43 protein-coding genes, 1 tRNA gene and 1 pseudogene are annotated in these 53,846 nt (G+C 74.0%); 13 read left to right on the forward strand and 32 right to left on the reverse strand.

Annotation, left to right across the window (positions count from 1 at the left end; translation table 11 throughout):
• Nucleotides 1-206: 206 nt before the first annotated feature.
• The 4 genes from HGCM_RS13100 to HGCM_RS13115 form a co-directional block, all read right to left on the reverse strand.
• Nucleotides 207-1,802, reverse strand: coding sequence for an anthranilate synthase component I (locus HGCM_RS13100; RefSeq protein WP_019137288.1), 1,596 nt, complete (start codon nt 1,800-1,802; stop codon nt 207-209).
• Complete coding sequence (hisI, locus tag HGCM_RS13105) at nt 1,799-2,182, reverse strand: phosphoribosyl-AMP cyclohydrolase (protein ID WP_019137289.1); 384 nt, start codon at nt 2,180-2,182, stop codon at nt 1,799-1,801. Before hisI ends, HGCM_RS13100 begins: the two co-directional genes overlap by 4 nt.
• Nucleotides 2,183-2,270: 88 nt before the next feature.
• Nucleotides 2,271-4,055 carry an ABC transporter ATP-binding protein gene (locus HGCM_RS13110; RefSeq protein WP_019137290.1) on the reverse strand — a complete coding sequence of 595 codons (1,785 nt, stop codon included), beginning with the start codon at nt 4,053-4,055 and terminating at the stop codon, nt 2,271-2,273.
• Nucleotides 4,052-6,046 (reverse strand): ABC transporter ATP-binding protein, encoded by a 1,995-nt coding sequence (locus tag HGCM_RS13115; protein WP_147572847.1) that lies wholly within the window; start codon nt 6,044-6,046, stop codon nt 4,052-4,054. Before HGCM_RS13115 ends, HGCM_RS13110 begins: the two co-directional genes overlap by 4 nt.
• Nucleotides 6,047-6,094: 48 nt before the next feature.
• Here HGCM_RS13115 and HGCM_RS13120 point away from each other — a divergent pair, with 48 nt between their 5' ends.
• On the forward strand, nt 6,095-6,730 hold the full coding sequence (locus HGCM_RS13120) for a TIGR03085 family metal-binding protein (protein ID WP_019137292.1): 636 nt from the start codon (nt 6,095-6,097) through the stop codon (nt 6,728-6,730).
• A gap of 71 nt (nt 6,731-6,801) precedes the next feature.
• Here HGCM_RS13120 and hisF read toward each other — a convergent pair whose 3' ends face one another.
• The 10 genes from hisF to HGCM_RS13170 form a co-directional block, all read right to left on the reverse strand.
• A complete protein-coding gene (gene hisF, locus HGCM_RS13125; RefSeq protein WP_019137293.1) occupies nt 6,802-7,572 on the reverse strand; it encodes an imidazole glycerol phosphate synthase subunit HisF in 771 nt (256 codons plus the stop codon).
• Entirely contained in the window at nt 7,569-8,453 is an 885-nt protein-coding gene (locus HGCM_RS13130) for an FKBP-type peptidyl-prolyl cis-trans isomerase (protein ID WP_246119458.1), read from the reverse strand. Before HGCM_RS13130 ends, hisF begins: the two co-directional genes overlap by 4 nt.
• A 121-nt stretch (nt 8,454-8,574) precedes the next feature.
• A complete protein-coding gene (gene pafA / locus HGCM_RS13135) occupies nt 8,575-9,936 on the reverse strand; it encodes a Pup--protein ligase (RefSeq protein WP_019137295.1) in 1,362 nt (453 codons plus the stop codon).
• A 43-nt stretch (nt 9,937-9,979) separates the two neighbouring features.
• On the reverse strand, nt 9,980-10,681 hold the full coding sequence (gene prcA, locus HGCM_RS13140) for a proteasome subunit alpha (RefSeq protein WP_019137296.1): 702 nt from the start codon (nt 10,679-10,681) through the stop codon (nt 9,980-9,982).
• Nucleotides 10,678-11,526 carry a proteasome subunit beta gene (gene prcB / locus HGCM_RS13145; protein WP_019137297.1) on the reverse strand — a complete coding sequence of 283 codons (849 nt, stop codon included), beginning with the start codon at nt 11,524-11,526 and terminating at the stop codon, nt 10,678-10,680. Before prcB ends, prcA begins: the two co-directional genes overlap by 4 nt.
• 6 nt (nt 11,527-11,532) lie before the next feature.
• On the reverse strand, nt 11,533-11,721 hold the full coding sequence (locus tag HGCM_RS13150) for a ubiquitin-like protein Pup (protein ID WP_019137298.1): 189 nt from the start codon (nt 11,719-11,721) through the stop codon (nt 11,533-11,535).
• Nucleotides 11,722-11,818: 97 nt separating this feature from the next.
• Nucleotides 11,819-13,426, reverse strand: a complete 1,608-nt coding sequence (dop, locus tag HGCM_RS13155; RefSeq protein ID WP_019137299.1) for a depupylase/deamidase Dop — start codon at nt 13,424-13,426, stop codon at nt 11,819-11,821.
• An 82-nt stretch (nt 13,427-13,508) separates the two neighbouring features.
• A complete protein-coding gene (gene arc, locus HGCM_RS13160; RefSeq protein WP_019137300.1) occupies nt 13,509-15,140 on the reverse strand; it encodes a proteasome ATPase in 1,632 nt (543 codons plus the stop codon).
• A 129-nt stretch (nt 15,141-15,269) separates the two neighbouring features.
• Nucleotides 15,270-16,322, reverse strand: a complete 1,053-nt coding sequence (locus tag HGCM_RS13165) for a tRNA (adenine-N1)-methyltransferase (protein ID WP_019137301.1) — start codon at nt 16,320-16,322, stop codon at nt 15,270-15,272.
• 44 nt (nt 16,323-16,366) lie between these two features.
• Complete coding sequence (locus HGCM_RS13170) at nt 16,367-17,512, reverse strand: site-2 protease family protein (protein WP_019137302.1); 1,146 nt, start codon at nt 17,510-17,512, stop codon at nt 16,367-16,369.
• Nucleotides 17,513-17,620: 108 nt separating this feature from the next.
• Between HGCM_RS13170 and HGCM_RS13180 the strand changes: the two genes are divergently transcribed.
• Nucleotides 17,621-18,538: a RecB family exonuclease gene (locus HGCM_RS13180; protein WP_019137304.1), complete on the forward strand. Its 918-nt coding sequence runs from the start codon at nt 17,621-17,623 to the stop codon at nt 18,536-18,538.
• Between the two features lie 26 nt (nt 18,539-18,564).
• On the opposite strand, the gene HGCM_RS13185 is transcribed toward HGCM_RS13180, so the two are convergent.
• Entirely contained in the window at nt 18,565-19,311 is a 747-nt protein-coding gene (locus HGCM_RS13185; protein ID WP_019137305.1) for an HAD family hydrolase, read from the reverse strand.
• Nucleotides 19,312-19,372: 61 nt separating this feature from the next.
• On the opposite strand from HGCM_RS13185, the gene HGCM_RS13190 reads away from it, so the two are divergent.
• On the forward strand, nt 19,373-20,230 hold the full coding sequence (locus HGCM_RS13190) for a PAC2 family protein (RefSeq protein WP_019137306.1): 858 nt from the start codon (nt 19,373-19,375) through the stop codon (nt 20,228-20,230).
• Between the two features lie 40 nt (nt 20,231-20,270).
• On the opposite strand, the gene mshC is transcribed toward HGCM_RS13190, so the two are convergent.
• Nucleotides 20,271-21,539 carry a cysteine--1-D-myo-inosityl 2-amino-2-deoxy-alpha-D-glucopyranoside ligase gene (gene mshC / locus HGCM_RS13195; protein ID WP_019137307.1) on the reverse strand — a complete coding sequence of 423 codons (1,269 nt, stop codon included), beginning with the start codon at nt 21,537-21,539 and terminating at the stop codon, nt 20,271-20,273.
• 129 nt (nt 21,540-21,668) lie between these two features.
• Between mshC and HGCM_RS13200 the strand changes: the two genes are divergently transcribed.
• A complete protein-coding gene (locus HGCM_RS13200) occupies nt 21,669-22,700 on the forward strand; it encodes a magnesium and cobalt transport protein CorA (protein ID WP_019137308.1) in 1,032 nt (343 codons plus the stop codon).
• A gap of 6 nt (nt 22,701-22,706) precedes the next feature.
• Here HGCM_RS13200 and HGCM_RS13205 read toward each other — a convergent pair whose 3' ends face one another.
• Nucleotides 22,707-23,585: an undecaprenyl-diphosphate phosphatase gene (locus HGCM_RS13205; RefSeq protein WP_040399857.1), complete on the reverse strand. Its 879-nt coding sequence runs from the start codon at nt 23,583-23,585 to the stop codon at nt 22,707-22,709.
• Nucleotides 23,586-23,726: 141 nt separating this feature from the next.
• Here HGCM_RS13205 and HGCM_RS13210 point away from each other — a divergent pair, with 141 nt between their 5' ends.
• Nucleotides 23,727-24,689: an aldo/keto reductase gene (locus tag HGCM_RS13210; RefSeq protein ID WP_019137310.1), complete on the forward strand. Its 963-nt coding sequence runs from the start codon at nt 23,727-23,729 to the stop codon at nt 24,687-24,689.
• 133 nt (nt 24,690-24,822) lie between these two features.
• Nucleotides 24,823-26,166 carry an NADP-specific glutamate dehydrogenase gene (gene gdhA, locus HGCM_RS13215; RefSeq protein WP_019137311.1) on the forward strand — a complete coding sequence of 448 codons (1,344 nt, stop codon included), beginning with the start codon at nt 24,823-24,825 and terminating at the stop codon, nt 26,164-26,166.
• 33 nt (nt 26,167-26,199) lie between these two features.
• On the opposite strand, the gene HGCM_RS13220 is transcribed toward gdhA, so the two are convergent.
• Nucleotides 26,200-26,514: a hypothetical protein gene (locus HGCM_RS13220; protein WP_019137312.1), complete on the reverse strand. Its 315-nt coding sequence runs from the start codon at nt 26,512-26,514 to the stop codon at nt 26,200-26,202.
• A 79-nt stretch (nt 26,515-26,593) separates the two neighbouring features.
• Here HGCM_RS13220 and HGCM_RS18295 point away from each other — a divergent pair, with 79 nt between their 5' ends.
• Nucleotides 26,594-26,854, forward strand: a complete 261-nt coding sequence (locus tag HGCM_RS18295; protein WP_026075471.1) for a DUF5703 family protein — start codon at nt 26,594-26,596, stop codon at nt 26,852-26,854.
• 34 nt (nt 26,855-26,888) lie between these two features.
• Here HGCM_RS18295 and HGCM_RS13230 read toward each other — a convergent pair whose 3' ends face one another.
• From HGCM_RS13230 to ald, 3 genes are read right to left on the reverse strand one after another with little or no spacing between them, the layout of a single operon-like run.
• The gene (locus HGCM_RS13230; RefSeq protein WP_019137314.1) at nt 26,889-28,199 is read right to left on the reverse strand and encodes a M20/M25/M40 family metallo-hydrolase; all 1,311 of its coding nucleotides are present in this window, start codon (nt 28,197-28,199) and stop codon (nt 26,889-26,891) included.
• The gene (locus HGCM_RS13235; protein WP_019137315.1) at nt 28,196-30,274 is read right to left on the reverse strand and encodes a M3 family metallopeptidase; all 2,079 of its coding nucleotides are present in this window, start codon (nt 30,272-30,274) and stop codon (nt 28,196-28,198) included. The genes HGCM_RS13230 and HGCM_RS13235 overlap by 4 nt, the downstream gene beginning before the upstream one ends.
• Before the next feature lie 58 nt (nt 30,275-30,332).
• Nucleotides 30,333-31,457 (reverse strand): alanine dehydrogenase, encoded by a 1,125-nt coding sequence (gene ald, locus HGCM_RS13240; RefSeq protein WP_019137316.1) that lies wholly within the window; start codon nt 31,455-31,457, stop codon nt 30,333-30,335.
• A 113-nt stretch (nt 31,458-31,570) separates the two neighbouring features.
• Here ald and HGCM_RS13245 point away from each other — a divergent pair, with 113 nt between their 5' ends.
• Nucleotides 31,571-32,335 carry a fructosamine kinase family protein gene (locus HGCM_RS13245; RefSeq protein WP_019137317.1) on the forward strand — a complete coding sequence of 255 codons (765 nt, stop codon included), beginning with the start codon at nt 31,571-31,573 and terminating at the stop codon, nt 32,333-32,335.
• Between the two features lie 70 nt (nt 32,336-32,405).
• Here the strand turns inward: HGCM_RS13245 and HGCM_RS18300 are convergent, their stop codons facing one another.
• Nucleotides 32,406-33,176 (reverse strand): DeoR/GlpR family DNA-binding transcription regulator, encoded by a 771-nt coding sequence (locus HGCM_RS18300; RefSeq protein ID WP_019137318.1) that lies wholly within the window; start codon nt 33,174-33,176, stop codon nt 32,406-32,408.
• 180 nt (nt 33,177-33,356) lie between these two features.
• Here HGCM_RS18300 and HGCM_RS13255 point away from each other — a divergent pair, with 180 nt between their 5' ends.
• On the forward strand, nt 33,357-33,971 hold the full coding sequence (locus tag HGCM_RS13255; protein ID WP_019137319.1) for a dihydrofolate reductase family protein: 615 nt from the start codon (nt 33,357-33,359) through the stop codon (nt 33,969-33,971).
• 31 nt (nt 33,972-34,002) lie between these two features.
• Here the strand turns inward: HGCM_RS13255 and HGCM_RS13260 are convergent, their stop codons facing one another.
• Genes HGCM_RS13260 through HGCM_RS13270 form a run of 3 tightly spaced genes read right to left on the reverse strand, consistent with a single transcriptional unit; the run spans nt 34,003 to nt 39,564 of the window.
• A complete protein-coding gene (locus HGCM_RS13260; protein WP_019137320.1) occupies nt 34,003-37,359 on the reverse strand; it encodes an ATP-binding protein in 3,357 nt (1,118 codons plus the stop codon).
• The gene (locus HGCM_RS13265) at nt 37,356-38,042 is read right to left on the reverse strand and encodes a DUF4194 domain-containing protein (protein WP_051016088.1); all 687 of its coding nucleotides are present in this window, start codon (nt 38,040-38,042) and stop codon (nt 37,356-37,358) included. Before HGCM_RS13265 ends, HGCM_RS13260 begins: the two co-directional genes overlap by 4 nt.
• The gene (locus HGCM_RS13270; protein ID WP_019137322.1) at nt 38,035-39,564 is read right to left on the reverse strand and encodes a DUF3375 domain-containing protein; all 1,530 of its coding nucleotides are present in this window, start codon (nt 39,562-39,564) and stop codon (nt 38,035-38,037) included. The genes HGCM_RS13265 and HGCM_RS13270 overlap by 8 nt, the downstream gene beginning before the upstream one ends.
• Nucleotides 39,565-39,739: 175 nt before the next feature.
• On the opposite strand from HGCM_RS13270, the gene HGCM_RS13275 reads away from it, so the two are divergent.
• The 3 genes from HGCM_RS13275 (at nt 39,740) to HGCM_RS19465 (ending at nt 41,722) form a co-directional block, all read left to right on the forward strand.
• Nucleotides 39,740-40,528: a potassium channel family protein gene (locus HGCM_RS13275; RefSeq protein WP_019137323.1), complete on the forward strand. Its 789-nt coding sequence runs from the start codon at nt 39,740-39,742 to the stop codon at nt 40,526-40,528.
• 109 nt (nt 40,529-40,637) lie between these two features.
• Complete coding sequence (locus tag HGCM_RS19460; RefSeq protein WP_019137324.1) at nt 40,638-41,168, forward strand: DUF6584 family protein; 531 nt, start codon at nt 40,638-40,640, stop codon at nt 41,166-41,168.
• Nucleotides 41,169-41,218: 50 nt separating this feature from the next.
• Nucleotides 41,219-41,722, forward strand: a complete 504-nt coding sequence (locus HGCM_RS19465; protein WP_019137325.1) for a hypothetical protein — start codon at nt 41,219-41,221, stop codon at nt 41,720-41,722.
• A gap of 354 nt (nt 41,723-42,076) precedes the next feature.
• On the opposite strand, the gene HGCM_RS19145 is transcribed toward HGCM_RS19465, so the two are convergent.
• From HGCM_RS19145 to HGCM_RS13295, 4 genes are all read right to left on the reverse strand, one after another.
• Nucleotides 42,077-44,440: a protein kinase domain-containing protein gene (locus HGCM_RS19145; RefSeq protein ID WP_081596406.1), complete on the reverse strand. Its 2,364-nt coding sequence runs from the start codon at nt 44,438-44,440 to the stop codon at nt 42,077-42,079.
• A 543-nt stretch (nt 44,441-44,983) separates the two neighbouring features.
• Nucleotides 44,984-46,216 carry a hypothetical protein gene (locus HGCM_RS20505; RefSeq protein WP_246119459.1) on the reverse strand — a complete coding sequence of 411 codons (1,233 nt, stop codon included), beginning with the start codon at nt 46,214-46,216 and terminating at the stop codon, nt 44,984-44,986.
• Nucleotides 46,209-47,024 carry a hypothetical protein gene (locus HGCM_RS20510; RefSeq protein WP_246119460.1) on the reverse strand — a complete coding sequence of 272 codons (816 nt, stop codon included), beginning with the start codon at nt 47,022-47,024 and terminating at the stop codon, nt 46,209-46,211. Before HGCM_RS20510 ends, HGCM_RS20505 begins: the two co-directional genes overlap by 8 nt.
• A gap of 377 nt (nt 47,025-47,401) precedes the next feature.
• Nucleotides 47,402-47,485: transfer RNA gene (locus HGCM_RS13295), tRNA-Leu, on the reverse strand.
• Between the two features lie 169 nt (nt 47,486-47,654).
• Here HGCM_RS13295 and HGCM_RS13300 point away from each other — a divergent pair.
• Nucleotides 47,655-48,854: an AI-2E family transporter gene (locus HGCM_RS13300; RefSeq protein ID WP_019137326.1), complete on the forward strand. Its 1,200-nt coding sequence runs from the start codon at nt 47,655-47,657 to the stop codon at nt 48,852-48,854.
• A 22-nt stretch (nt 48,855-48,876) separates the two neighbouring features.
• Here the strand turns inward: HGCM_RS13300 and HGCM_RS13305 are convergent, their stop codons facing one another.
• The 3 genes and pseudogenes from HGCM_RS13305 to HGCM_RS19995 form a co-directional block, all read right to left on the reverse strand.
• A complete protein-coding gene (locus HGCM_RS13305) occupies nt 48,877-49,755 on the reverse strand; it encodes a dihydrodipicolinate synthase family protein (RefSeq protein WP_019137327.1) in 879 nt (292 codons plus the stop codon).
• Nucleotides 49,756-49,802: 47 nt separating this feature from the next.
• Nucleotides 49,803-53,465, reverse strand: a complete 3,663-nt coding sequence (locus HGCM_RS13310; protein ID WP_019137328.1) for an error-prone DNA polymerase — start codon at nt 53,463-53,465, stop codon at nt 49,803-49,805.
• Nucleotides 53,458-53,846 (reverse strand): annotated as a pseudogene (locus HGCM_RS19995) (hypothetical protein); the annotation flags it as partial. The pseudogene HGCM_RS19995 and the gene HGCM_RS13310, both read right to left, overlap by 8 nt.

Here is a 53,846-nt window from a genome sequence, read left to right on the forward strand (position 1 = left end):
CGACGCCGTGACCTCCACCTGGCCCTGCAGGGCCGACGTGGCGGTCGCGGTCAGCCACGTCGGGACCGCGGTGAGGGCCGTCACGCCCGCCGCCAGCAGGAGCGTCACCGCCGCACGCCCGCGGCCCGCGGACCTCGTCCCGCCCCCACGGCCGGGCGTGCGGTGCGGGTCCGGCACCTGCGGCTCGTCGGGCCCCGTCGCCGGGCTCACGCGCCCGGTCGCCGCAGGCGCGCGGCGACCTGCACCGCCCGGACGACGGCGGCCGCCTTGTTCCGCGACTCCGCGTACTCGAGCGCCGGCACGGAGTCGGCGACGATGCCGCCGCCGGCCTGGACGTGCGCGCGACCGTCCCGGATCAGGGCCGTGCGGATCGCGATGGCCATGTCCATGTCGCCCGCGAAGTCGAAGTACCCGACCGTGCCGCCGTAGGTGCCGCGCCGGGCCGGCTCCACCTCGTCGATGAGCTCGATGGCCCGCGGCTTCGGCGCCCCCGACAGCGTGCCCGCCGGGAAGGTCGCCGTCAGCGTCTGCAGCGCCGTGGCGCCCGCGCGCAGCCGCCCGACCACGGTCGAGGTGATGTGCATGATGTGGGAGTACTTCTTGACCGCCATGAAGTCGACGACGTCGACGGTCGAGGGGTCGCACACCTTCGCGAGGTCGTTGCGCGACAGGTCGACGAGCATGATGTGCTCCGCGCGCTCCTTGGGGTCGGCGAGCACGTCGTCGACGAGCGCCCGGTCCTCCTCGGGGGTCGCGCCGCGCGGGCGGGAGCCCGCGATGGGGAACGTCGTCACGTGGTCGCCGGTGACCTTCACGAGCGTCTCCGGGCTCGAGCCGACGACGGCGAAGTCGCGGCCGTCGGCGTCCTGCAGCTGCACGTAGTACATGTACGAGCTCGGGTTGATCGTGCGCAGCACCCGGTACACGTCGAGCGGCTCGGCCGGGCACGGCAGGTCCAGCCGCTGCGAGACGACGACCTGGAACACCTCGCCGTCGCGGATCGCCTCCTTGCCGAACCGCACCTGCTGCTCGAACTCGTCCCGCGTGGAGCGGAACGCGATCTCGGGCTCCGGCACGTCCGCCAGGACCGACACGGCGGGCGGCGCCGGGCGCAGCAGGTCCGCCTGCATCGCGTCGAGCCGGCGCACGGCGTCCGCGTGGGCCTCGTCCACGCGCTCGTCCGTGTCGTCGAAGTTGATCGCGTTCGCGACGAGCCACACCGAGCCGTCGTGGTGGTCCACGACGGCCAGGTCGGTCGCGAGCAGCAGCGTCAGCTCGGGGACGTCGAGCTCCTCCGGCGCCTTGCGCGAGAGCGTGGGCTCCCAGTGCCGGACGATGTCCCAGCCGAGCGCGCCGACCAGGCCGCCGGTCAGCGGAGGCAGGCCCGGGATCGCGGGCGTCCGCAGCACGTCGAGGGTCCCGCCCAGCACGTCGAGCACGTCGCCCGAGGTCGGCACCCCGACGGGCACGTCGCCGACCCATACGGGCTCGCCGTCGCGCACGGTCAGCGTGGCCCGCGACCGGACGCCGACGAAGGACCAGCGGGACCACGTGCCGTCCGCCTCCGCGGACTCCAGCACGAAGGTGCCGGGCCGGCCGGCGGCGAGCGTCCGGTACAGGCCCACGGGCGTGACGTCGTCCGCCAGCACCCGGCGGACCACCGGGACCACCCTCCGGCTGCGCGCGAGGTCGCGGAACCCGTCGAGCGTCGGCCACGTCTCGCCCCAGGCCACCTGCGGGCGGGGGTCCGGCGCGGTGCCCGCGCCCGCGGCGGAGCCCGGGGTGCTCGTCGCGTCGCTCACCGGGCCCCCTCCGGACGCGCGCCCACGACCACCGGCAGGGGCCCGCCGGCCTCGAAGCAGGTGCGCGCGCCGGTGTGGCACGCGGCGCCCACCTGGTCGACCTCGACGAGCAGCGCGTCCCCGTCGCAGTCCAGGCTGACGGCGTGCACGTACTGCGCGTGGCCGGACGTGTCGCCCTTGCGCCAGTACTCCTGGCGCGAGCGGCTCCAGAACGTCACGCGGCCGCTGGTGAGCGTGCGGTGCAGCGCCTCGTCGTCCATCCAGCCGACCATGAGCACCTCGCGCGAGTCGTGCTGCTGCACGACGGCCGCGACCAGCCCGTCGTCGTCACGCTTGAGTCGGTCGGCGATCGCCGGGTCGAGGTTCGAGGCACGCTGCACGCCCCGATCCTGCCACGCGCGGCGGGACCGGCCGGGCACGGTCCGCGCCTGCCGTCCGGCCCGCCGTCCGGCCCGCGGGGACTCGCCGTCAGCGCGTGTGCGCCACCCAGGCGGCGTGCATGGTGGCGTACAGGTCGCCGCGCGCCACGAGCTCGGCGTGCGGGCCGGCCTCGACGACCCGCCCCGCGTCGACGACCACCACCTGGTCGGCCGCCTCGGCGGTCGACAGCCGGTGCGCGATGGTCAGCGTCGTGCGCCCGCGCGTGAGGCTCTCCAGGGCCCGGGCGATCCGCACCTCCGTCGCGGGGTCGACCGCCGACGTCGCCTCGTCGAGCAGCAGCACGTCGGGCTGGGCGACGTAGGCGCGCGCGAGCGCGACGAGCTGCCGCTCCCCCGCCGAGAGCGCCTCGCCGCGCTGCCCGACCGGGGTCTGGAGGCCGGCGGACAGCTCCTCCACCCACGGCCCGAGGCCGAGGGCCTCGACCGCCGAGCGGACGACCGCGTCGACGTCGTCCTCGCCGCGGACGCCGTACGCCACGTTCTCCGCGACCGTGCCGTCGAACAGGAAGCCCTCCTGCGGCACCAGGACCACGCGTCGGCGCAGGTCCTCGCCCGCGATCTGCCGCAGGTCGACGCCGTCGAGCAGGACGGCGCCGGCGGTCGGGTCGACGAAGCGGGCGACGAGCCGCGCGATCGTCGTCTTGCCCGACCCGGTGGCGCCCACGACCGCGACCGTCGACCCGGCGGGCACGACCACGTCGACGTCGTGCAGCACCGGCGGCCCGTCCGGGTAGGCGAACCCGACACCGCGCAGCTCGACGCGCGCGGGACCGCGGCGGCTCGGCGTGGGCGCCTCGGGCTCCACGACGTCCACGGGCGTCTCGAGGACGCCCAGCACGCGGCGCCAGCCGGCGACGGCGTTCTGCAGCTCGTTGAGGATCTCCGTCGCCATCTGGACCGGCGACGTGAACAGCTGGGCGAGGAACACGAAGGCCAGCAGGCGCCCGACCGTCAGCTCCCCCGCGACGCCGAGCAGCGTGCCGACGACCACGACGACCGCCAGGACGAGGTTCGCCACGAGGGTCCCGGTGCCGAAGACCACCGCGACGAGGTTCTGCGCCCGGATCTGCGCCACGCGGGTCGCACGGATCGTCGCGTCGAGCGCGCGCTGCGCCCGGGCGCCGACGCCGTACGCGCGGATGGTCTCCGCGCCGACGACCGACTCCGAGACCGTCCCCAGCATCGCGCCGTACGCCTCCCGCACCCGCGTGTAGCGGTCGTTGACGCGCCGCTGGAGCCGCGGCATCACGAGGGCGAGGGGCACGAAGCACGCCCAGACGAGCAGCGTCAGCTGCCACGAGTAGACGGCCATGAGCACGGTGGCGACCGAGATCTGCAGCACCGAGACGAGCAGCTGGATGCCGCCCCACTGCACGAACAGCGAGATGGTGTCGACGTCGGACGTCACCCGCGAGACCAGCGAGCCGCGCCGCTCGGTGCCCTGCGTGAGGACCGAGAGGTCGTGCACGTGGCGGAACGCGCGCGTCCGCAGCGTCAGCAGCCCGGCCTCGCTGGAACGGAACAGGCGCACGTTGACCGCCGCCGTGCAGACGGCACCCGCGAGCAGCCCGACGAGCGTGAGGGCCACGAGCGTCACGACGCGCGGCACGTCCGGCCCGCCCGCCGCGAGGATGCCGGTGTCGACGGTCTGCTGGACCGCGACGGGCACCAGCACCCGGCCGACGGACGCGACGACCGCCAGGGCGAGGGTGACCCCGAGGCCCTGCACGAGCTCGGGCGACACCTCCACGCCCGTGCGGACGGTCGCGCGCACGCCGAGCGTGCTGGTGCCTGCGAGCCGCGCGTCGCTCACGCGTCCACCTCCGCGTCCTGGGGCACGTCCCCGCCGAGCCCGTCGTCGAGGGCCTCGTCGTCCAGGGCCTCGCCGTCCAGCCCCTCGTCGTCCAGCGCGTCCTCGCGGGCCGCGGCGCGCCGCTCGCTCTCCCGCTCGTACGCCGTCGCGAGCTCGCGGTAGCCCGGGTCGCGCGCCAGGAGCTCCGCGTGGGTGCCGCGGTCGACGACGCGCCCGTCCTCGAGGTGCACGACCTCGTCCGCGAGGAGCACCGACGACATCCGGTAGGCCACCAGGACGACCGTCGGCCGACCCTGGCCGCCCTGCAGGCCGGTGAGGATCTCGCGCTCGATGCGGGGGTCGACCGCGGACGTCGCGTCGTCGAGCACGAGGACGCGGGGACGCCGCACGAGCGCGCGGGCGAGGGCGACGCGCTGGCGCTGCCCGCCGGAGAGGTTGGCGCCGCGCTCGCCGAGCGGCGCGTCGAGCCCGCCGGGCAGTGCCCGGACCACGTCGTCGACGCGTGCCAGACGCAGCGCGTCCCACACCGCGTCGTCGTCGGGCGCGCCGTCGCCGTCCCGGTCCGCGAGCGTGACGTTGCCCCGCACGGTGTCCTCGAAGAGGAACGCGCTCTGCGCGACGAACGCCACGTGCCGCGCCCGGTCCGCGGGGTGCAGGCTCCGCAGGTCGTGACCGTCCACGCGCACGGCGCCCGTCGTCGGGTCGGAGAGCCGGGCGAGCAGCTGCACGAGGGTGGACTTGCCGGAGCCGGTCGGCCCGACGACCGCGACCGTGCGTCCCGGCGCGACGTCGAGCGAGACGCCGTGGAGGATCTCGTACGGCCCCTCCGGCGTCGCCACGCGCAGCGTCACGTCGTCGACCTCGACGCGGGCCCCGGACCCGCTGGGCGACCAGCGCTGGGCGCCCTCCGCCAGCGCGCCGCGGGAGTCGAGCACGCGCGCGATGCGGTCGTGGCCGACGAGCCCCCGGGGCAGCTCGCCGAGCACCCACCCGAACGCACGGACGGGGATCGCCAGCAGCACCAGCAGGTACGCGGCCGCGACCACGTCGCCCGTGCCCACCCGGCCGGCCTGCACCTGCACGGTGCCGACGAGCAGCACCAGCAGCGTGCCGAGGTTGGGCAGCAGGTCGATCACCGGGTCGAAGAACGCGCGGACCTTGCCGACGTGCACGTTGGCGGCCGCCAGCTCGGCCGCGCGGGCCGAGAAGCGCTCCTCCTCGCGGTCCTGCGTGCCGAGCGACTTGACCAGGACAGCCGCCTCGAACGACTCGTGCGCCACGTCGGCCACCTCGGCGCGCAGCTGCTGGGCGCGCTGCGCCGCGGGTGCGGCCTTGCGCTGGAAGACGAGGTTGGCGACGACCGCGAGCGGCAGCACGACGAGCGCGGCGGCGGCCAGCCAGACGTCCGTGCGCAGCAGCTCGACGGCCGCCACCACGAGCATGACGACGACGCCCAGGGCGAAGGGCAGCGGGTTGAAGACGCCCGTCGCCGCCTCCACGTCCGCGCCGGCGTTCGACAGCAGCTGACCCGTCGGGTGCTCGCGGTGCCACGTCATCGGCAGCCGCAGGTACTGGCGGGTCACCTTCAGCCGGTGGTCCTCGCCGATGCGGGCGACGCCCATGCCGGCCCACACCCGCCGCCCGACCACCGCGAGGGCGAGCGACACCGCGACCGCCGCGAGGACGAGCCCCGCCTGGCCGAGCCGGGCGCGCGCCGCCTCGTCCCCGGCGAGGGCGGGCACCACGACCGCGTCCGTCGCCCAGCCCAGCGCGCGGCTGACGGCGACGGTGAGCGCGCCGAACAGCGCCGAGGTGCCGATCGCGAGCACGTAGATGCCGCGCTGGGAGCGGATCCCGCGCCACAGCAGCCCGAGCGAGCGTCGCGCCACCGAGCCCTGGAGGGCGACGGGCGGCTGGTCCACGGCGACGGCAGGGGCACGCGAGGGCACGCCGACGACCTCCTCGGGGGTGAGCGGGGGGAAGGACCTCATGCTCTCACGCACCGCCCACACCGCCCCGCCGCGTGGCAGCATGCCCCCATGACCTGGCACCAGGCGCTGCGTCGTGAGCTCGTGGACGCCCTGGCGGCGGTGCCGCCCGACGCACCCACGCTGTGCGAGGGCTGGCAGGCGCGCCACCTCGCGGCGCACGTCGTCCTGCGCCAGACCTCGCCGGCCGTCGGCCTGGGGCTGCTGCTGCCCCGCGTCACGTCGCTCGCCGACCGGCGCGTCGAGCAGCTGGCGGCCACGGTGACGGACGACGCGGCCTACCGCGCCCTCGTCGCGCGCGTCGCGAAGCGGCCGCCGGCGTGGCACCCGACGGCGTGGGCCGGGGACGCGGCCGACTCCGTCGAGCTGTTCGTCCACACCGAGGACGTGCGCCGGGGCGCCGGCGCGGCCGACCCGCGCCCGTTGGACGCCGGGCTCTCCGACCACCTGTGGCGCTCCCTCGTGCGGATGGCGCCGCTGCGCCTGCGCGGCGTGCACGCGGGAGTCGTCCTCGTCCGGGAGGACGAGGTGCGCGCGCGGGTGCGCCGCCCGCGGGGCGAGGGCACCGCGGTGGTGCGCGGCGAGGTCAGCGAGCTGCTCCTGCACCTCACCGGCCGCGGCACGGCGGCGGACGTCCACGTCGAGGGCCCGGGCGCCGACGCGCTGACGGCGGCCCTGCCCGTCTGAGCCGGCCGTCCGACCCGCCCGACCCTGCCCGTCGACCGGTCCGACCCGGCCGTCCGGCCGGCCGGACCGGGTCAGCGGACGACGACCCCCGCGGCCCGCATCGCGTCCTTGACCTGGCGCACCGTGAGCTGGCCGAAGTGGAAGACGCTCGCGGCGAGCACCGCGTCCGCGCCCGCGCGGGCGGCGTCGACGAAGTGGTCGACGGTCCCCGCGCCGCCGGACGCGATCAGCGGCACGCCGACCTCCGTGCGCACCGCGCGGATCATCTCGAGGTCGAACCCCGCCTCCGTGCCGTCGGCGTCCATGGAGTTGAGCAGGATCTCGCCCGCCCCGAGCTCGGCTGCGCGCGCGGCCCACCCGACCGCGTCGATGCCGGTCCCCCGCTTGCCGCCGTGCGTCGTCACCTCGAAGCCCGACGGCGTCGAGACGTCCCCCGTCACGCGGCGCGCGTCGACCGACAGCACCAGCACCTGGCTCCCGAACCGCTGCGCGATCTCGCCGATGAGCTCCGGGCGTGCGATCGCGGCCGTGTTGACGCCGACCTTGTCGGCGCCGGCGCGCAGCAGGCGGTCGACGTCGTCGGGCGTCCGGACGCCGCCGCCCACCGTCAGCGGCACGAACACCTCGCCCGCGGTGCGCCGGACGACGTCGTACGTCGTCTCCTTGTTCTGCGCCGACGCCGAGACGTCGAGGAACGTCACCTCGTCGGCGCCCTCCGCGTCGTACCGGCGCGCGAGCTCGACGGGGTCGCCCGCGTCGCGCAGGTTCTCGAAGTTGACGCCCTTGACGACGCGCCCGGCGTCGACGTCCAGGCAGGGGATGACGCGCACGGCGAGGGTCACGGGGTCGGCTCCTGGTCGGGGTCGGGCGCGCGCGAGTCGAGGATGTCGACGACGAACACGACGGTCTGGCCCTTGAGCTCCTGGCTGTCGGTCACGCCGAGCCGGTACGTCGGCGGCACGACGAGCATGACCTGGCTGCCGATCGTCTGGTCGACCAGCCCTTCGGACCACGCCGGGACCTCGTCGAGGGAGAACGAGACGGGCAGCCCGACCGACCACGTCGAGTCGAAGGGCTCCCCCGTCTTCCACGAGAAGCCGGTGTACTGCACCGTGATGGTGTCGCCCTCGGCGACCTGCCGGCCGGAGCCGCGCACGAGGGGCTGCGCGACGAGCTCGGTGGGCGGGTCGGCCTTGCTCCCCTTGATCGACGGCTCGCCGGAGTCGCTGCGCCGGACCTTGGGCAGCCCCTTGCGCGGCGGCACCTTCTCGCCGTCCGCCCGGGTCGGCAGCACGTCGAGCACCGTGACGGTCGGGTAGGGCGTGCCCCCCTCCGCGTCCGCGGGGCTGAGCTGCACGAGCCGCGCGCCGACGCGCTGGCCGTGCAGCGTCGCGTACAGGTCGGCGCCGAGCTCCTCCGCGGTGAGCAGGCGCGGCGCGGGACCCGTGGAGTAGCTCTCGCGCACGAGCGAGGCGTCGGTGGCGTTCTCGATCCAGTAGTCGAGCAGGACCGGGCCGTCGTCGGCGAGCCGCTCCCCCGTGCCGGGCCACACCGCCCACGACGAGGGCTCGGTCACGGTCAGCGGCGTGACGTACGTGGCGATCGGCCGCTCGCCGGGCTTGCCGGAGACCGTGACCTCGGCCACCGGCTCCTCGGGCGGGCTGCACGCCAGCAGCACCGACACGGCCGCGACGATCGCGCCGGCCACAGCGACTCGTCGCACGACCGTCCTTCCACCCGGGGCGCCGCGTCCGTCCGGGCACGGCCGCGCCTACTGTACGGCGCCCGGCTGAGGCGCCGGGCCGTCCGGTGCCGCCGCGGCGCCGGACGTCGTCAGGAGGCGGTCACATCGACTCGATGAGCCGGTCGACGCGCTCGTCGACCGAGCGGAACGGGTCCTTGCAGAGGACCGTCCGCTGCGCCTGGTCGTTGAGCTTGAGGTGCACCCAGTCGACGGTGTAGTCGCGCCGCGCGTCCTGCGCGGCCCGCACGAAGTCGCCGCGCAGCTTCGCGCGGGTCGTCTGCGGCGGCACGGCGGTCGCCTCGAACACCTCGAGGTCGGTCGTCACGCGCTCGACCAGGCCCTTCGCGGCGAGCAGGTTGTAGAGGCCCTCGGTGCGCGAGATGTCGTGGTACGCGAGGTCGAGGCGCTGCACGCGCACGTCCGAGAGCTCGAGGCCGTGCTTCGCCCGGTACCGCTCGATCAGCCGGTACTTGATGACCCAGTCCAGCTCGCGCTCGACGAGCGAGAGGTCGCCGGTCCGCAGCGCGCGCAGGCCGCGCTCCCAGAGCTCGAGCACCTGCTTCACCTCGGGCGTGCCGCCGCCCTGCGTCGCGACGAAGTCGCTCACCCGCGACAGGTACTCCTCCTGCAGGTCGACCGCGGTGACGGTGCGCCCGCTCGCGAGCGTCACGGGGTGGGTCCCGGTCATGTCGTGGCTGATCTCGCGGATCGCTCGGATGGGGTTCTCCAGCGACATGTCGCGCATCGGGACGCCCGCCTCGACCATGCGCAGCAGCAGGTCGGTGGACCCGGTCTTGAGCATCGTCGTCGTCTCGGACATGGACGAGTCGCCCACGATGACGTGCAGACGCCGGAAGTGCTCCGCGTCGGCGTGCGGCTCGTCCCGCGTGTTGATGATCGGGCGGGAGCGCGTCGTCGCGCTGGAGACGGCCTCCCAGATGTGGTCCGCGCGCTGGGACAGGCAGTACAGGGCGCCCCGCGGCGTGGTGAGCACCTTGCCCGCACCCGTGAGGATCTGGCGGGTGATGAGGAACGGCACCAGGACGTCGGAGAGCCGGGCGAAGTCACCCTGGCGGCGCACCAGGTAGTTCTCGTGGCAGCCGTAGGAGTTCCCGGCCGAGTCGGTGTTGTTCTTGAACAGGTGGATCCGGCCCGGCAGCCCCTCGTGCTCGAGGCGCTGCTGGGCGTCGGCGACGAGCCCCTCGAGGATCCGCTCGCCCGCCCGGTCGTGGGCGACGAGCTGGCGCACGTCGTCGCACTCCGCGGTCGCGTACTCCGGGTGCGAACCGACGTCCAGGTACAGCCGCGAGCCGTTGCGCAGGAACACGTTCGACGAGCGGCCCCACGCGACGACCTTGCGGAACAGGTAGCGCGCGACCTCGTCGGCCGAGAGCCCTCGCCCGTCCTGGGCCGCGCACGTCACGCCGTACTCGGTCTCCAGACCGAAGATCCGCCTGTCCATCGCGTGCTCCTCCCCGCGCCGGGCTCCGACCGAGCCGCCGTCCCTATCCTGCGCCCAGCAGGTCCTCGAGCGCCGCCCCGGCCACCCTGCGGAACGCGCGCCGGGGGCGCGTGCGGTCCAGCACGCCGACCTCGAGCTGCTGCGCGGGGATCGGGCGCTGCTCGGCGCCCTCGTCGGTCGGCGAGCCGAGCACGCGCACGGCCAGCGCCAGCACCTGCTGGAGCGTCATGCCGGGCTGCCAGCCGTCCGCCAGCAGCCCAGCGAGCCGCTCCGCCTGCCCGCCCATCACGACGTAGCCGTGCTCGTCGGCCACCGACCCGTCGTAGGTGAGCCGGTAGATCTGGTCCCCCTCGGGCGCCCGGCCGACCTCGGCCACGACGATCTCCACCTCGAGCGGCTTCGACTCGGTCGTGAAGACCGTGCCGAGCGTCTGGGCGTACGCGTTCGCGAGGCCCCGGGCGGTCACGTCGGCCCGGTCGTAGGAGTACCCCCGCAGGTCGGCGTAGCGCACACCCGCGACACGCAGGTTCTCGAACTCGTTGTACTTGCCCACCGCGGCGAACGCGATGCGGTCGTAGATCTCCGAGACCTTGTGCAGCGCGCGCGAGGCGTTCTCCGTGGCGAACGCGATGCCGTCGTCGTACTGCAGGACGACCACCGAGCGCCCGCGCGAGATGCCCTTGCGCGCGAAGTCGGCCCGGTCCTTCATCAGCTGCTCGGGCGAGACGTAGAACGGCATGCTCATCGCGCACCCCCGCGGCCCTCGTGCGTCATCCGGCGCTCGGCCTCGACCAGCTCGGCGACCTCCCGCAGCTGCTCGTCCGGCACGCGCAGGTAGCCCGACTCCGTCACCGTCGCGACGACGGGCCAGATGCCGCGCGTGCGGTCGGGGCCGCCGGTCGCCGAGTCGTCGTCGGCGGCGTCGACCAGCGCCTCGACCGCTACGCGGACGGCGCCCGCCGCGTCGAGGTCGGGGCGCCACAGCTTCTTGAGCGACCCCCGCGCGAACACCGAGCCGGAGCCGACCGCGTGGTGGTCGTGCTCCTCGTAGCGCCCGCCCGTCACGTCGTAGGAGAAGATCCGCCCGACCCGGCGGTCCAGGTCGAAGCCGCCGAACAGCGGGACGACCGCGAGCCCCTGCATGGCCAGGCCGAGGTTGCCCCGGATCATCGTCGCCAGGCGGTTCGCCTTGCCCTCGAGCGACAGCAGGCTGCCCTCGATCTTCTCGTAGTGCTCGAGCTCGAGCTGGAACAGCCGGACGAGCTCGACCGCGAGGCCGGCCGTGCCGGCGATGCCGACCGCGGAGTACTCGTCGGCCGGGAAGACCTTCTCGATCTCGCGGCTGGCGATCATCGAGCCCATGGTCGCGCGCCGGTCGCCCGCGACGACGACGCCCGCGGGGAACGTCAGCGCCACGATCGTGGTGCCGTGCGGCACCTGCAGCTCACCGACCGGCAAGGGGCGGTTCCCCGGCAGCAGGTGCGGGGCGTGACCGGTGAGGAACTCGACGAAGGACGACGACCCGGCCGTGCGGAAGGCGTCGGGCAGCCGCCCGGCCGAGCGGTCGAGCGGAGGTGTCGGGACGCTCATCGGCGCTCACTGACCGCCCTTCTGGACGAAGCCCCGGACGAACTGCTCCGCGTTGGACTCGAGCACGTCGTCGATCTCGTCGAGGAGGGCGTCCACCTCGGCGTCGCGGTTCTGGACGGTCGGGGCGACCGGCTCGGGCGCGTCGTCGGGCTCGTCGTCCCGGCGCTGCGGACGGATCTGCTCCTGACCAGCCATGCTGACCTCCCGGCGTCGTGCTCGTGCTCGGTAGCACCCTAGGCATCCACCCTAGGCCCGATCGGGGACGCCGCCCGCGCGCCGTCCACGGGAGGGGTCAGGAGCCCAGGGCCGCGAGCAGCGCGGACGCGTCCGGGCTGGCGTCGAGCAGGTCGCCGACGTGCGCGCGGGTGCCGCGCAGCGGGTCGCGCATCGGGACGCGCTGGAGCGTGCTCGAGCCGGGCACGTCGAAGACGACCGAGTCCCAGCTGGCCGCCGTGATCTCGCCGCCGTACCGGGAGACGGCCTCGCCCCGGAAGTAGGCGCGGGTGTCCTCCGGCGGGCGCACGACCGCGCGGGCGACCTGCTCCGGCGTGACCAGCAGCTCCACCGCGCCGGCGCCGACGAGCCGGTGGTAGAGCCCGCGCTCGGGCCGCAGGTCGGACCACTGCAGGTCGACGGCCGCGAGGCGCGGGTGGTCCCACTCGAGCCGGTCGCGGCGCCGCATGCCCTCCAGCAGCCGCAGCTTGGCGAGCCACTCCACCTCGCGCGCGCACGTCGCGGGGTCGGACCCCAGCCGGTCCAGCAGCGACTCCCAGCGGCGCAGCACGTCCGCCGTCTGCTCGTCCACCTCGTCGCCGACGTGCGCGACCGCCGTCCGGACGGCCTCGAGGTACCCGCGCTGGACCTCCAGCGCGGTGAGCGTGCGCCCGTCCGCCAGGTCGAGGCGGGCCGTGAGGGTCAGGTCGTGGCTGACCTGCTGCACCGCGGCCACCGGGTCGCGCAGCGCGAGCCGGTCCAGCGCGGCGAGCGCGCCGCCGGAGCCGCCGTCGGCGACCTGCCGCTCGAGGAGCCACAGGACGAGCGACGTGGTGCCGAGGCGCACGTACGTCGCCGCCTCGAGCATCGTCGCGTCGCCGACGATGACGTGCAGCCGGCGCCACCGGTCGGGATCGGCGTGCGGCTCGTCGCGCGTGTTGACGATGGGGCGACGCAGGGTCGTCTCGAGCCCGATCTCCGCCTCGACGTAGTCGGCCCGCTGCGACAGCTGGAAGCCGGCGCGCTCCCCGCGCTGCCCGAGGCCGACCCGACCGGCGCCCGTGAACACCTGGCGGGTCACGAAGAAGGGGATGAGGCGTGCCGCCAGGTCGGTGAACGGGACGGCCCGGTCGACGAGGTAGTTCTCGTGCGTGCCGTACGTCGCGCCCTTGCCGTCGACGTTGTTCTTGTACAGCGCCACGTCGGGCAGGGCGGGGTTGCTCGCCAGCCCGCGCACCGACTGGAGCATCACCTGCTCCCCCGCCCGGTCCCACAGCACCGCGTCGAGCGGGTTGGTCACCTCGGGCGAGGAGTACTCGGGGTGCGCGTGGTCGACGTAGAGCCGCGCACCGTTCGTGAGGATCACGTTCGCCGCGCCGGGGTCCTCGTACTCCTCGACCGCGGAGCGCGGCAGCTCCTGCGGGCCGTCGCCCGAGGGGGCCGGCGCGGCCGGGTCGTCCGTGAGCAGCGACGGGTGCGCCGACGCCCGCTGGAGGTGGAAGCCGCGGGCGTCGTGCAGCGGGTCCTCGTCGTCGTAGTCCCAGCGCGCCTTGCCGCGCGCGCCGTCCCGCGCCGCGGCGTGCACGGCGACGACGTGGGACGACAGCAGCATCGGGTTGGCGAGCGGCCGCCCCGGCTGGAGGATGCCGTACTCGGTCTCGATCCCCATCACCCGGCGCACGCTCACGCCGCCAGCCTAGGTGGCCGGCCGCCGCGCGCACGCACGGCCGGGCCCGCCGGGCGCGGCCGACGGGGCGCCGTGCGGGCCGTCAGAGGTACTGGCCCGTGCTCGTCACCGTCTCGATGGTCCGCGAGCCGTCGACGCCCTTCTTGCCCTGGGTGATCGTCCGGATGAAGACGATGCGCTCGCCCTTCTTGCCGGAGATCCGCGCCCAGTCGTCGGGGTTCGTCGTGTTCGGCAGGTCCTCGTTCTCCTTGAACTCGTCGACGCACGCGCTCAGCAGGTGGTCGACGCGGATGCCGCGCTGGCCCGTCGCGAGGAGGTCCTTGATCGCGGTCTTCTTCGCCCGGTCGACGACGTTCTGGATCATCGCGCCGGAGTTGAAGTCCTTGAAGTACAGGATCTCCTTGTCGCCGCTCGCGTACGTCACCTCGAGGAAGCGGTTCTCGTCGCTCTCGGTGTACATGCGCTCGACGACGCGCGTGATCATCCCCTCGACGGCCGCCGCGGCGCTGCCGCCGTGCTCGGCGAGGTCGTCGGCGTGGATCGGGAGGTCGGGCGTGAGGTACTTGCCGAAGATCTCGCGGGCGCCCTCGGCGTCGGGGCGCTCGATCTTGATCTTCACGTCGAGCCGGCCCGGCCGCAGGATCGCCGGGTCGATCATGTCCTCGCGGTTCGAGGCGCCGATGACGATGACGTTCTCCAGCCGCTCGACGCCGTCGATCTCCGAGAGGAGCTGCGGCACGATCGTCGTCTCCACGTCGCTGGAGACGCCGGTGCCGCGGGTGCGGAACAGCGACTCCATCTCGTCGAAGAACACGACCACCGGGTGGCCCTGCGACGCCTTCTCCCGCGCCCGGGCGAAGATGAGGCGGATGTGTCGCTCCGTCTCCCCGACGTACTTGTTCAGCAGCTCGGGGCCCTTGACGTTGAGGAAGTAGCTGCGCGCCGCGGCGACGTCGTCGCCCCGGGCCGCGGCCGCCGTCGCCGCCAGCGAGTGCGCGACGGCCTTCGCGATGAGCGTCTTGCCGCACCCGGGCGGCCCGTACAGCAGCACGCCCTTCGGCGGCTTGAGCCCGTGCTCGCGGAACAGCTCGGGGTGCAGGAACGGCAGCTCGACGGCGTCGCGGATCGTCTCGATCTGCGGGCCCAGCCCGCCGATGTCCTCGTACTCGATGTCCGGGACCTCCTCGAGGACGAGCTCCTCGACCTCGGCCCGCGGGATGACCTCGAAGACGAAGCCGCTGCGCGAGTCGACCGTCAGCGCGTCGCCGACGCGGACCTTCGCGTCCACGACCTGCCCGGCGAGCCGCACGACCCGCTCCTCGTCGCCGCGCCCGACGACGAGCACGCGCCCCTCGCCCAGCAGCTCCTTGACCGTGACGAGCTCGCCCACCTGCTCGTAGCCGCCGGCCTCGACGACCGTGAGCGCCTCGTTGAGCATGACCTCCTGGCCGGGCCGCAGCCGCTGCACGTCCAGCGCCGGGCTGGCGCCGACGTGCATCTTGCGGCCGGCGGAGACGACGTCGACGGTGCCGTCCGCCCGTGCGCCCAGGAACGTCGCGTAGGTGCCCGGGGGCTTGGCCAGGTCGTCCACCTGGCGCTTGAGCTCGAGGATCTGCTCGCGCGCCGCCACCAGCGCCTCGCTGAGCCGCTCGTTCTTGGCCGCGAGCACCGCGAGCTCGCGCTGCAGGTCTCGTCCTGCTGCCGGGTCCGTCATCGCACGACCTCCTTCTGCAAGGTGGGGGTGCACCGCGCTGTGCGAACTGCCCGCTGGTCCGACGACCCTAACCGCGGATGCGCACGGGTGCGGGACGACGCACGGTACGCCTCCGGCGGCCCGGGCGGGTCACCCGACCGGTGGCTGGTCGTCGGCCTCCGGCGCGGGCGCGGCAGCGCCCGTCTCCCGGGGCCGGCCGACGTCGCGGCGCAGCCGGCGCACGCGCTTGTCGGAGGGCACGCGCACCCCCATCGCCTCCTCCGACCAGAGCTCGGCGTCCGGCTGCGGCGCGCCGTCCTCGGCCACCGGGTACGACCCCTTGGCCGGCCGGCGCCTGCGCTGCGGCGCCTCGACGCCCGGCGCGAGCCGGCGGGTCGTCAGCAGGAAGCCCGTGTGCCCGATCATCCGGTGCTGCGGGCGCACGGCCAGCCCTTCGAGGTGCCAGCCGCGGACCATCGACTCCCACGCCTCGGGCTCGGTGTACCGGCCGTCGCTGCGCAGGTCCTCCGCGAGCCGCGAGAGCTGCGTGGTGGTGGCGACGTAGCAGAGCAGGAGACCGCCGGGCGCGAGAGCCGTCGCGACCGCGTCGAGGTTCTCCCACGGCGCGAGCATGTCGAGCACCACCCGGTCGACCGTGCCCGGCCCGGCGGCCGTCGGCAGCACGTCCGCCAGGTCGCCCACCGTGAGCTCCCACGCCGGGTGCGGGCCGCCGAAGAAGCCCTCCACGTTCCCGCGGGCGATCTCGGCGAAGTCCTCGCGCCGCTCGATCGAGTGCAGGCTCCCGCCGTCGCCGACCGCGCGCAGGAGCGACATCGTCAGGGCGCCGGACCCGACGCCCGCCTCGACGACCCGAGCGCCCGGGTAGATGTCCCCCATGGTGACGATCTGGCCGGCGTCCTTGGGGTAGACGACCGCGGCGCCGCGGGGCATCGACATGACGTGGTCCGCGAGCAGCGGCCGCAGCGCCAGGTACTCGATCCCCGCGGTGTTCGTCACCACCGTGCCCTCGGGCGCGCCCACGAGGTCGTCGTGGCGCAGGTAGCCGCGGTGCGTGTGGAACGTCGCGCCCGGGGCGAGCGTGATGGTGTGCAGCCGGCCCCGCGGGTCGGTGAGCTGCACGCGCTCACCCTCGCGGAACGGGCCTCGGCGCAGGTGGGCGCCGGTGGGCGCGTCGGTGGTCACGACCGACGATCCTAGGCGCCCGCGCGCCCGCCGGACCCGGGCGGTCAGGCCGTGCGGGCGGCGCGGGGGTCCAGGGCGCGCACGACGTCCGGCGTGCGCACGAGGGCGACGACGCGCCCGTCGACGAGCCCGACCACGACCGGCGACAGCTGGAGCGCGCCCGCCAGCGCCTCGAGCAGGGCGCGTCCCGACAGCGACGCGTCCACGACGGCTCCGCCCGGCAGCGCGACGGCGACCGAGGTCACGGGCGTCGTGGGCTGCTGCGCGGGCGGCACGGCGGCGGCCGACGCCCGGTCGACGTAGGCGGCGGGACGACCGTCGGGCGACAGGAGGACGACCTCGGCCGCGCCGGCCGTGGCGGCGGCGGCGCCCGCCTCCGCGACCGACGTCGTGTGCGCGACGGCGACCGCGCGCGTCCCCACGGCGTCGATCGTGAGCGCCTCGGCCGCGCGGCCGTGCTGCGCGCCGCGCAGCGACGCCGAGGCCCCCGACCAGAGGAACCCGCCGATGAGCACGCCCCACACGACGGCGAACAGGTCGGGCGAGCGTCCCTCGACGAGCGGGACGGCGAGCACCCACGCGACGACCGCAACGGCGACCGCGCGGCCGACCCAGGCCGCCGCGACCGTCCCACGGTGCCGGTCCCCCGTGACCGCCCAGACCACCGCCTCGAGCACGCGGCCACCGTCCAGGGGCAGGCCGGGCAGCAGGTTGAAGACCGCGACGAACCCGTTGGTCACGGCGCCCGAGTAGAGCAGGAGCGCCGCGACCGACCAGGGGTCCACGACCCGGGCGAGCCCGAGGAACGCGCCCGCCAGGACGAGGTTCGCCACCGGGCCGACGATCGCGACGAGCGCGTTGGTCGCCGGCGTCGGCGCGAGCCCGCCGAACGAGGTGTGGCCGCCCCACAGGGTGAGGACGAACTCGAACGGCTGCTGGCCGCGGGCGCGCGCGACGACGCCGTGCGCGATCTCGTGCACCAGCACGGACGCGAGGAGCAGGACGACGAACGCCGCCGCGACCAGGTAGATGCCGCCGCCGAGCTCCGGGGCCTGCGACCGGATCGACGGCGTGACGACGAGGGTCAGGACGACGGCGAGCACGAGCATGCTCGGCGTCAGGATGATCGGCGCCCCCGCGACCCGCCCGACGGTCCAGCCACGGGCGTGCTCCTGCTGCGGGGTGCTCACGGCCCTCATGCTAGGTGGCGCCGGCGGACCCCCGCGGCGCGCCGGCGTGGTCGTCCGCATCGGCGGGTCGAGGGCGGGCCTGTCGGCGCGCCTGCCTACCCTCGTGCCGTGACGACCGACCTCGCCCTGCCCGCCGCCCCCGACCTGACGACCTCGGGAGCCGCCGCGGAGGGTGCGGACGCCGAGGTGCGTCGCCCGTCCCGGCCTGGGCTGTCGCCGTCGCGCGCGAACGACTTCCTGCGCTGCCCGCTGCTGTTCCGCTTCCGCGTCGTCGACCGCCTGCCGGAACCGCAGAGCGCCGCCGCGGCACGCGGCACCCTCGTGCACGCGGTGCTGGAGCACCTGTTCGAGCTCCCGGCCGCCGAGCGCACCGTCGAGGCCGCGCACGGGCTCGTGCCGGTGCGCTGGGCCGAGATGGTCGAGCAGGCGCCCGAGCTCGTCGACCTGCTCGCCGACGAGGAGGACCCCGACGTCCCGCAGCGCTGGTTCGCCGAGGCGCGGGCCCTGCTGTCCACGTACTTCACGCTGGAGGACCCGACGCGCCTCGAGCCGCGCGCCCGCGAGCTGTCCGTGAGCACGGAGCTCGAGGACGGGCCGCACCTGCGGGGCGTCGTGGACCGGGTGGACGTGGCGCCCAACGGCTGGGTGCGGGTCGTCGACTACAAGACGGGCCGCTCGCCGCGCCCGGGGTTCGAGAGCTCGGCGCTGTTCCAGATGCGGTTCTACGCGTACGTCATCTGGCGCACGCGCGGCGTGCTCCCCAAGCGCCTGCAGCTGGAGTACCTCGGCGACGGGGTCGTCCTCGCGCACGAGCCCACCGAGGCGGAGATGGCGACCGTCGAGTCGCGCGTCCGGTCGATCTGGGCCGGGATCCAGGACACGGCACGCTCGGGCGACTGGCGGCCGAAGCCGTCGAAGCTCTGCGACTGGTGCGCGTTCCGCGACCTGTGCCCGTCGTTCGGCGGCACCCCGCCGGTCGTGCCCCCCGGCGCCGTCGAGCGTGCCACGGGCGTCGTCCCGGCCTGACCCGCCGGCTCGGCGGGCGACGCCCGTCAGGCGGGCAGCAGGTCCAGCGTCTCGCCGGCGGCGATCCGCGCCAGGTCGGCCACGGACACCGTGTCCAGCCCGCGCACGCGGCTCAGCCCCGGGCGCTGCTCGACCGGCACCAGCGCCTCGACCGCGAGCACCCGCGCGCCCGCCGCCGTCGCGGAGGCGATGCCGGAGCGCGAGTCCTCCACCGCGACACAGCGCTCGACGGGGACGCCGAGCGCGGCCGCGGCGGTGAGGTACGGCTCCGGCGAGGGCTTCGGCTCGCGCACCCGGTCGCCGGCGACGACGACCTCGAAGCAGCCGGCCGTGCGCGCGAACGGCTCGGCCAGGACCTCGAACGACGACGTGACCAGGGCCATCCGCACACCGGCGTCCGAGAGAGCCGCGAGAAGCTCGCGGGCGCCCGGCTGCCAGGGCGTGCTGGCCGCGACGCCCGCGGCCACGCGGGCGTTGAGCACGTCGATGATCTCGTCGGCGGGCAGGTCGACGCCGCGCTCCTGCAGGACGGCCGCGGCCTGCGTCATCGGGCCGCCGACCAGGGCGAGGCCGTCCTCGTGCGTCCAGGTCCCCCCGAACGAGCCGACGAGATCGGTCTCGGCGGCGATCCACAGCGGCTCGGTGTCGATCAGCGTGCCGTCCATGTCCCAGAGCACCGCGGCGGGAAGCCGGGGGGCCGCGACGGGCTCGGCGGCGAGGTCGGTGGCGAGGTCGGCTGCGGGCACGTCGGGGCGCGCGGGGTTCGTCGGCATCCCGTCGAGGGTACCCGCGCCCCTGCCGCTCCCCCGCCCGCCGGGGTCCTACGCTGGACGGATGGACGACGCCACGCAGGGCCAGCTCCCCGACCGCGACCCCGTCCTCCTCGCCGCCTTCGAGGGCTGGAACGACGCCGGGTCCGCGGTCACGCAGGCTCTCGAGCACCTCGACGAGGTGTGGGGCGCCACCGAGGTCGACGAGCTCGACCCCGAGGAGTACCACGACTTCCAGGTGAACCGTCCGGTCATCGGCTTCGGCGCGGACGGGCGGCGCACCATCACCTGGCCCACGACGACGGTGTCGGTCGCCACGACGCCGACGGGCCGCACGGTCGTCATCGTGCACGGCATCGAGCCGTCGATGCGGTGGCGCCGGTACTGCGCCGAACTGCTCGACATCGCGGCCGGCCTCGGCGTGCGCACCGTCGTCTCGCTCGGGGCGCTGCTGGCCGACGTCCCGCACACCCGGCCGATCCCGGTGACGGCCAGCAGCGACGACGCCGACGTGCGCCAGCACCTCGACCTCGAGCCGAACACCTACGAGGGCCCGACCGGCATCGTCGGCGTGCTGCAGCACCAGGCGCAGGCGCGCGGTCTGCGCGCGCTGTCGCTATGGGCGGCCGTCCCCCACTATGTCGCGCACCCGCCGTCGCCGAAGGCGACGCTCGCGGTCCTGCAGCGCCTCGAGCAGCTGCTCGGCGAGACGGTGCCGATGGGCGAGCTCCCCGACGACGCCCAGGCGTGGCAGCACGGGGTCGACGAGCTCGCGGGCGAGGACGCCGAGATCGGCGAGTACGTGCGCCAGCTGGAGGAGGCGAAGGACACCGCCGACCTGCCGGAGGCGAGCGGCGAGGCGATCGCGCAGGAGTTCGAGCGCTACCTGCGGCGCCGCGACAAGGGCACCGGCGCGGGCTGAGCCCCGGGCCGCGCGGCGGGAGCGGCCCGTCCGGCCGTCGTCACATGCGCACGCCGAGCAGCGCGTCGATGGTGCGTGCCACCACGCCCGGCGCGCCCTCGACGAGCACCGCGCCCGGCTGCGCGGCGAGCACGAACGCCTGCTCCACCCACGCGTCGACCACCGCGAGGGCCCGCGGGGCGTCGAGGTCGTCGGCCACGGCCGCCCGCACGCCGGCGAGGACGCCGGTGGCGTCGGGACCGCCGTTGCCCGACAGCGCCCGCCGCCAGCGCTCCAGCCGCGCCTGGGCCTCGGACAGCACCTCGTCGGTCCACTCCCAGTCGCTGCGGTAGTGGTGCGCGAGGACGGCGAGGCGGACCGCCATCGGGTCGACGCCCTGCGCGCGCAGGGCGGAGACGAGCACGAGGTTGCCCCGTGACTTGCTCATCTTCTCGCCGTGCAGCCCGACCATGCCCGCGTGCACGTGGACGGCGCCGCCGTGGCCGCCGAGGCCCCGGGCGTGCGAGGTGCTCATCTCGTGGTGCGGGAACAGCAGGTCGCTGCCGCCGCCCTCCACGTCGAACGACTCGCCGAGGGCGTCGCGCGCGATGACGGTGCACTCGATGTGCCAGCCGGGTCGTCCGCGACCCAGCGAGCCGCCGTCCCACGCCGGCTCGCCGTGCCGCTCGCGCCGCCACAGCAGCGGGTCCAGGGGGTGGCGCTTGCCGGGACGCTCGGGGTCGCCGCCGCGCTCCGCGGACAGCGCGCGCATCGTGGCGTCGTCGAGCCCGGCGACGGAGCCGAACCGGGGGTCCGCCGCCACGTCGGCGTACACGTCGCCCAGCTCGGTGCCGCCGTCGGCCTCGGGCGTCGGCACCCGGTACGCGAGCCCGGCCGTGAGCAGCCGCTCGACGGCGGCGACCACGTCGCCGACCGACTCGACGACGCCGCGCCACGAGTCCGGCGGCACGACGCCGAGCGCCGTCATGTCCTCCGTGAACAGGGCGACCTGGTCGCGCGCGAGCTCCTGCCAGTCGACGCCGGTGGCCTGCGCGCGCTCGAGCAGCGGGTCGTCGACGTCGGTCACGTTGCTCGCGTACCGCACCGTCAGGCCGGCGTCGCGCCAGGCGCGGACCAGCAGGTCGAACGCGACGTAGGTGGCGGCGTGGCCGAGGTGGGTCGCGTCGTACGGGGTGATGCCGCACGCGTAGAGCGTCGCCCGGGGGCCGCTCGCGGCGACGACGGTCCGGCCCGTCGAGCTGTCGTGGACCCGCACCTGCTCCCCTCGGCCGGGGAGCTGCGGGATCTGCGGCGGCGGCCAGGTGAGCACCAGCGAAGCCTAACGGCGAGCGGCCGCCCGGCCCGCCGCGCCCGTCGCCGTCCGCCCGCGGGCAGACCGGTGGAGCACCCCGGCGCGGCCTCGCTGCGCGGACGGGCGCCGCGGGGCGATGATGCGCAGGTGGGCACAGCGACCGGCACGAGCGCACCGACGACCGACGCGGCGGCCAGGGACCGCGTCCTGACGCTCGTCGGGGGCGCGTGGCGCGAGCTGCCGCCGGGCGCCGGGGACCGCGTCGAGGCGACGTGGGTGATCGTCGCGCGACCCGGCGACGTGCCGGAGGCCGCGCGCCGCTACGGCAGCAGCGACACGACCATCGCGGTCCTGGAGCACCGCGGGCCGCTCGCCCACGCGCTCGACGCCGGTCACTCGCGTCGCGCCCGGGTGGACCGCACCCCGGACGGCGACGTCGTGCTCACCGCGCCGACCCTGTCGTTCGTCGAGGAGACCCGCGACGTGCACACCGGCACGCTCACGTGCGTCGTGACCGACCACGTCGTCATCACGGCCGAGCAGGGGGACGCGGCCGTCCTCGACCACGCGGCCGCGCGCCTGTGCAACGGGCCGGCCATGACCGGGCCCGGCGTGCAGCAGGTCCTGGCCGCCGTCCTCAAGACGCTCGTGGGCTCCGCGGCCGACGTGGAGGTCGCGCTCGGCGAGGCGGTCGCGACGATGGAGCGGCTGGTGTTCTCGACCGAGCGCACCGACGACCCGCTGGAGCCCATCTACGACCTCAAGCGCGAGATCGCCGAGGCGCGCCGGGCGCTCGGCCCCGTCACGTCCGTGCTGCCCGACCTCATCTCCGACACGGAGGACCCGTCGGTGGAGCACCCGGCACGCGCCTGGCTGCCGCACGTGCAGGGCACCGCGGACCGCATCGACCGGCACCTCGAGGGCCACGACTCCCTCCTCGACGCGATGCTGCAGGTCCATCTCGCGCAGGTCTCGGTGCGGCAGAACGAGGACATGCGCAAGATCTCGGCGTGGGCCGCGATCGCGGCGGTGCCCACGCTGGTCGCGGGCATCTACGGCATGAACTTCCGCCACATGCCGGAGCTGTCGTGGACGTACGGCTACCCGCTCGTCCTGGCCGGCATGGCCGTCGTGTGCGTGGTGCTCTACCGGCTGTTCCGGCGCTCGGGCTGGCTCTGAGGCGCGTCAGGCCTGCGGCACCGCGTCGAGCGTGCCGGTGAGCAGCAGCAGCACGACGAGGGCCGCGAGCCCCAGCCGGTACCAGACGAACGGCGCGTAGCTGAAGGTCGAGACGATCTTGAGGAACGCGATGATGACGAGGTAGCCGACGAAGAACGCGACGACCGTGGCGATCAGCGTCGGGGCCAGCCCCGGCGTCCCGGCGGTGCCGAACTCGTCGAGGCTCGACGCGAGCTGGAACAGCCCCGAGCCGAACACGGCCGGGATCGCCAGCAGGAACGAGTACCGGGCGGCCGCCTCGCGGGTGTACCCCATGAGCAGGCCGCCGGTGATCGTCCCGCCGGAGCGGGAGACGCCCGGCACGAGCGCGAGCGCCTGCCAGAGGCCGAACTGGACCGCGTGCCGCGCGGTGAGCTGCTCCAGGGTCCGCTCCCGGCGGCTGCGGCGGTCGGCCCAGCCCAGGACGAGCGCGAAGCCGGCGAGGGTCAGCGCCACGAGCCACAGGTTCCGGAAGACGCCCTCGATCGAGTCCTGGAACGCCAGGCCGAGGACGACGATCGGCACGGTGCCGAGGGCGATGAACCACGCCATGAGCGCGTCGTGGTCGGCCGGTGCCCCGGCCGGCATGCCCGCGCGCGAGCGCCAGTCGCTGCCGTGCGCGCCGCGCAGGGCCCGCCACCACGCGCCGACGATCCGGGCGATGTCGCGCCGGAAGTAGAGCAGCACCGCGGTCTCGGTCCCGAGCTGGGTGATCGCGGTGAACGCCGCACCCGGGTCGGAGCCCATGAGGTCGCCCACGATGCGCAGGTGCGCGCTCGAGGAGATCGGCAGGAACTCCGTCAGGCCCTGCACGAGGCCCAGGATGATCGCCTCGCCCGCTCCCATGTCCGCCACGACGCGCCACCCTAGCCGCCCGGGGCGGGCCGGCAGGCGCCGGACCGCGGCGGGTCGCGGGCCTGGTGGCCGAGGCGGACGTCACCCACCGGGTGACCCGTGCGTCGCGGTCCCCCCGGTTAGGGTGCGGGCATGGATCAGCGCCAGGTCGGCCGCACGGGGCTGCGGGTGTCGTCCCTGGCCCTGGGCACGATGACCTGGAGCCGCGACACCGACCCGCACGACGCGGCCGAGCAGCTGCGGGACTTCGTCGACGCGGGCGGCACGCTGGTGGACACGTCGGCCTCCTACGCGGAGGGCGGGGCCGAGCTGCTGCTCGGCTCGCTCCTGGGCGACGTGGTCGCTCGCGAGGACGTCGTGCTGTCCACGAAGGCCGGCGTGCGGCGCACGCCCGGCGGCAACGTCGTGGACGCGTCGCGCGGCGGGCTGCTGGACTCCCTCGACGCGTCGCTGGCCCGGCTGGGCACGGACCACGTCGACCTGTGGTTCGTGCAGACCCCGGACCCGCGCACCCCGCTCGAGGAGACCGTCTCGGCGCTCGCGCTCGCGGTGCGCAGCGGGCGCGCGCGGTACGTCGGCCTGTCGAACCACGCGGGCTGGCAGGTGGCGCGCGCCGCGTCGCTGCTCGAGCGCGAGGTCGGCCTGGCCGCCGTCCAGAGCGAGTACTCGCTGCTGCAGCGCGGGGTAGAACGCGAGGTGCTCCCCGCGTGCGCGGCCCTCGGCGCCGGGCTGCTCGCCTGGTCGCCCCTGGGCCGGGGCGTGCTGACCGGCAAGTACCGGCGCACGATCCCGGCGGACTCGCGCGCCGCGTCCGCCCACCTCGCCGGGTTCGTGCAGCCGTTCCTCGCGGGCGCGTCCAGCGCCGTCGTGGAGGCCGTCGCCACGGCCGCCGCCGGTCTCGAGCGGCAGCCCCTCGAGGTCGCGCTGGCCTGGGTGCGCAGCCGCCCGCACGTCGCGTCGGCCGTCGTCGGCGCCCGGACCGCCGCGCAGCTGCGGGGCTCGCTGGCGTCGCTGGACCTGCCGCTGCCGGCGGAGGTCGCGGCGGCGCTCGACGAGGTCAGCGCACCGCCCGTCGGCTACCCCGAGCGGTTCTGAGCCGTCCGCACCCCGGGCATCCGGCGCACCTCCCGTGCACCTCTGGCACAGTGCCGTGCTTTCGGGTGCAGGCGGCACCGGCCGGCGGCCGGGCCGCACGGCGGCGGCAGCCGCCCGACGGGAGGGCAGGACGATGACGGCACTGGACGACGCGCTCGGGGACGTCTACACGGAGGTGCTGCGGCGCAACCCGGGTGAGCTCGAGTTCCACCAGGCCGTGCGCGAGGTGCTCGAGAGCCTGGGTCCGGTGGTGGCGAAGCGCCCGCAGTACACCGACGCCGCGGTGATCCGCCGCCTGTGCGAGCCCGAGCGGCAGCTCATCTTCCGGGTGCCGTGGGTGGACGACGCCGGGCGCGTCCAGCTCAACCGCGGGTTCCGCGTCGAGTTCAACTCCGCGCTGGGCCCGTACAAGGGCGGCCTGCGCTTCCACCCCAGCGTCTACCTGGGCATCGTCAAGTTCCTCGGGTTCGAGCAGGTGTTCAAGAACGCGCTGACCGGCATGCCGATCGGGGGCGGCAAGGGCGGCTCCGACTTCGACCCGAAGGGTCGCTCCGACGCCGAGATCATGCGGTTCTGCCAGTCGTTCATGACCGAGCTCTACCGCCACATCGGCGAGCACACCGACGTGCCCGCGGGCGACATCGGCGTCGGCGGGCGGGAGATCGGCTACCTGTTCGGCCAGTACAAGCGCATCACCAACCGGTACGAGTCCGGGGTGCTCACCGGCAAGGGCCTGACCTGGGGCGGCTCGCAGGTCCGCACCGAGGCGACGGGCTACGGCACCGTGTTCTTCGTGCAGGACGTGCTCGCGGCGCGCGGCGCGTCCTTCGACGGCCGGCGCGTCGTCGTCTCCGGGTCCGGGAACGTCGCCCTGTACGCCGCCGAGAAGGTGCAGCAGCTCGGCGGGGTCGTCGTCGCGTGCTCCGACTCCAGCGGCTACGTCGTGGACGACAAGGGGATCGACCTCGAGCTGCTCAAGGACGTCAAGCAGGCGCGGCGCGAGCGGATCGCCGTGTACGCGGCGGAGAGCGGCGCGCGGTTCGTCGAGGACGGCTCGGTGTGGGACGTGCCGTGCGACGTCGCGCTCCCCTGCGCGACGCAGAACGAGCTCGACGGAGGCCACGCCGAGACGCTCGTGCGCGGCGGCTGCGTCGTGGTCGCCGAGGGCGCCAACATGCCGTGCACGCCGCAGGCGGTCCGGGTGCTGGAGTCCGCGGGGGTGGTGTTCGTGCCCGGCAAGGCGGCGAACGCGGGCGGCGTCGCGACGAGCGCGCTCGAGATGCAGCAGAACGCCTCGCGCGACAGCTGGTCGTTCGAGCACACCGAGGCGCGCCTCGCCGAGATCATGCACGGCATCCACGAGCGGTGCCTCGAGACCGCCGACGAGTACGGCCGCCCGGGCAGCTACGTCGCCGGGGCGAACATCGCCGGATTCACGCAGGTCGCGGACGCGATGCTCGCGCTGGGCGTGATCTAGCCGGCGCCGCCGTCCGGCGGGGCGGGCGGCGCGTCAGCGCGCCGGCTCGCTCGCGTCCTCGGCGAGGTCGTCGACCTCCGCCTCGTCGTCGGCGTCCGGGTCGTCCTCGAACTCGTCGTCCCAGTCCTCGTCGTCGTCCTCGTCGTCCTCCTCCGCGAGGTAGAACGGCAGGGCCTCGTGGTGCACGGTCCCGAGCGCGTCGTCGTAGACCTCGAACGCGTCGGCGAGCACGTCGTACGCGTCGTCGACCGCGGGGTCGTCGTCGCCGTGACGCTGCACGACGGCGGTGTAGTGGGCCTCGAGGGCAGCGACGAGCCTGTCCAGGGCGGCACGCGGGTCGACGGTCATGGCACGACCGTAGCGCCGCCGGGGTCACAATGGCAGCGCAGTTCCTCGACGACGACCTCACGTCACGGAGGGTGGTGCGATGGCATCCGGACAGACCGGGGCACAGCAGGGGACGCGTCGCAGCCAGTGGGCGGCGCAGGGTGGGCAGTACGAGTACCGCGTGCTGACGATCCCGCACACGACGAGCGGCGGCGACACCCGGCGGATGCTCACCGAGCAGGCCGAGTACGGCCGCTGGGAGCTCGCCCGGTCGGTGCTGTACGTGGGCGGCCACCGGCGGGTGTGGCTCCGCCGCAAGGTGATCCGCGTGCGCAGCACGCTCGAGGAGACGACGGACTGACCGTCCGGCGCGGGGCCGGCCGGCCCCGCGCCGGTCAGCAGGTGGCGAGCAGCCGGTCGAGGACGCGGGTGCCGAAGCGCAGCGCGTCGACCGGGACGCGCTCGTCGACGCCGTGGAACATGCCCGCGAAGTCGAGCTCCGGGCCGAGCCGCAGGGGCGCGAAGCCGTAGCCCGTGATGCCCAGCCGGGCGAGCGACTTGTTGTCCGTGCCGCCGGACAGCATGTACGGCAGCACGACGGCCCCCGGGTCCTCCGCGTGCAGCGCGTCGGTCATGGCGTCGACGAGCGAGCCCGTGGCGGGCGCCTCGACGGCGATGTCGTGGTGGATCCGCTCGACCCGGACGTGCGGGCCGGCGAGCTCCTCCACCGTGGCGACGAACTCCTCCTCGCGCCCCGGCAGGAACCGGCCGTCGACGGTGGCCTCCGCGCGGCCCGGGATGACGTTGGCCTTGTAGCCCGCCTCCAGCTGCGTCGGGTTCGTCGTGTGGCGGAGCGTCGCGCCGACGAAGCGCGACGCCGGGCCCAGCGCCTCCACGAGCCGCGCGACGGCGTCCGGGTCCTCCTCGTCGAGAGGCAGGCCCGTCAGCTCCGCGACGCCCTCCAGGAGCGCGCGGACGGTCGGCGTGAGGTGCGTCGGCCACGCGTGCCGGCCGAGCCGGGCGACGGCGTCGGCGAGGTGGGTCACCGCGTTGTCCACGGCGACCTGGCTGCCGTGCTGCGCGCGTCCGTCGGCGACGAGCCGCATCCACGACAGGCCCTTCTCGGCGGTCTGCAGCAGGTAGGCGCGGGTGCCGCCGACCTCCACGGAGAAGCCGCCGACCTCGCTGATCGCCTCCGTGGCGCCCTCGAACAGCTCCGGGCGGTGGTCGACCGCCCACCGGGCGCCCATCGCCCCGCCGGCCTCCTCGTCGGCGAACATCGCGACGACGACGTCCCGCGCCGGGCGACGGCCCTCGCGGACCATCTGGCGCACCACGGCCAGGATCATCGCGTCCATGTCCTTCATGTCCACGGCGCCGCGCCCCCACAGGAGGCCGTCGACCTCCTCGCCCGCGAACGGGTCGACCGACCAGTCCTGCGCGCGCGCCGGCACCACGTCGAGGTGGCCGTGCAGCACCAGCGCCGGCCGGCTGCGGTCGGCGCCCTCGAGCCGGACGACGACGTTGGCCCGCCCCGGCGCGCTCTCGAACAGCTCGGGCTCGAGCCCGACCTCGGTGAGCAGGCCCATGACGTGCTCCGCCGCCGCGCGCTCCCCCGGACCGGACCCGTCGCCGTAGTTGGAGGTGTCGATCCGCAGCAGGTCCCGGCAGATCCCGACGACCTCGTCCTCGGCCCGCGTGCTCATGCCGTGGCCGCCGCGTCCAGCCCGCGTCGCGCCAGCAGCGGCGCGAGGTCGGGCTCCCGCCCGCGCAGCTCACGGAACGCCTGCACCGGGTCGAGGGAGCCGCCGCGCGACAGCAGCCGGGCGCGGAAGGCGTCGCCGTTCTCGCGGCGGAGCCCGCCGTTCTCCTCGAACCACGTGACGGTGTCCGCGTCGAGCACCTCCGACCAGATGTACGAGTAGTAGCCCGCCGAGTACCCGCCGCCGAAGACGTGGTTGAAGTACGACGTCCGGTACCGCGGCGGCACCGGGGCGAACGCGACGCCCGCGGCCTCCAGCGCGGCGGCCTCGAACGCCTCCACCTGCTCGACGTCCGTCGGGACGTCCTCGGGGGCGAGCCGGTACCAGGCCTGGTCCAGCAGCGCCGCGGCGAGGTACTCCGTGGTCGCGAAGCCCTGCCCGTCGCGGCGCGCCGCGAGCAGCGTCTCGACCCACTCCGCCGGCATGGGCTCGCCGGTCTCGTGGTGCACGGCGAAGGACCGCACGACCGTCGGGTCCCACGCCCACATCTCGTTGACCTGCGAGGGGTACTCGACGAAGTCGCGCGGCACGGACGTGCCGGACTGGGACGGGTACCGCACCGCGGAGAACAGGCCATGCAGCGCGTGGCCGAACTCGTGGAACAGCGTGATGACGTTGTCCCACGTGAGCAGCGTGGGCTCGCCCGCGGGCGGCTTCGGCACGTTGAGGTTGTTGACGACGACGGGCTGCTCGCCCAGCAGGCCGGACTGGTCGACGAGGTTGTTCATCCAGGCGCCGCCGCGCTTGGACTCCCGCGTCCAGAAGTCGCCGACGAACAGGCCGAGGCCGGAGCCGTCGGCGTCGAACACCTCCCACACGCGCGCGTCCGGGTGGTACGCGACGAGGTCGTGCCGCTCCGCGAACGTCAGGCCGTACAGCTCGTGCGCCGCGCGGAAGACGCCCTCGGTCAGCACGCGCTCCAGCTCCAGGTACGGGCGCAGCGCCGCGTCGTCGAGGGCCCGCGTCTCGCGGCGGACCCGCTCGGCGTAGAACGCCCAGTCCCACGGCTCGAGCGTCGCCCCCGGCACGTCCTCCTGCAGCGCGGCCTCGAGCGCCTGCGCCTCGACCCGGGCGTTCGCGACCGCCGCGGGCGCCAGGCGCTCGAGCATGTCCGCGACCGCCTGGGCCGACCCGGCCGTCGCGTCGGCGGCGACGTAGGCGGCGTGGTGCTCGTAGCCGAGCAGCTGTGCCCGCTCGGCGCGCAGCCGCGCCAGCTCCAGCAGGATCGGCCGGGTGTCGTGCTCGCCGCCCAGCCCGCGGGTGGTCGACGCACGGTGGACGCGCTCGCGCAGGTTCCGGTCGCGCAGCGACGCGAGCGCGGGCTGCTGCGTGGACAGCTCGTGCTCCAGCAGCCAGCCGTCGAGCCCGCGTCCCTGCGCGGCGGCAGCCGCGGCGGCCTTCGCGTCGTCGGGCAGGCCGTCGAGCTCCGCCTCGTCGGTGACGAGGACCGCGGCCGCGTTGCTCGCGGCGAGCAGCTCGCGCCCGAACGCCGTCTCGAGGGACGTGATGCGGGCGTTCAGCTCGCGCAGGCGCTCCTGAGCCGCCGGCTCCAGGGCCACGCCGTGGCGGACGAACTCGACGAGCAGCCGGTGGACCAGCCACGCCGTGTCCGGCTCGAGCGTGAGCTCGCCGGCCTCCGCCCGCGCGGCGAGCGCCTCGACCCGGGCGTGCAGGCGCGCGTCGAGGTACAGGGCGTCGGTATGCGCCGCGAGCAGCGGCGCGAGCTCCTCCTCGATCGCGTCGAGCCCGGGCGTGGAGTCGGAGCTCGACTGGTTGAAGAACGCCGTGAGCACCCGGTGCAGCACGCGGCCCGAGGACTCGAGCGCCTCCAGCGTGTTCTCGACGGTCGGCGGGGCCGGGTCCGTCGCGATGGCCTCCAGCTCCTCGCGGTGCAGCGCCATCGCCGCGAGCGCGGCCGGCCGGTAGTGCTCCTCACGGATGCGCGCGTAGTCGGGCAGCCGGTACGGCAGGGTCGAGGGCTGGGCGAACGGGTTCTCGGCGTCGAGCTCGGCGGTCATCGGGCCATCCTCGTCGGTCGGGTGCGGTCCGGACGGCGGGACACGGCCCGCTCCTGGCTCATCCTGCCGTCGATCGCAGCGCGGCGGCGACGTCGGTGGCGTCGTACCCGTGCGCGGCGGCCACCGCGGCGCTGGTGAGCAGCCCGGCGTGCGTGGTCAGGCCGTCCGCGAGCCCCGGGTCGGCGGCGACGGCGTCGCGCCACCCGTGCTCGGCGATCGCCGCGAGGTAGGGCAGCGTCACGCTGGTCAGCGCCCGGGTGGAGGTCACCGGCACCGCGCCGGGCATGTTGGCGACGCAGTAGAACACCGCGTCGTGGACCCGGAAGGTCGGGTCGTCGTGCGTCGTGGGGCGCGTCGACTCGAAGCAGCCGCCCTGGTCGACGGCGACGTCCACGAGCACCGACCCGGGCCGCATCCGGGCCACGAGGTCGTCGCCCACCAGCCGCGGCGCGCGCGCTCCCGGCACCAGCACGGCGCCGATGACGAGGTCGGCGTCGACGACCTCCCGCTCCAGGGTCCACGTGCTGGACGCGAGCGTCCGGACGCGGCCGCCGAACGCCGCGTCGAGCTCGCGCAGCCGCGGCATCGACAGATCGAGGATCGTCACGTCCGCCCGCATGCCGACGGCGATCTCGGCCGCGTGGCGGCCCACGACGCCGCCTCCGAGCACGACGACCTTCGCGGCGTCGACGCCGGGCACACCGCCGAGCAGGAGCCCTGCTCCCCCCTCGTTGCGCATGAGGTGGTACGCGCCGACCTGCGTCGCCAGGCGGCCGGCCACCTCGCTCATCGGCGCGAGCAGCGGCAGCGAGCCGTCGGCCGCGCGCACGGTCTCGTACGCGATGGCGGTCGTCCCGGCCGCGAGCAGCGCGTCCGTCGCCGCGCGGTCCGCGGCCAGGTGGAGGTAGGTGAACAGGACCTGGTCCTCGCGCAGGTGGCCGAACTCCGCGGGCGTCGGCTCCTTGACCTTGCACACCACCTGCGCGCCCCACGCGGCGGCCGCGTCGGGCACGATCCGCGCACCGGCGCGGACGTACTCCTCGTCGGGCACGGCCGAGCCGGCGCCGGCGCCGGCCTGCACGAGCACGTCGTGCCCCGCGCGCACGAGCTGGTGGGCACCCGCTGGGGTGAGGGCGACGCGGTACTCGCGGTTCTTGGTCTCCGCGGGGACGCCGACGATCATCGTTCCTCCCGTTCGTCCGGACGTCCCGTCGGGGTCTCCGCGGCGACCGTCCGCACCGCTAGGTTGGCGCACGGGCCGCCCCGGTGCGAGCGGCGGGGAGGGGCGTCATCCGCGTGGAGGTGTTCCGCAAGGGCCGCGCCGGTGCCCCCGCCGGCTACTTCGCGTGGGAGGCGGCGGGCCTGCGCTGGCTCGCGGACGCGGGCGGGGCCCCCGTCGTCCGCGTGGTCGCGCTCGGCGACGACCACCTCGACCTCGAGCGCCTCGAGCCCGTGGCGCCCTCCCGCCCGGCGGCCCGGGCGTTCGGCGCGGCGCTCGCCCGCACGCACGACGCGGGCGCGCCCGCGTTCGGCTCCGGCCCGGAGGGCTGGCGGGGACCGGGGTGGTTCGGGCCGCTCGCCCAGCCCCTGCCGCTCGTCACCGGCTCGTGGTCGCGGTGGGGCGAGTTCCTCGCCCGCGGCCGGGTGGAGCCGCTGGCCGAGGCGCTCGCACGCGCGGGCCTCCTCGACGACGAGGACCGGCGGCGCCTCGACGCGCTCGTCGGCCGCCTGGAGCGCGGCGACCTGGACGACGACGACGTGCCCGCGCGGCTGCACGGCGACCTCTGGTCCGGGAACGTGCTCTGGACGGCCGCGGGCGCGACGCTCGTCGACCCCGCCGCGCACGGCGGCCACCGCGAGAGCGACCTCGCGATGCTCGAGCTGTTCGGCGCCCCGTTCCTCGACGACGTGCTCGCCGGGTACGACGACGTGCACGCGCTGCGGCCGGGCCGCCGCCGGCGTCTGCCGCTGCACCAGCTCTACCCGGTGGGCGTGCACGCGCTGCTGTTCGGGGGGCACTACGTCGCGCAGACGCGCGCGCTGCTCCGGGCGCTGGGCTGACGCCGCGTCGCCTCGTCACGTGGCCTGCCCACCCGGGGCGGCCCTCGACGGCCGCACGAGGCCCGCCCGCTCAGCCGGCCCGCGCCTGCAGCACCTCGACGCCGAGGGCGCGCAGGCCCTCGAGCTGCTCCGGGTCCGCCCGGTCGTCCGTGACGAGCCGGGTGATGTGCTCGGGCGGCGCCGTCTGGAACATCGTGTCGACGCCGAGCTTGGTGTGGTCGGCCAGGACGACGAGCTCCTGCGCCGCACCGACGAGCACCCGGTCCATGCTGGCGGCGGCCATGTTCGGCGTCGACAGCCCGCGGGCGACCGTGAGCCCGTTGCCGGACAGGAACGCCGTCCGGACGCGGACGCCCTCGAGGGACTGCTCCGCGGCGCTCCCCACGAGGGCGAACGTCGAGCCGCGCAGCTGACCGCCGGTCATGACGACCTCCACGCCCGGCGCGTGCGCGAGCAGCGTGCCGACGAGCATGGAGTTCGTCACCACCGTGAGGTCGCGGCGCCCGACGAGGCGGCGCGCCAGCTCCTCGGTCGTCGTGCCGGCGCCGAGGACGACGGCGTCGCCGTCGTCGACGAGGCTCGCCGCCAGGGCCGCGATGGCGCGCTTCTCGTGCAGCGCGGTGTGGCTCTTCTGCACGTACGTCGGCTCCTGCGAGAGCACGCCCGGGGCGGCCGCCCCGCCGCGCCGGCGGTCGAGCAGCCCCTGCTCCTCGAGGAGCCGCAGGTCACGGCGGACCGTGACCTCCGAGGTGCCGACCTGCGCCGCGATGTCCCGCAGCCGCACGGCTCCGTTCGCGCGGACGAGCTCGAGGATCGCCTGGCGTCGTTCCGCGGCGAACATGCTCGGCACCCTAGTCCTGACCGCGCCGCGCCCGGTCACCCGTACGGGCGCTCTCACCCGGTCGGGCCTGGGCCGGCCGGACGGCCGCCGCCCGGGCCCCGCGTCGCCGCCGTTCGCTAGCGTCGGTGACATCCGTCGACCCCACGGTCGGCCCCGACCCGTCGTCACCCGGAGGTCCGCATGGCCATCGTCGTCTCGACCCTGTTCCTCTCGCTCGACGGGGTCGCCGAGATCGATCCCGAGTGGCACTTCCCCTACTTCGACGAGCACATGGGTGCGGCCGTGACGGAGGACTACCGCGACGTCGACGTCCTGGTGCTCGGCCGCGTCACGTACGACTCCTTCGCGGGAGCGTGGCCCGACCGCGAGGCGGCGGGCGGCGAGGACGCGACCTTCGCGGCGCAGCTCGGCGACGTGCGCAAGGTCGTCGCGACCCGGGGCGGCCAGGACCTCGGGTGGCGGAACGCCGAGCCGGCGCCGGACCTGGTGGCGGCGGTGCGGGTCCTGCGGGAGGACCCCGCGGTGGGCAAGGTGCTCGTCGCCGGCTCGATCTCGGTGGTCCGACAGCTGCTCGCGGCGGGCCTGCTCGACGAGCTGAGGCTGCTCGTCCACCCCGTGGCCGCCCGCCGCGGCGAGCGCCTCTTCGACGAGGGCGAGCCCTTCTACGCGCTGCGGCTGCTGTCGTCCGAGGCGTTCCCGACCGGGGTCCTACGGCTGGTCTACGCGCCGTCCGCCGCTCCGGCGCCCGCGGCGTACGAGGACGTGACCGACCGGGTCCCGGGGGCGGACGGCTGACCGCACCGCCCGGGCGGGGAGCCCGCCCGGGTCACGCCGGGTCCGGGACCCCCGCGATCGGTGTGGTGCGCGAGCGGCCCGCGCCGTCCTTGAGCACCACGTACTTGAGGTCGACGTGCGGCTCGAGGGCGCTGAACTTGTCGTTCGGGGCACCGATCACGAGCTGGAAGCCGAGGCCGCGCCATGCGCCGACGGCCCGCCCGGTGAACCGCGCGTCCGCCTTGATGAGCGCCTCGTCGAGGAACACGGGCGCGTACCGGGGCCGCTCGGCGCCTGCGTCCCCCAGCTGGTAGCGCAGCGCCGCGCCGACGATGAACGCGACGAGCTCCTGCGACTCCCCGCCCGACTTCTCGCCGATGTGGTCGTACAGGGCGACGTGCCGCCCGTCGAGGTCGATCTTCTCGGCGCTGAGCCGCACGTGCCGGCGGACGTCCACCAGGTCCGCGAAGTCCGGTGCCGTGCGGCGGATGCGGTCGATGACCTTGGCGGTGCGGGCGTAGCGCCGCTCGCGCTCGGCGTCCGTCGCGTCCGTCGCCAGGAGCTCGCGCAGGTCGCGGAGCTCCTTGCGGAAGCGCGCCAGCACCGTGGACTGCGTGTCGCGCGCCTCGATCCGGAGCCGGTGCTCGTCGTCGGCGAACGGCAGCCCGGCGAGGATGTCGTTGACCGGGCGGATGCGCTCCTTGATCTCGCGCACGCCGCGGCTCAACGCGCTGTGCAGGTCGGCGAGGTCGTTCCCCGACAGGCGCAGCAGGCTCTTGCGCCAGGCGTGCTCCAGCTCGTGCAGGCCGCTGGTCTCCAGGTCGTCGAGGATGCGCGCATAGTCCCCGTACGACCCCTCGGGGTCGGTGCCGAGGTTCGGGTCGGGCCAGCGCTCGACGAAGGTCTCGAACGTCCGGCTCAGGGCGTCCCGCGCCGCCGCGATGGTCTGCTGCGCGGCCTGGCGGTCGGCCCGCAGGTGCTCGTCGGCGCGCGCGAGCACCTGGTCGAAGGCCGCGAGCCGCTCGACCGGGTCCTCGCCGGCGTCCGCGGGCGCGTCGCCCAGCAGCGCGTCCAGGTACGCGTGGTGCTGCGCGGCCACGGTGGTCCCGGACTGCTCGGCGGCGTCCAGCGCCTCCTGCGCGGCGTCGACCTCGTCGATGACCGCCGACCAGCGCTCGGCCAGCTCCTCGGCCTGCGCCTTCGTCCGTCCGAGCTGCTCGGAGAGCACCTGGATGGTGACGTCGAGCTCGTCCGCGCGCGCCTGCAGGCGCGTGATCTCCGGGCTGCCCGAGGTGAGCTGCTCGGCCACCGAGGCCCACCGCGCGCGGTCCGCCTCGACGGACGCCACGTCGACCGCGTCCCAGGCCACCTCCGCCAGCGTCGCGTACGCGCGCCGCTGCGTCTCGAGCCCGTCGAACCGCTGCTCGGCGTCGCGGACGGCCGCGATCGCCTCGTCGACGCGCCCGTGCGCCCGCCCGAGCTGCTCGTCCAGCAGCGCGAGGCGCCGGGTGTTGGTGAAGCCCAGCACGTTCGAGCGTCCGAGGCCGCCGTGCGCGCCCTTCGTGCCCTCGGAGAGCTGGCCCGAGCGGGTCAGCGCCTTGGCGTGCTGCGAGAGCTCCCCTGGCGTGTCGACGCAGACGAACGCGAACCGGCTGGCCAGCTCTCCGCGCAGCCAGCCCGTGAACGGCCCGCTGCGGTAGTCGAGCCGGCCGGGGAGCGTCCGGGCGTCGGCCGCGGCGTCGTCGGGCAGGCCGGTCGGCACGCCCTGGAACCGGATGCGCCGTGCCGTCGGCACCGCGTCGATCGCCCTGCGGAACGCGCCGAGGTGGGTGACGTCGATGAGGATGCGCGTCGCGAAGCCGCCGAGCGCGAGGTTGAACGCGTCGCGCCACGGCTCGAACTCGGTGCGGACCTCGAGCAGCTCTCCCACGAACGGCAGGTCCTGAGGCGTGAGGCCGGCGGCCTGCGCGAGCGCCGCGCGCGCCGCGTGCAGGTCGCCCGGGATGTTGTCGCGCCGCCGGTCGGCCGCCGCTCGCTCGCGCTCCAGCTCGGCCAGCTCGCCCTGGGCGGCCTGCGCCGCGGCGCGGGCCTCGACCAGGGCGTCGACGGCCGTCCGCCGCGGCTCGGGGTCGCGCAGCGCCGACCGTGCGTGCGCGACGAGCGCCACGAGGTCCTGCTCGGTGGCCACGGCGACGCCCGGCAGGTCCGCGAGCGCCGCGTCGAGGCGCGCACGGCTGCGCGTGACCTCGTCGAGGCGCGCCTCGGCCGCGCGCAGCTCGCGCCGCGCCGTCGCCAGGCGGTCCCCGCCCGAGGACCACAGCGTCTCGCGCACGCCGCCGAGCTCCGCGCGCGCGGCGTGGATCCGCGCCTCCGTCTCGTCCGCCTGCCCGCGGGCCTGCCGGCGCCGCTGCTGCAGCGCACCCTCGACCTCGCGCAGCAGGTCGAGCCGGCGTCCGTGCTGCCACAGCGCCGCGGGCGAGCCCTCCTGCGCGAACGTCCCGAGCTGCTCGACCGTCGCCAGGCGCGCCGCCGCCGCCTCGGCTTCCTCGCGCAGGCCCCGGATGGGCTCCAGGGCCCGCACCTGCTGCCGCGCGGTGACCATCTGGTCCCGCGTCCCGGTGAGCTTGTCGAACTGCTCCACCACCGCGTCCGCGGTCGCGAACGTGTCGGGCTCCTCGAGCACCATCGCCTTGTACAGGGCGTCGACGGTCGTGATCTGCTGGCCCGCCTGGATCCGGCCGAGCAGCGCGACCGCCTTGCCGCCGTCGCCCGAGGCGCCGATGCCGAGGGTGGAGTGCAGCCTCGCGGTGAACTCCCGGTCGGTGTCGAAGCAGGTCAGCCCCGCGGCCGTCACCGCGGGCCGGGCCAGCCGCTGCTCGGCGGCCGCCGCCAGGTCGCGCAGGTCGAACGGGCCGTCGGTGGTCGCCCGCACGGCCGTGACGTCCTCGAGCGTCCGCGCCGACGACGGGACGTACCACGCCCGCACGCCCGTCAGCTCGGCGCCCGACTGGTCGACCCACGTCATGGCGATCGCCGACCAGGTGTCCCGGCCGTCGCCCCGCAGGACGCGCTGACGGGTGCCGTCCTCGGTGCGGGACTCGTCGAGCTTGCCGCGCGCGTAGGAGAGGATGTTGCGCTGGTCCTTGCCGCGGGGCCGACCGACCACTCCCCCGTTGGACGCGCCGTTGAACGGCGTCGTGTGCGGCATGAGCAGCGCGATGTACGCGTCCATGAGGGTGGACTTGCCGGAGCCGGACCCGCCCGAGAGCAGGGTCGCCGTCGCCGCGAGCCGCACCCGGTGGTGGCCGTCGTAGCCGCCCCAGTTGACGAGCTGCAGGTCGCGGGCGAGCCACTGCTGGCCCGTCGACGTCGCGGGCACGAGCCCGAACAGCGTGTCGATCATGGTCATCGGGCGGCCTCCTGCCGGGTCTGCGTGCGCTCGCGCAGCCATGCGCGCAGCTCGGCGAGCCGCTCGTTGCTCAGCACGACCTCCACGAGCGGGGTCACGCGGTAGCGGCCCTCCGACTCCTCCTCGACGAGCCCGTCCTTCGCGAGCCGCGCGATCGCCGTGCGGATCTCGCGCTGGTGGCCCGCGACGTTCGTGTCGTCCGCGTCGAAGTACGTCAGCGCCGTCTGCTCGAGCTCCTCGACGTCCACGCGCGCCGACGCCTGCCCGGCGCCCTGCTCGCGCTGGAACACCGTGCGCAGGTGCACCAGCACGAGGGTCTCGGCCCGCGTGTACGCCTCGTCGCGCAGCAGGACCGGGACGTCGAGCTCGGCCGAGCGGACCTGCCGCTTGTAGGCGACGCCCCGCTCGTGGTCGACGACGAGGTGGACGAACAGGTCGTGCAGCCGGGACTCGATCACCTGCTGGTTCGCCAGCAGGGTCCGCCACTGCGCGGGGCTGCGGTCGGCGAGCAGGAACCGCCGCTGCAGCAGCCGCACGAGGACGCGGCGCACGTCGGCGTCGAGCGTGCCGGAGTCGCCCGCGAACAGCTCGGTGGGGTCCTCCTCCATCGGCACGGGCGCGATGAAGGCGTCGCCGTCCTCGTCCACCTCGGGGGCCGGGGCCGCGGTCGCGGTGTCAGTCATCGTCCTCGTCCTTCGTCGGTGCGTCGTCCGTCGTCAGGGGCGCGCCGGTGGCGCGGCCCGGCGCGACGGCGCTCGTCGTCACGCCCTCGAAGGCGAACCGGCGCCGCGACCCGTCCGGCCGCACCGCCTCGACGAACGCCACCCGGCCGGTCCCGGTCATGCCGTGCTGGTCCGCGATCTCCAGCAGCCCCAGCAGGTCCACCGGCCGGCGGAGGGTGACGGGCGCCGTCGCGAACGCGTCCGCGACGTCGACCGCGCCGTCCGGCCCGGCGGCACCCGCCAGGTGGGCGCGCAGGTCGGCGTACTGCGGGCCGCCCCACGCGCGGGCGTCGAGCGCGCTCGGGGCGGGCTCGTCCTCGTCCCACTCCGGCAACGGGGCCGGCGGCTGCGGCGGGCGCAGGTCGCCGGGTGCCTGGCGCAGGTGGTCCACCTCGGCGACGGGCAGCCGGCGCAGCGGCTCGACGGGCTGCCCGCGGCGCGCGTCCGGCATCCACGACTGCAGGCCGCTCATGACGTCCCGCAGCAGGTCGTCCACCTGGCGGTCCCGCAACGGGTCGTGGTGGCGCACCTGGGCGGTGATGACGAGCGACGCCTCGCGCTGGGCCGCGAAGACCTGCTCCAGCCCCTGCTCGATGCGCCGCACGACGTCCGCGAGCTCGGTGCGACGGGCCGCCGGCAGGCGCGCCGCAACCCGGTGGCGCAGCACGACGTCGAGCTGGTCCGCGAGCGCGTCCAGCCGCTGCGGGTCGCCCAGCAGGCGCAGCGCACCGGAGAAGGCGCGGCCCTCCGGGGTGGCGTCCATGACCTGCTCGCCGCGCTCCAGGTACTCGCGCAGCACCTCACCGGTCGGGCGCTCGTCCTGGCGCAGCGCCGTGACGACGTCGCGCTGCATGGCCTTGATCGCCTCGGCGACGCGCGCGAAGTCGGCCGGGAGCTCCCGCACCAGGTGCAGGACGTTCTCGGCCTGCTCCAGCACCTCCTCGTCGTCGACCGGCTCCACGACGCCCGTGCGCTGGACCCGCTCGAGCTCCTCGCGCAGGCGGGCGATCTCGGAGTCGAGCCGGGCCATCCGGACGAGCACGTCGGGGTCGGCGTCCTGCGCGAGCCGCTCGACCGCGTCCAGCAGCGTGCGCACGCGGGACTGCGACACCCGGGCGCGTGCGCCGCCCGCCCGACCGGCCACCTCGAGCGCCCCGACCGCGTGCGCCGAGAGCCGGTACACCTCGACGTCGTCCTCCAGCACCTGGCGGACCAGCCACCCGGCGTCCGCCCACCCGCGGCACAGGTCGCGCGCGCTGCCGACGGGCAGCGCGTCGCCGTGCCCGGCCGCCCGCAGCTGCTCCAGGGCGTCGCCGATCTCCGTGTGGGCCTCCGCGACCGGGACGGTCGCGCGGTCCGCCGTGAACGTCAGCGAGAGCAGCGCGACGACGAGAGGGGCGTGCCGCTTGTGGAGCAGGTCGAGCATCGGGTTCTGGAAGGCCCGGACAGCTCCCAGGTAGGCCCCCTCGGCACGCGTGATCATCGGCGGACACCCTAGGCGGAGCCGCACGCGCGTCCGCGCACCCGACACGCCTCGTCGAGGGCGACATGCGTGACACCGGGGCCTGGGGACGACTCGGCGGTGCGTGCCACCTGCCGCTACCCGCGGACGGGCACTTCCGACATCCTGGGCACAGGCTGCGGACGAGGTGGTGCACATGTGGCGTGGCGAACCCGGCCGGGACGAGCTCGGCAGGACGGGCTACGAGCTGTTCGTGGGCGCCCTGTCGGTGCTGTCGTTGGTCAACCTGGTGCTGCTGGCGGCGCTGCACGACCCCGGCACGCAGCGCGTCGTCCAGGTGCTCGGCCTGCTGCTGAGCGTCGTCTTCCTGGTCGACTTCCTCGTGCGCCTCGTGCGCGCACCCTCGCGCTCGCGGTACTTCTGGCGCGAGTTCGGGTGGGCCGACCTGCTCGCCAGCCTGCCGTTCACGCAGGTCAAGATCCTGCGCGTCTTCCGCCTCGTCGCGGTCCTGCGGCTCCTGCGCCGCTATGGGCGCCGGGACATCGGCCGGCGCCTGGCCGCCGACCCGGCGAGCAGCGCCCTGCTCGCGCTGCTGCTGCTCGGCATCCTTGTCCTCGAGTTCGGCAGCCTCGCGGTGTGGCAGATCGAGCGGGACGTGGCCGGCGCGAACATCCTCACGCCGGGCGACGCGCTCTGGTACGTCGTCGAGACGATGTCGACCGTCGGGTACGGGGACCAGTACCCCGTGAGCACCGCCGGACGCGTGCTGGGGGCGACGATCATCGTCGTCGGCGTCGGCATCTTCGGGACCCTGACGGGCTACCTCGCGAACCTCTTCCTCTCCCGCCCGCGCAAGGTTGACGACGACGAGGCGGAGACGGTCGGGATCGAGGAGGCGCGCCGTCAGCTGGCGCAGCTGGAGGCCCTCCTCGCGCAGCAGCGGGAGGCGCTCGCCCGACTGGAGCGGTCGCTGCCGCGGACCTGACGTCCGGAAATCCGCCGACGAGGGATCGGCTCCCCCGTACCCTCAGGATCCCGCCGCCGTCCGCCGATGCCTGGACGAGCCCGTCGTCCACCCCCGTCAGGAGCCTGCCGTGACCGTCGAGCGGACCCTGGCGCGCGCCGCCGCCGACGTCGCCGCCGGTGACGCGCGCCTCGCGCGCCGTCGCCTGCGCGACCTCGTCGCCGCGTTCCCGACGGACCTGAGCGTGCGCGACGCGCTCGCCGCGGCGTACCGGCTCGAGGGCGACCTCCCGCAGGCCGGGCGCTGGTCGTACCTCGCGGACGACCGGGACGAGGCCGAGGTTGAGGCGTTCCGCCGGCGCTACGACGACGACCCCGTGCAGCTCATGCGGGCCCTCGCGTGGCGCGGCTCGGAGGACGACGCGCCCACCGCCATCGCCCGTACCCGGCTCGCCGAGGTGCGCGCCGACGCCGAGCGCGCCACCGGCGTCGCGCAGACCTGGGAGAACCCGCGCGTGCCCGACCCGCCCTCCTCGTGGGGCGAGCGGATCGGCTGCACCCTCGTGGCCCTCGTCGGCGCCGCCGTCGTCGTGCTCGTCCTGGCCGGGATCGTCGACCTCGCCGCCCGCGGGTGGGACGCGCTCCAGCGCTGGTTCGGCTGATGGTGCTCGCCCCCGCTGGGTCAACCCGCCGTCCCCGACGCCGTCGCCGGATGCCTGCCTGGGTCCAGACCCTCCTCGTGCTGGGCCTCTTCACGGGCGTCGCGGTGGCGATGCTCGTGTCGGACCTGGCAGACCAGTCGGTGGCCCGCGCCCTCGATGCGCACGGCCGTCACCTCGTGGTGGAGTCCGTCCGCATCTACACGGGCTGCGCGCGGCACTGCAGCGGGCCGTTCGTGGAGGTGGGGTTCGAAGGCCGGACGACCCGCCTCCGTGGGGTCCGGCCCGACACGGCGGACCTCCCGGACAAGGTCTGGCTGACGCCCCCGGTCGGCCACGACTACGCCCCTCCGCTCGCCGTCGTCGTCGACCCGGACGACGCCGACGTGGCCATGGCCGCGCGTGACGTGGAGGCGTTCCTCGAACCCGACCTCATCCCGACGGACGTCGCGATCGCCGTCGGGTTGGGCGTGTTCACGGGCGTCACCGTCGCGATCGTCCGCGGCCGCGAGCGGCGCCGGCACGGCCCCTCGGCACCGCGTCACGCGACGGTGTGAGCGACGGCCGTCCCGGGCGCTACGACCCGGCCACGCCCGCACCGAACGGTGGACGACGCGCTCGCCGCCGCGTGCCGCCGCGCGGCGATGCCGCCACGGGTGCGCGTCCGGAGAACCAGAGAAGCCCCGTCCGCACCTGGCGGATCGGGGCTTCTGGTCGCTGTCAACGAGTGTCCGGAGCGGGAGTTGCACTCCCATGCGAGACACGGTGAGCACCGTGCTGGCAACCGGATCGCATGCCCCGGAGGGCTAGGGGCGCGAGGGCGTTGTGGCGTCGTACATTCCACGATCCGAACTTGGCACTGGACTCAACAGTCGATACGGATGATCCACGTCGACTTGCACGGGAGCGGCTCAACGGTACGCAGCCTTCCCTAGCGCGCCGTCCAGAGCATCTGCGTACGCATCGAGCGCTCGGGCGACGTCTCGACCACGCGCCCGAGCAGTGATTGCAAACGAGCCAGCGTTCGAAGCCGTCTCGTTCACCCGCCATTTCGGGACCAACCGTGCAGATAGAGCCGAGACCCGGTCTCGAATACCTCGCGAAAGGCCCGTGCGGTCCTCGAATCCAGTTTGAAGCCATTCCACAACGAGTACGATATCTTCAGAAATCAGATCCCCACCGAGGCGGACATGGAGGCCGGTAGGAGAATCGAAACGGATGCCCTGACGGTCGTCATCCCACGTATACCTCGCCAAAATCGGGCATCGCGCAGCAAGCTCCTCGGCGATTACCGTCACATCTTCCGAGGACTGCCTATTGAGCGCATCGGCAACCGTGACCAGTTCGTGTTCGATGCGAGAGACATCCCAGCGGGTGGACTGAGCGTCGCGCGTCGCACCGACCACGACGCGCGCCAGGCGATAGGCGGACGAACGCCACGCGCTAGCGCCATGAAGTCCCGACACGGCAGAACGCACGCGCTCTGGCCATGATCCGTCGACATGTTCGTTTGGCAAGGGATGAACACCACCCGCCAAGAAGAATAGGGTCATCCCAAATCCGAACGAGTCGACCTGAGCACTTCTCGTAGATTCCTTCGCCCTACTGACCTGCTGCTCAGGCGCGAGATACCCTGTTGCCGTCGTGAACACGACCGACCGCTCCGCCGCACCGATATGCCAGGACAGGTCAAAATCCAGTACGACTATCGAGCTAAAGTTGCGTTCGGTCCAGTAGTCACGGACCATTATGTTGGCTGGCCTGATGTCTCTGTGAAGAATTCTCTCCGGAAGCATGTGCGCCCTGCGGATTATCCTAACCGTCTCGATCGCAGTAGTCAGCACATCCGAGATACCCTCGAGTTCGTTCGCCGCCTTTAGGTCCTCCAGGGTTGGCCCATCGATCCAGTCCATCGCAACGAACGCAGGAATCTCGGATGCGGCCCGATACGTAACCATCCCCTCGATTGGCGAATCGCGGAGTATTTTCATCGAGCGAACGCCCCGACGAAAGCTCGCGAGAGCCACGGGGCGTCGGCGCACCTCATCGAGAAGGATCTTCACAGCCACGGTCTCACCCGTAGGGGCGGTCGCTCGGTAGACTCGACCGAACGCGCCGCGCGCAATCTCTTCGTCAAGACGGTACCCAAGGAGATCATTACTTCCGGGCCGCGCCGATGCGTACCACGCTCGATAGATAAGTTCGTCATTCGCATCCGAGAATTGCTGATATTCGCGATAGGACTCCTCCGTGCCGGGTGCGAGGATCCTCGCTGCAACCTCGTTGAGATGAACACGAAGCTCCTCGGTCGACAGCTGGTATGCGTCGGCACGAACCGCCATGGCCCCCGACTCGTCCACAGGGGCGACGATCTCGGACACTGGCGGCAGATCATCGGGACCTCCATCGACAGAAACATATGTCGCTAGATCGTTCAAGAGTTCAGCCAATTCCGAATGGCTTCCGTCCTGATTCCGGTACCGAATAACGCGAATTCCGCGCGCCTCAGCCCACATGTCGGTCGCGCGCTCCGAGCGGTGTGTAAGCCAGAAACTGGGTGCATTGCCATGCGTGACGGTGGCCAAGGCATCCAGATGGCTGCCAATTGCAACGTCGTCAGCACTTATTCCGACGAATATGTTAGTGAAGAACGAAAGGCAGAATCGCAAGAACTCCGCATAGTCTTGGTTCTTCATTAGTCGCGACAGGTCGTCGACGGTGAAAATCCAGGTAGCAGAGTCGTGTACGACGCCGTGCAAATTGCCAATGAGTGCACGGCCACCAAACATGGCACCGCGAACGTTAGCGATATTGGCACCTGAATACTCGATCGGCAGCAGCCCCTGGTTCTCTACGGCGTACGCCTTGGCCGCAAAGCGATCCAGATTGAGCGTGAGCATTCCCATAAGGGGCAGTCTCCACAGAGCGCGATAGTTTGCTGGCGGCGCCATGGTGTCCGCAGGTTGCAGAGCCTCGCGTATGATTGCTTGGTAGGTGGTTTCACCAAGAATAGAACGCAGGATCTTGAAGTCGACCCAGAAGTTCTGAGACCTGCGGACTTGATCGACGCGGTCTGCAACCTTCGCGGCTTCCGCCGGTGGGTATTCGCCCGCCCTGCGCGTCGCAGCAGCGACGAGCCGGTCCTTCAGGCCCTGCCAACTCGGCAACCCAGAGGCAGCGCTGAGGCCACTTCCTGCCCATACCAGGAGCGGCCGTGTGCGCTCGGAGACGATGGCTCTGAGCGCCAGATACGCGTCCTGTTGGTCGAAAGTCATCGCCTCTTCGCCCGCTCCCTCTGGTAGCACCCGACAACTGCGATAGCCAAACCATAGGGATCGCAAGCTCAACGGTGGCGAAGTTCACCCGACATGACGTCCATGCTTGCGCTGGGGAGGCGGGGGCCGAGCACGAGGACCGATCGACCGCTTCGATCCGCCTACAAGCGGCGGACAGGACTCTCGGAGAGTGGAACTCCCGCATAGGGGACCCTCCAGACATCGTGCACGGGGCACACGAAGGGCGACCCCAGTGTGGACCAGGATCGCCCTCGTGCCCGCTGTCTCAACGGCCTGTCTCCCGGTGCCGACACCAGGAAGTCTGGTCTTCAGGCTATCGCGGAGCTTCGAACCGGGGCGACCGCCGCAAGTTCAGGCTCGATCACGCGCTCGACCCCGTGGGGTCGCGGACGAGCATGTCGACTCCACGGTCGACGCCGCCCGTGGATGTGGTGTCCGAGCCGGCCCGCGCAGCGCGCCCAGCCGGGCATCCAGAACTCGGAGGCCCGAAGTACTTCTCGGCCGCGGATCGCGCCGGCTGCCTCAGCTGGAGCTCAGACCTAGCTTGTCGAAGAAGGCTCGGTTCCGCTCAGTAGCGGCGTTTACCAGGCGATCGAAGTTCATAACTTCGACATACGCCTTATGGGACTCGATGAAACCGAAGTAACCCTGGTTGTCGTATGTGGGCCGTAGGTTCGACAACTCACAACGCGACACCATGGTGGGCGTGAGGTCCGCGACGATGTAGCAGAAGGCCGGGACCTCGTGTGACTGCGGAATTGGCCGACCGGTCGCGGTCCTCATCCCGCCACCACGGATGCGCTTCACGTAGTCCAGGCATTGCTCGATCGGGTTATTTCCCTCCGACGCGTCGTTGCGCATCGGCCGCTTGATCTCAACGACGACAATGGACGGCAGCGGCAGCACCTTTCCTTCCGCAGCCAGCACCGGGGTGTCGACCCGGGTCGCCAGCACGTCTGGCTCCCTCGTCGAGTCCGAATCAGTAATTGGCACGCTCCTGAGCGTCTTGTCTGACGCCAGGTAGTCATGGAACGCGAGCCGCTCGTCGATGATCCAGAGGTTTGAGGCGTCGGTGCCGAGCTCGTTCGAGTCCTTCCGCATCGGGATGAGTAGGGAGTGGATGGCGTCCTCCCGGCTGTACTTACCGTCGTCGTCGGACTGGATCAGCTTCGCCAGCAGATCGAGTATCGTCCGCCGTCGCGCGACGTAGGCCGCCAGATCAGACTGATTGATCTCCTTGATGGTCTCCAGGTAGCGAGCGAGCCGCTCGTCATAGTCTGCGGGCCGCTCCGCCCCGAGCTCGGCGAACACGATCTGGCCCTCGGCGAGTGCAGCGGCATCGAGCTTCTGTAGAGCACGATGCAGTTCAAGTTCGAGGTCCTGGTCCTTCATCGCCGGGTCCACCGTGATGCCGAGCGACTCGATCCGGGCCAGCACCGGTCGGTATCGCGGAGCCCGCGTGCTCACGAAGTCATGGACGCGCGCCTTGCCCTCCGCGCGGGCAGCAAGCAGCGAGGTATCCAAGACCTTCTCCACCTCATCGAGCACCGCTGCGCGGATGTCGTCCAGCGACGCGTCCTCGGTCAGAGCCCCGCCCGGCAGGCGGTCGGGGATGTCAAAGTCCGTGCGGTCGGCGCGAACGTGTTCGTCGAGGAAGTTTGAAGACAGGTAGCAGGCGTAGACGAATTCGGCCGAGCTCTCGTCTCTGAGCCGCCCATACAGGCCCGGCACCTTGCCGGTGAGGTTCTCATCCATAACGACGCGGTTCGCCCGCACACCAGTGGAGACGGGGCGTCGTGCGCCGCGCGGACGCCTTGAGGCGCAGGTTGATCATGTCGAACGCCTGTCCCTTGACCTCGAACCTGCTCCGTGGCATCTCGGAACCGGCGAAGTCTTCCATCAGCCGCGTAAGCGACACCGTCTCGTCGTCGTCGGACACGATGATTTCCGGGGCACCACCAGGACGCAGGAAGTACCAAACGCAGTGCTCAAGAATCTCCCGAGCGATCACGTCGACGGTCTTCGATGCGCTCTGCTGGTAGGGCTTCTTGAACCCATCCAACGTTACGGTCGAGCCGAAATCGCCGACGTCCGTTGGCTCCTCGTCCTGCTCGACCTCACGTTCCACCGAGAACCGGAACTGACGCCCGCGCAACTCACCCGCGGCGTCCGTGTACGCGCTGCGGACCACGACGCGGTCGAACGCCTTGAGCCAGAGAAGCCGCCCCACGCCCCGACAGCCGATCCCGGCCTTGAACTCGCTGTCGAGCGTCTCGAACGAGACCATGTTCTCCGGCGTGAAGCCCACACCGTTGTCCGCGATGGTGAAGCCCACGATCGGCTTGAGCGGCGTTCGCCCAGGCCCGGCGGTGCCGAGATCGAATTCATCCTGCGGGTCGCGCAGGATCTGCACCTTGAGGCGACCGCGATCGACGTCGTCACCGAAGCGCACGTCGATCGCCTGGATGCTGTTGACGACCGCCTCCAGCAGAGGTAGGAGCGCGTGGCTCTTGGGCAGGCTGGTGTTGCGCACCCGCCCCGCCAAGGACGTAGTCAGTGCCATGCCGTCCCTCCGCTTCGATGCCTGGACCATAGGCTGACACACCGACATAGACCGTCCGCGACGGGGTCTCCGCCACAGCTGTTGGTGGACCATCTGCCTGCGACGGGCAGACCCTATCGGGCTCGGTGGCGACTAGGGCGTCGGACCACCGCCTGCGCGACGAGACCCGCTGCTCACCTGGGTCCGTGTCGAATCGGTCCACGAAGAGTGGATCAACGTCGCCTCTTGAACAGCCGTCCGATGACCACGGTAAGGGCCGACTTCTCTCTGAGCGGCCCGCCCACAAGTGTGGTCGCGCAGGCAGATCTCGCTTTGAGGCACGTCCATAACGGACGAAGGCCACGCCTGCTGGCGTGGCCTTCGTATGTCGCTGGTCGTGTCCGGAGGGGGACTTGAACCCCCACGCCCTATACGGGCACTAGCACCTCAAGCTAGCGCGTCTGCCATTCCGCCACCCGGACGAGTGGACCTCGGAGACCCTCGCGGGAGCCCCTCGGTGCGGCAGGAACGATAGCACGGGGTGGCGCGCATGCCGGAATCGGACCCCGGGGGCAGACTGGCGCCACACGCCCGCTGCGTCGCGTCCTTCGAGGTCGCAGCGGTGCCACGGCTCACGACACCGGGAGTGGCATGTCCGACCCGAGCAGGATCACGCCGAGCCCGACGGCGCGCAAGGTCGCGGGCGCCCGGCGCAACCCCAACGCGATCGGCTACGAGCAGACGGCGCCGCGGTGGCTGCGCTCGGTGGCCGGGTGGTCGTGGCGGCTGCTCGTCGTCGCTGCGGCGATCGCGCTGGTGTTCTTCGCGGTGGCGCAGGTGCAGCTGCTGTTCATCGCGGTGTTCATCGGGTTCGTCATCGCGGCGGTGCTGCGGCCGCTCGTCGAGTGGTTCGCGAAGGTGATGCCGCGGTTCCTCGCGACGGCGCTGGCACTGCTCCTGGCGATCGCGTTCCTGCTGGGCATGCTCACCTACGTCGGGTTCTCCGTCGCCGGGCAGTGGGAGTCGCTGCAGCAGCAGTTCGGGGACGGCATCACGCAGATCACCGACTTCCTCGAGTCGGGGTCGCTGCCGTTCAAGATCACGAGCGAGCAGATCGCCGAGTGGATCGCGAACGCGCAGCAGTGGATCCAGGACCACGCCGGCCAGCTCGCGGGCCAGGCGGCGGCGGGGGCAGGCTCGGTCGTCGAGGTGTTCACCGCGATGGCGCTCGCGATCTTCTGCTCGGTGTTCTTCCTCGCTCGGGGCGCGGAGATGTGGACCTGGTTCCTCAACCAGCTCCCGGCGCGCACCCGCGACTCGTGGAAGCTGGCCGGGGGCGCCGGCTGGTACACGTTCTCCGGCTACACGCGCGGGACGGTGATCATCGCGCTCACGGACGGGATCCTCGCGTTCATCCTGCTGTCGGTCCTGCGGGTGCCGCTCGCGGCGCCGCTCGCCGTGCTCGTCTTCATCGGTGCGTTCATCCCGCTCGTCGGCGCACCCGCAGCCATGATCGTCGCGATGATCGTGGCGCTCGCCGCCAACGGGCTGTGGTCGGCGGTCGCGGTCGGCGTCGGCATCGCGCTGATCGGACAGCTCGAGGGGCACGTGCTGCAGCCGATCATCATGGGCAAGCAGGTCTCGATCCATCCGGTGGTCATCGCGCTCGCGGTCACGGCGGGGACGCTGACGGCGGGCATCCTCGGCGCGGTCATCGCCGTGCCGCTCGTCGCCGTGTTCTGGGCGGTCTTCTCCCGCCTGCGGACCATGGACCCGCCGATGGAGGAGGACGACGCGCGCGACGCGATCGAGCCCGTCGAGGACGAGGACGCGGAGCCGGCGGACGCCTGACGGCAGCCGGGCCGAGCGCGGGTCAGAGCGCGGCGAGCAGGCGCTCCGCCTCGTCCCGGACCGCCGCGGGCGGCGGGAGCAGCGGCGCCGGCAGCGGCCCGACCGGAAGGCCGAGAGCGTCGCCGAGGACGACCGCGAGGCGCGCGACGCCCCACTGCGCGCCGAGCTCGGCCAGGCGGGTCAGCGGCCGCGCGAGCTCGTCCGCCCGCTCGACGTCCCCGCCGGACGCGGCGGCGGCGACCGCGACGAACGGCTCCGGCAGGAGGCCGGCGAGCCCGCTGTGCCAGGAGCGGGCGCCCGCCGCGAGCGCGCGGTGGCCGAATGCGTCGCCCGAGCAGCCGACCTCGACGTGCTCCGGCACGCGGGCGAGCAGCTGCGCGCAGCGGTCGGTGAGCTCCGCCGGGTCCGCTCCCCTGTCCTTGAGCCCGCCGACGCCCGGCAGCGCGGCGACGGCCGCGAGCACGTCGACGGTCAGATGCACGCCCGTCGTGCGGGGGTTGTGGTAGGCCCACACCGGCCGGCGGGCGGCGCTCGCGACGTCCCGGTACAGGGCCACCACCTCGTCGTCGACGAGCGGCAGGTACGACATGGTGGGCAGGAGCAGCGCGTCCGCGCCCGCCTGCTCGGCGGCGGCGGCGTGCGCGTGCACCTCGGCGGTCCGCAGCGCGCCGATGCCCGCGAGCACCGGCACGCGCCCGCCCGCGGCCTCGGCGGCGGTCTCGACGACGGACCGCCGCTGCACGGGCTCCAGGTAGGCGAAGCCGCCCGCCGAGCCGAGCACGGCGACGCCGCCGGCCCCCGCGGTGACGGCTCGCTCGACGTAGCGGCGCAGGACGGGCACGGCGACCTCGCCGTCGCGGGTGCGCGGGGTGGGCAGGTAGGCGATCAGCGGTCCGAACACGTGGGCAGGCTAGCGGCGGGCGCGGCGCGCGCGTCGTGGCGTCGCGGTCAGCGGAAGTCGCGCGAGGACGAGCGCACCCGCAGCGACAGCGGCGACAGGTGCTCGGCGACGAGGTTGGTCGCACCGTCCGCCCGTTCGAGCCGGCCGCGGACGACGAGCGCGGCGGACGTCCGGGCGGCGCGCCGGAACCGTTGCCACAGCCCCGCCGAGCAGACGACGTTGAGCAGCCCCGTCTCGTCCTCCACCGACAGGAACGTCACGCCGCCCGCCGTGCCGGGACGCTGCCGGTGCGTCACCACGCCGGCGACGGCGACCCGGCGCCCCTCCTCGTGCCCGTACGCGTCGACGACCCGCAGGACGCCCGCGTCGTCCAGCCCGCCCCGGACGAACTGCGTCGGGTAGGAGTCGACCGACACCCCTGTGGCCCAGACGTCGGCCGTGGCGTGCTCCAGGTCGTCCATGCCCGGCAGGGTCGGTGCCTCGACGCCGACGCTCACGCCCGGCAGCGTGTCGGGGCCTTCCTGGGCGAGCGCCCCGGCGGCCCACAGCCCCTCACGCCGGGTGACGCCGAGCGGCTCGAGCGCCCCGGCGGTCGCCAGCGACTCCAGCTGCCGGGTCGTGAGCTGCACCCGTCGCACGAGGTCGCGCAGGTCCGCGAACGGGCCGTGCGCGCGGCGCTCGTCGACGAGCCGCTGCGCGACGTCCTCGCCCACCGACCGCACCGACGCGATGCCCATCCGGACCGCGAGCGAGCGGCGCGGTCCGCCGGCCCGGCCGGTGCTGATCCCGGCGGGCGCGGTCGTCCCGGTGCCGCTGGCCTGGGGGCGCAGCCGCGGCTCGCCACCCGGTGGGGTCGGGCCCGTCCGCTCGACGCACGCCTGCACGTCGGACGCCTGCACGTCGGGGCGCAGCACCTCGACGCCGTGCCGCCGCGCGTCGGCGGCGAGGCTCTGCGGCGAGTAGAAGCCCATCGGCTGCGCCGCGAGCAGCCCCGCGTAGAACGCGGCGGGGTGGTGCACCTTGAGCCACGCGCTGGCGTAGACGAGGTAGGCGAAGGAGTACGCGTGCGACTCGGGGAACCCGAAGTCGGCGAACGCCTTGAGCTTGTCGAAGATCTGCTCGCCGATCTCGGTGCTCACGCCGTGGTGGGCGGCGCCGGTGAGGAACCGGTCCTTGAGCGCGAGCATCCGCTCGGTGGAGCGCTTGGACCCCATGGCCCGGCGCAGCTGGTCCGACTCGGCGGGCGTGAAGTCCGCGACGTCGATCGCCATCTGCATGAGCTGCTCCTGGAACAGCGGCACGCCGAGGGTCTTGCTCAGCGACTTCTCCAGCAGCGGGTGCAGGTACTCGACCTTCTGCCGGCCGCGGGCGCGCTCGATGTACGGGTGCACCGACCCGCCCTGGATCGGCCCGGGCCGGATGAGCGCGACCTCGATGACGATGTCGTAGAACGTCCGGGGCTGCAGGCGGGGCAGCGTGCCCATCTGCGCGCGGGACTCCACCTGGAACACCCCGACGGTGTCGGCCGCGCTGAGCAGGTCGTAGACCAGCGGGTCCTCCTGGGGCAGGCCGTGCAGGTCGAGCTCGGTGCCCTCGGTATCGCGCACGAACCCGAACGCGATCCGCAGCGCGGTGAGCATCCCCAGCCCGAGCAGGTCGAACTTCACGAGCCCGGCGTCGGCGCAGTCCTCCTTGTCCCACTGCAGCACGGTGCGCCCGGGCATCCGCGCCCACTCCACCGGGCAGACCTCGATCACCGGCCGGTCGCACATGACCATGCCGCCCGAGTGGATGCCCAGGTGCCGCGGCAGCCGGAGGAAGCGCTCGGCCAGGTCGATGACCTGCTCGGGGATCTCGTCGAGGTCGGCCGCCGAGGGCGGCAGCGTGGTGGGGACGACGTCGTGCCCGTCGGCCGTCGCCAGGCCCGGCACGTCGGTGCCCTTCGGCGCCCGCAGCACCGCCGCCGGCTCCCACGTGTTGCCCCACATCGACGCGCGCGTGCGCCAGCGCTCCTCGCGCGCGGTCGAGACGACGACGCCGTCCACGATCGCGCGGTGGTCGGAGTCGACGGGCGGTGCGGCTCGACCGGCCGACGAGCGGGTCGACGAGCCCGCCGGCGGCCCGGCGGGCAGCGGCCCCCCGTGCCCCTCGTGCGGGGGCCCGGGCGGCGCCGAGCGCAGGCTCCCCCAGCGCTCGATCGACTTCGCCCACGCGTCCTGCTGCCCGACGTCGTACCCCAGCGCGCGGGCGGCGTCCCGCACGGCCGAGCGCGGCCGGTAGGAGATGACGTTGGCGACCTGCGCCGCGTGCTCCCGGCCGTGCGTGGCGTAGACGTGCTGGATGACCTCCTCGCGGCGCGCGGACTCGATGTCGATGTCGATGTCGGGCGGCCCATCGCGCTCCGGGGCCAGGAAGCGCTCGAACAGCAGACCGTGCCGGACCGCGTCGACGGCGGTGACCCGCAGCGCGTAGCAGACCGCCGAGTTCGCGGCCGAGCCGCGGCCCTGCGCGAGGATCCCGTTGCGCCGGCAGAAGTCGACGAGGTCGTGCACGACGAGGAAGTACCCGGGGAACCCGAGCTCCTCGATGACGTGCAGCTCGTGCGCGAGCTGGGCGTACGCACCCGGCACGCGCTCCGCCTCCGGCGGCCCGTAGACCTCCCGCGCCCCGCGGCGCACGAGCTCGCGCAGCCACGTCGTCTCGGTGTGCCCCTCCGGCACCGGGTAGGGCGGCAGCTGCGGCGCGACGAGCGACAGGTCGAACGTGCACTCGCGCGCGAGCGCCGCCGCCGTCGGCACCGCGTGCGGGTGGTGGGCGTGCAGCAGGCCCATCTCGGCGGCCGAGCGCAGGTGCGCCGCCGGTGCGGCGGGCAGCCAGCCGTCCAGGTCGTCGAGCGACGAGCGCGCCCGCACGGCCGCCAGCGCGGCCGCGAGGTCCGCGTCCCCCGGGGTCGCGTGGTGCACGTTCCCCGTGGCGACGAGCGGCAGGCCGGAGCGCGCCGCCAGCTCGGCGAGCGCGTCGGCCCGCTCGCTGTCGTACGCGTCGCCGTGCGCGGTGACCTCGACGGCGACGTTGTCGCGCCCGAACAGCGCGACGAGCCGGTCGAGCTCGCGCTCCGCGGCCGACAGCCCGCCGGGGGCGACGCCGACGCTGCCCGACGGGTCGCCGCCCGCCAGCGCGCGCCGCACGTCCCCCTTGCGGCACCCCGTCAGGACGAGCCACTGCCCGTCCGCCGCCTCGGCGAGCTCCTCCAGCCGGTACTCCGCCGCGCCCTTCTCCCCCGTGCGCAGGTGGCCCTCGGCGATCGTCCGGGACAGCCGCCGGTAGCCGTCCGGCCCGCGGGCGAGCACGAGCAGGTGGCTGGCACGCGGGTCGGGCACGCCGGTGGGCGGGTCGAGCACGGGCGCGGCGCTCGGCCGGGTGTGCTCGCGGCTGTGCCGGGTGCCGTCGGGCGCGGGCAGGTGCAGCTCGGCGCCGAACGCGGTCGGCAGGCCGACGAGCTTGGCCGCCTGGGAGAACCGCACGACGCCGTAGAGGCCGTCGTGGTCGGTGAGCGCCAGCGCCTCCAGGCCCAGTCGAGCGGCCTCCGCAACGAGCTCCTCGGGCTGGCTCGCCCCGTCGAGGAAGCTGAACGCCGAGTGCGCGTGCAGCTCGGCGTACCCGCCGCCGAGCCGTCCGGCGCGCCGGTCGGCCGTCCACCGGTCAGTCATAGCGGGCCTCGCAGGTCCAGCCCTGCGCGTCGCAGGCCAGCAGCACGGCGGTGCCGTCGTCGAAGGCGACCTGCAGGTGCCCGCGCAGCCCGGCTCCGGTGGCACGGGGGGCACCGTGTGCGCTGCCGGCGCCGCCTGCGCCGCCTGCGCCGCCTGTGCCGTCACTGGCCCACCAGCGCGGCGACAGCAGCCACGGCCCCGCCCAGCCGGTGACCTGCCGCTCGTCCACGGCGTGCGGCGAGTCCTCGGACGGCCGCCAGCGCACGCGCGCCGGCGGTCCGCTCAGCCCCGTGCGCACGTCGACGCGCACCGGCGCCCCCGCGGGGTCCCGGACCTCCACCGGCTCCGCCGGGGTGCAGACCGTGGCGGGCGCCGGGTCGG

It is taken from the genome of Cellulomonas massiliensis JC225, assembly GCF_000312005.1.
Taxonomy (GTDB): domain Bacteria; phylum Actinomycetota; class Actinomycetes; order Actinomycetales; family Cellulomonadaceae; genus Cellulomonas; species Cellulomonas massiliensis.

Excerpts from the sequence above, each read along its gene's own strand:
- HGCM_RS13115 (WP_147572847.1), bottom strand. The coding sequence starts at position 6,046 with ATGAGGTCCTTCCCCCCGCTCACCCCCGAGGAGGTCGTCGGCGTGCCC.
- HGCM_RS13120 (WP_019137292.1), top strand. The coding sequence starts at position 6,095 with ATGACCTGGCACCAGGCGCTGCGTCGTGAGCTCGTGGACGCCCTGGCG.
- pafA (WP_019137295.1), bottom strand. The coding sequence starts at position 9,936 with ATGGACAGGCGGATCTTCGGTCTGGAGACCGAGTACGGCGTGACGTGC.
- prcA (WP_019137296.1), bottom strand. The coding sequence starts at position 10,681 with ATGAGCATGCCGTTCTACGTCTCGCCCGAGCAGCTGATGAAGGACCGG.
- prcB (WP_019137297.1), bottom strand. The coding sequence starts at position 11,526 with ATGAGCGTCCCGACACCTCCGCTCGACCGCTCGGCCGGGCGGCTGCCC.
- HGCM_RS13150 (WP_019137298.1), bottom strand. The coding sequence starts at position 11,721 with ATGGCTGGTCAGGAGCAGATCCGTCCGCAGCGCCGGGACGACGAGCCC.
- arc (WP_019137300.1), bottom strand. The coding sequence starts at position 15,140 with ATGACGGACCCGGCAGCAGGACGAGACCTGCAGCGCGAGCTCGCGGTG.
- HGCM_RS13185 (WP_019137305.1), bottom strand. The coding sequence starts at position 19,311 with ATGCCGACGAACCCCGCGCGCCCCGACGTGCCCGCAGCCGACCTCGCC.
- HGCM_RS13190 (WP_019137306.1), top strand. The coding sequence starts at position 19,373 with ATGGACGACGCCACGCAGGGCCAGCTCCCCGACCGCGACCCCGTCCTC.
- HGCM_RS13205 (WP_040399857.1), bottom strand. The coding sequence starts at position 23,585 with ATGGGAGCGGGCGAGGCGATCATCCTGGGCCTCGTGCAGGGCCTGACG.
- HGCM_RS13210 (WP_019137310.1), top strand. The coding sequence starts at position 23,727 with ATGGATCAGCGCCAGGTCGGCCGCACGGGGCTGCGGGTGTCGTCCCTG.
- gdhA (WP_019137311.1), top strand. The coding sequence starts at position 24,823 with ATGACGGCACTGGACGACGCGCTCGGGGACGTCTACACGGAGGTGCTG.
- HGCM_RS13220 (WP_019137312.1), bottom strand. The coding sequence starts at position 26,514 with ATGACCGTCGACCCGCGTGCCGCCCTGGACAGGCTCGTCGCTGCCCTC.
- HGCM_RS18295 (WP_026075471.1), top strand. The coding sequence starts at position 26,594 with ATGGCATCCGGACAGACCGGGGCACAGCAGGGGACGCGTCGCAGCCAG.
- HGCM_RS13230 (WP_019137314.1), bottom strand. The coding sequence starts at position 28,199 with ATGAGCACGCGGGCCGAGGACGAGGTCGTCGGGATCTGCCGGGACCTG.
- HGCM_RS13235 (WP_019137315.1), bottom strand. The coding sequence starts at position 30,274 with ATGACCGCCGAGCTCGACGCCGAGAACCCGTTCGCCCAGCCCTCGACC.
- ald (WP_019137316.1), bottom strand. The coding sequence starts at position 31,457 with ATGATCGTCGGCGTCCCCGCGGAGACCAAGAACCGCGAGTACCGCGTC.
- HGCM_RS18300 (WP_019137318.1), bottom strand. The coding sequence starts at position 33,176 with ATGTTCGCCGCGGAACGACGCCAGGCGATCCTCGAGCTCGTCCGCGCG.
- HGCM_RS13255 (WP_019137319.1), top strand. The coding sequence starts at position 33,357 with ATGGCCATCGTCGTCTCGACCCTGTTCCTCTCGCTCGACGGGGTCGCC.
- HGCM_RS13260 (WP_019137320.1), bottom strand. The coding sequence starts at position 37,359 with ATGACCATGATCGACACGCTGTTCGGGCTCGTGCCCGCGACGTCGACG.
- HGCM_RS13265 (WP_051016088.1), bottom strand. The coding sequence starts at position 38,042 with ATGACTGACACCGCGACCGCGGCCCCGGCCCCCGAGGTGGACGAGGAC.
- HGCM_RS13270 (WP_019137322.1), bottom strand. The coding sequence starts at position 39,564 with ATGATCACGCGTGCCGAGGGGGCCTACCTGGGAGCTGTCCGGGCCTTC.
- HGCM_RS13275 (WP_019137323.1), top strand. The coding sequence starts at position 39,740 with ATGTGGCGTGGCGAACCCGGCCGGGACGAGCTCGGCAGGACGGGCTAC.
- HGCM_RS19465 (WP_019137325.1), top strand. The coding sequence starts at position 41,219 with ATGCCTGCCTGGGTCCAGACCCTCCTCGTGCTGGGCCTCTTCACGGGC.
- HGCM_RS19145 (WP_081596406.1), bottom strand. The coding sequence starts at position 44,440 with ATGACTTTCGACCAACAGGACGCGTATCTGGCGCTCAGAGCCATCGTC.
- HGCM_RS20505 (WP_246119459.1), bottom strand. The coding sequence starts at position 46,216 with ATGGATGAGAACCTCACCGGCAAGGTGCCGGGCCTGTATGGGCGGCTC.
- HGCM_RS20510 (WP_246119460.1), bottom strand. The coding sequence starts at position 47,024 with ATGGCACTGACTACGTCCTTGGCGGGGCGGGTGCGCAACACCAGCCTG.
- HGCM_RS13300 (WP_019137326.1), top strand. The coding sequence starts at position 47,655 with ATGTCCGACCCGAGCAGGATCACGCCGAGCCCGACGGCGCGCAAGGTC.
- HGCM_RS13310 (WP_019137328.1), bottom strand. The coding sequence starts at position 53,465 with ATGACTGACCGGTGGACGGCCGACCGGCGCGCCGGACGGCTCGGCGGC.